General features: G+C 58.9%; 51 protein-coding genes and 5 pseudogenes (1 of these 56 running past the window's edge). 23 read left to right on the top strand and 33 right to left on the bottom strand.

Annotated elements, in window-relative coordinates; all coding sequences use genetic code 11:
• The 7 genes from EN859_RS29235 to EN859_RS37940 all read right to left on the bottom strand — a co-directional run.
• Nucleotides 1-810, bottom strand: the 5' portion of a protein-coding gene (locus EN859_RS29235; RefSeq protein ID WP_126038066.1) for a 1-aminocyclopropane-1-carboxylate deaminase. It extends 204 nt beyond the left edge of the window; the window shows 810 of its 1014 coding nt (coding positions 1-810); it begins with the start codon at nt 808-810; its stop codon lies off the left edge, out of view.
• 411 nt (nt 811-1221) lie between these two features.
• The gene (locus EN859_RS29230; RefSeq protein ID WP_245455198.1) at nt 1222-1410 is read right to left on the bottom strand and encodes an exopolysaccharide production repressor protein; all 189 of its coding nucleotides are present in this window, start codon (nt 1408-1410) and stop codon (nt 1222-1224) included.
• A gap of 83 nt (nt 1411-1493) precedes the next feature.
• Nucleotides 1494-1811, bottom strand: a complete 318-nt coding sequence (gene fdxB, locus EN859_RS29225) for a ferredoxin III, nif-specific (RefSeq protein ID WP_126038060.1) — start codon at nt 1809-1811, stop codon at nt 1494-1496.
• Nucleotides 1808-2011 (bottom strand): CCE_0567 family metalloprotein, encoded by a 204-nt coding sequence (locus tag EN859_RS29220; protein WP_095517143.1) that lies wholly within the window; start codon nt 2009-2011, stop codon nt 1808-1810. Before EN859_RS29220 ends, fdxB begins: the two co-directional genes overlap by 4 nt.
• 46 nt (nt 2012-2057) lie before the next feature.
• Entirely contained in the window at nt 2058-2501 is a 444-nt protein-coding gene (locus tag EN859_RS29215) for a DUF269 domain-containing protein (protein ID WP_245455125.1), read from the bottom strand.
• Nucleotides 2502-2831: 330 nt separating this feature from the next.
• Nucleotides 2832-3989 (bottom strand): TlpA disulfide reductase family protein, encoded by a 1158-nt coding sequence (locus tag EN859_RS29210; RefSeq protein ID WP_126038057.1) that lies wholly within the window; start codon nt 3987-3989, stop codon nt 2832-2834.
• 448 nt (nt 3990-4437) lie between these two features.
• Nucleotides 4438-4632 (bottom strand): hypothetical protein, encoded by a 195-nt coding sequence (locus EN859_RS37940; protein WP_029356503.1) that lies wholly within the window; start codon nt 4630-4632, stop codon nt 4438-4440.
• A gap of 948 nt (nt 4633-5580) precedes the next feature.
• On the opposite strand from EN859_RS37940, the gene EN859_RS29200 reads away from it, so the two are divergent.
• Together EN859_RS29200 and pyrE are read left to right on the top strand one after the other, a co-directional pair.
• Entirely contained in the window at nt 5581-6366 is a 786-nt protein-coding gene (locus EN859_RS29200) for an acetoacetate decarboxylase (protein WP_126038054.1), read from the top strand.
• A gap of 1026 nt (nt 6367-7392) precedes the next feature.
• Nucleotides 7393-7989, top strand: a complete 597-nt coding sequence (gene pyrE, locus EN859_RS29195) for an orotate phosphoribosyltransferase (RefSeq protein ID WP_126038051.1) — start codon at nt 7393-7395, stop codon at nt 7987-7989.
• 330 nt (nt 7990-8319) lie between these two features.
• On the opposite strand, the gene EN859_RS38355 is transcribed toward pyrE, so the two are convergent.
• The 11 genes from EN859_RS38355 to nifH form a co-directional block, all read right to left on the bottom strand.
• A complete protein-coding gene (locus EN859_RS38355) occupies nt 8320-8469 on the bottom strand; it encodes a hypothetical protein (protein WP_165778317.1) in 150 nt (49 codons plus the stop codon).
• Nucleotides 8470-9098: 629 nt separating this feature from the next.
• On the bottom strand, nt 9099-10397 hold the full coding sequence (locus tag EN859_RS29185; protein WP_126038045.1) for a SidA/IucD/PvdA family monooxygenase: 1299 nt from the start codon (nt 10395-10397) through the stop codon (nt 9099-9101).
• An 847-nt stretch (nt 10398-11244) separates the two neighbouring features.
• Nucleotides 11245-12117: a universal stress protein gene (locus EN859_RS29180; RefSeq protein ID WP_126038042.1), complete on the bottom strand. Its 873-nt coding sequence runs from the start codon at nt 12115-12117 to the stop codon at nt 11245-11247.
• Nucleotides 12118-12211: 94 nt separating this feature from the next.
• The gene (locus EN859_RS29175) at nt 12212-13024 is read right to left on the bottom strand and encodes a response regulator transcription factor (RefSeq protein WP_245464790.1); all 813 of its coding nucleotides are present in this window, start codon (nt 13022-13024) and stop codon (nt 12212-12214) included.
• A complete protein-coding gene (locus EN859_RS29170; RefSeq protein WP_095517137.1) occupies nt 13021-13500 on the bottom strand; it encodes a NifX-associated nitrogen fixation protein in 480 nt (159 codons plus the stop codon). The genes EN859_RS29175 and EN859_RS29170 overlap by 4 nt, the downstream gene beginning before the upstream one ends.
• A gap of 14 nt (nt 13501-13514) precedes the next feature.
• Nucleotides 13515-14012: a nitrogen fixation protein NifX gene (gene nifX, locus EN859_RS29165; RefSeq protein WP_095517136.1), complete on the bottom strand. Its 498-nt coding sequence runs from the start codon at nt 14010-14012 to the stop codon at nt 13515-13517.
• Nucleotides 13978-15360, bottom strand: coding sequence for a nitrogenase iron-molybdenum cofactor biosynthesis protein NifN (gene nifN / locus EN859_RS29160; RefSeq protein WP_126038039.1), 1383 nt, complete (start codon nt 15358-15360; stop codon nt 13978-13980). Before nifN ends, nifX begins: the two co-directional genes overlap by 35 nt.
• Nucleotides 15361-15368: 8 nt before the next feature.
• Nucleotides 15369-16844 (bottom strand): nitrogenase iron-molybdenum cofactor biosynthesis protein NifE, encoded by a 1476-nt coding sequence (nifE, locus tag EN859_RS29155; protein WP_126038036.1) that lies wholly within the window; start codon nt 16842-16844, stop codon nt 15369-15371.
• A 61-nt stretch (nt 16845-16905) separates the two neighbouring features.
• Nucleotides 16906-18447, bottom strand: a complete 1542-nt coding sequence (nifK, locus tag EN859_RS29150) for a nitrogenase molybdenum-iron protein subunit beta (RefSeq protein ID WP_126038034.1) — start codon at nt 18445-18447, stop codon at nt 16906-16908.
• A 129-nt stretch (nt 18448-18576) separates the two neighbouring features.
• On the bottom strand, nt 18577-20079 hold the full coding sequence (gene nifD / locus EN859_RS29145; protein WP_024505262.1) for a nitrogenase molybdenum-iron protein alpha chain: 1503 nt from the start codon (nt 20077-20079) through the stop codon (nt 18577-18579).
• Nucleotides 20080-20165: 86 nt separating this feature from the next.
• The gene (nifH, locus tag EN859_RS29140; protein WP_024505261.1) at nt 20166-21059 is read right to left on the bottom strand and encodes a nitrogenase iron protein; all 894 of its coding nucleotides are present in this window, start codon (nt 21057-21059) and stop codon (nt 20166-20168) included.
• Between the two features lie 581 nt (nt 21060-21640).
• Here nifH and EN859_RS29135 point away from each other — a divergent pair.
• Both EN859_RS29135 and EN859_RS29130 read left to right on the top strand, forming a co-directional pair.
• A complete protein-coding gene (locus EN859_RS29135) occupies nt 21641-22204 on the top strand; it encodes a type II toxin-antitoxin system prevent-host-death family antitoxin (protein WP_240992587.1) in 564 nt (187 codons plus the stop codon).
• Nucleotides 22186-22614, top strand: a complete 429-nt coding sequence (locus tag EN859_RS29130) for a hypothetical protein (RefSeq protein ID WP_029356531.1) — start codon at nt 22186-22188, stop codon at nt 22612-22614. The genes EN859_RS29135 and EN859_RS29130 overlap by 19 nt, the downstream gene beginning before the upstream one ends.
• A gap of 577 nt (nt 22615-23191) precedes the next feature.
• On the opposite strand, the gene queE is transcribed toward EN859_RS29130, so the two are convergent.
• From queE to queC, 3 genes are read right to left on the bottom strand one after another with little or no spacing between them, the layout of a single operon-like run.
• Nucleotides 23192-23917, bottom strand: coding sequence for a 7-carboxy-7-deazaguanine synthase QueE (gene queE, locus EN859_RS29125; protein WP_029356533.1), 726 nt, complete (start codon nt 23915-23917; stop codon nt 23192-23194).
• 5 nt (nt 23918-23922) lie between these two features.
• A complete protein-coding gene (gene queD / locus EN859_RS29120) occupies nt 23923-24279 on the bottom strand; it encodes a 6-carboxytetrahydropterin synthase QueD (RefSeq protein WP_029356535.1) in 357 nt (118 codons plus the stop codon).
• Nucleotides 24279-24977, bottom strand: coding sequence for a 7-cyano-7-deazaguanine synthase QueC (gene queC / locus EN859_RS29115; RefSeq protein ID WP_029356538.1), 699 nt, complete (start codon nt 24975-24977; stop codon nt 24279-24281). Before queC ends, queD begins: the two co-directional genes overlap by 1 nt.
• Before the next feature lie 570 nt (nt 24978-25547).
• Between queC and EN859_RS29110 the strand changes: the two are divergent.
• Nucleotides 25548-25851 (top strand): annotated as a pseudogene (locus EN859_RS29110) (transposase); the annotation flags it as partial.
• A gap of 78 nt (nt 25852-25929) precedes the next feature.
• On the opposite strand, the gene EN859_RS29105 reads toward EN859_RS29110, so the two are convergent.
• The 3 genes from EN859_RS29105 to EN859_RS29095 all read right to left on the bottom strand — a co-directional run bounded on the left by EN859_RS29105 (nt 25930) and on the right by EN859_RS29095 (nt 29066).
• Nucleotides 25930-26964, bottom strand: a complete 1035-nt coding sequence (locus EN859_RS29105; RefSeq protein ID WP_029356540.1) for an LLM class flavin-dependent oxidoreductase — start codon at nt 26962-26964, stop codon at nt 25930-25932.
• Between the two features lie 27 nt (nt 26965-26991).
• A complete protein-coding gene (gene hisC, locus EN859_RS29100; RefSeq protein ID WP_126038032.1) occupies nt 26992-28188 on the bottom strand; it encodes a histidinol-phosphate transaminase in 1197 nt (398 codons plus the stop codon).
• A 572-nt stretch (nt 28189-28760) separates the two neighbouring features.
• Nucleotides 28761-29066, bottom strand: a complete 306-nt coding sequence (locus EN859_RS29095) for an asparagine synthase-related protein (RefSeq protein WP_165778306.1) — start codon at nt 29064-29066, stop codon at nt 28761-28763.
• A gap of 1475 nt (nt 29067-30541) precedes the next feature.
• Here EN859_RS29095 and EN859_RS29080 point away from each other — a divergent pair.
• Nucleotides 30542-31075 carry a peroxiredoxin gene (locus EN859_RS29080; RefSeq protein WP_029356553.1) on the top strand — a complete coding sequence of 178 codons (534 nt, stop codon included), beginning with the start codon at nt 30542-30544 and terminating at the stop codon, nt 31073-31075.
• Nucleotides 31076-31144: 69 nt separating this feature from the next.
• Nucleotides 31145-32578, top strand: a complete 1434-nt coding sequence (rpoN, locus tag EN859_RS29075; RefSeq protein ID WP_029356556.1) for an RNA polymerase factor sigma-54 — start codon at nt 31145-31147, stop codon at nt 32576-32578.
• On the opposite strand, the gene EN859_RS29070 is transcribed toward rpoN, so the two are convergent.
• The 6 genes and pseudogenes from EN859_RS29070 to EN859_RS29050 all read right to left on the bottom strand — a co-directional run bounded on the left by EN859_RS29070 (nt 32575) and on the right by EN859_RS29050 (nt 38184).
• A complete protein-coding gene (locus EN859_RS29070) occupies nt 32575-33201 on the bottom strand; it encodes a nitrogen fixation protein NifQ (RefSeq protein ID WP_029356557.1) in 627 nt (208 codons plus the stop codon). The two genes, rpoN and EN859_RS29070, sit on opposite strands and share 4 nt — an antisense overlap.
• Nucleotides 33188-34240, bottom strand: a complete 1053-nt coding sequence (locus EN859_RS29065) for an LLM class flavin-dependent oxidoreductase (RefSeq protein ID WP_029356559.1) — start codon at nt 34238-34240, stop codon at nt 33188-33190. The genes EN859_RS29070 and EN859_RS29065 overlap by 14 nt, the downstream gene beginning before the upstream one ends.
• Before the next feature lie 137 nt (nt 34241-34377).
• Entirely contained in the window at nt 34378-35979 is a 1602-nt protein-coding gene (locus EN859_RS29060; protein ID WP_029356561.1) for an SDR family oxidoreductase, read from the bottom strand.
• A gap of 148 nt (nt 35980-36127) precedes the next feature.
• Nucleotides 36128-36715: a nuclear transport factor 2 family protein gene (locus tag EN859_RS29055; protein ID WP_050580531.1), complete on the bottom strand. Its 588-nt coding sequence runs from the start codon at nt 36713-36715 to the stop codon at nt 36128-36130.
• Nucleotides 36716-36853: 138 nt separating this feature from the next.
• Nucleotides 36854-36976, bottom strand: a pseudogene (locus tag EN859_RS39680) (ferredoxin); the annotation flags it as partial.
• A gap of 29 nt (nt 36977-37005) precedes the next feature.
• Complete coding sequence (locus EN859_RS29050) at nt 37006-38184, bottom strand: cytochrome P450 (protein WP_029356565.1); 1179 nt, start codon at nt 38182-38184, stop codon at nt 37006-37008.
• A 1484-nt stretch (nt 38185-39668) separates the two neighbouring features.
• Between EN859_RS29050 and EN859_RS29045 the strand changes: the two genes are divergently transcribed.
• Nucleotides 39669-40901 (top strand): MFS transporter, encoded by a 1233-nt coding sequence (locus tag EN859_RS29045; RefSeq protein ID WP_029356567.1) that lies wholly within the window; start codon nt 39669-39671, stop codon nt 40899-40901.
• A gap of 264 nt (nt 40902-41165) precedes the next feature.
• On the opposite strand, the pseudogene EN859_RS29040 reads toward EN859_RS29045, so the two are convergent.
• Nucleotides 41166-42197 (bottom strand): annotated as a pseudogene (locus tag EN859_RS29040) (hemin-degrading factor); the annotation flags it as partial.
• A 586-nt stretch (nt 42198-42783) separates the two neighbouring features.
• Between EN859_RS29040 and EN859_RS29035 the strand changes: the two are divergent.
• From EN859_RS29035 to EN859_RS28965, 15 genes and pseudogenes are all read left to right on the top strand, one after another.
• Entirely contained in the window at nt 42784-43104 is a 321-nt protein-coding gene (locus tag EN859_RS29035; protein WP_029356570.1) for an iron-sulfur cluster assembly accessory protein, read from the top strand.
• 17 nt (nt 43105-43121) lie between these two features.
• Complete coding sequence (locus EN859_RS29030) at nt 43122-43439, top strand: hypothetical protein (protein WP_126038026.1); 318 nt, start codon at nt 43122-43124, stop codon at nt 43437-43439.
• 13 nt (nt 43440-43452) lie between these two features.
• Entirely contained in the window at nt 43453-44664 is a 1212-nt protein-coding gene (nifS, locus tag EN859_RS29025; protein WP_029356572.1) for a cysteine desulfurase NifS, read from the top strand.
• 180 nt (nt 44665-44844) lie between these two features.
• Nucleotides 44845-45222: a nitrogenase stabilizing/protective protein NifW gene (gene nifW / locus EN859_RS29020; protein ID WP_029356574.1), complete on the top strand. Its 378-nt coding sequence runs from the start codon at nt 44845-44847 to the stop codon at nt 45220-45222.
• 187 nt (nt 45223-45409) lie between these two features.
• Entirely contained in the window at nt 45410-46261 is an 852-nt protein-coding gene (locus EN859_RS29015; RefSeq protein ID WP_029356576.1) for an electron transfer flavoprotein subunit beta/FixA family protein, read from the top strand.
• A gap of 16 nt (nt 46262-46277) precedes the next feature.
• On the top strand, nt 46278-47387 hold the full coding sequence (locus EN859_RS29010) for an electron transfer flavoprotein subunit alpha/FixB family protein (RefSeq protein WP_029356578.1): 1110 nt from the start codon (nt 46278-46280) through the stop codon (nt 47385-47387).
• 10 nt (nt 47388-47397) lie between these two features.
• Complete coding sequence (locus EN859_RS29005; RefSeq protein ID WP_024505236.1) at nt 47398-48702, top strand: FAD-binding protein; 1305 nt, start codon at nt 47398-47400, stop codon at nt 48700-48702.
• A gap of 12 nt (nt 48703-48714) precedes the next feature.
• Entirely contained in the window at nt 48715-49014 is a 300-nt protein-coding gene (locus tag EN859_RS29000) for a ferredoxin family protein (protein WP_024505235.1), read from the top strand.
• Between the two features lie 266 nt (nt 49015-49280).
• Entirely contained in the window at nt 49281-49997 is a 717-nt protein-coding gene (locus tag EN859_RS28995; protein ID WP_126038023.1) for an alpha/beta fold hydrolase, read from the top strand.
• Between the two features lie 448 nt (nt 49998-50445).
• Nucleotides 50446-50803, top strand: a pseudogene (locus EN859_RS28990) (helix-turn-helix domain-containing protein); the annotation flags it as partial.
• Between the two features lie 273 nt (nt 50804-51076).
• Nucleotides 51077-52558, top strand: a complete 1482-nt coding sequence (nifB, locus tag EN859_RS28985; RefSeq protein WP_126038020.1) for a nitrogenase cofactor biosynthesis protein NifB — start codon at nt 51077-51079, stop codon at nt 52556-52558.
• Nucleotides 52559-52587: 29 nt separating this feature from the next.
• A complete protein-coding gene (locus tag EN859_RS28980; protein ID WP_029356587.1) occupies nt 52588-52782 on the top strand; it encodes a 4Fe-4S binding protein in 195 nt (64 codons plus the stop codon).
• 83 nt (nt 52783-52865) lie between these two features.
• Entirely contained in the window at nt 52866-53186 is a 321-nt protein-coding gene (locus tag EN859_RS28975; protein WP_029356589.1) for a nitrogen fixation protein NifZ, read from the top strand.
• Entirely contained in the window at nt 53183-53395 is a 213-nt protein-coding gene (nifT, locus tag EN859_RS28970) for a putative nitrogen fixation protein NifT (protein ID WP_024505230.1), read from the top strand. Before EN859_RS28975 ends, nifT begins: the two co-directional genes overlap by 4 nt.
• A 34-nt stretch (nt 53396-53429) precedes the next feature.
• On the top strand, nt 53430-54323 hold the full coding sequence (locus tag EN859_RS28965; protein ID WP_029356592.1) for an SIR2 family protein: 894 nt from the start codon (nt 53430-53432) through the stop codon (nt 54321-54323).
• A gap of 309 nt (nt 54324-54632) precedes the next feature.
• On the opposite strand, the gene EN859_RS28960 is transcribed toward EN859_RS28965, so the two are convergent.
• Nucleotides 54633-55199 carry a sugar O-acetyltransferase gene (locus EN859_RS28960; protein WP_095484269.1) on the bottom strand — a complete coding sequence of 189 codons (567 nt, stop codon included), beginning with the start codon at nt 55197-55199 and terminating at the stop codon, nt 54633-54635.
• Nucleotides 55200-55785: 586 nt separating this feature from the next.
• Nucleotides 55786-56829, bottom strand: a pseudogene (gene nifA / locus EN859_RS28955) (nif-specific transcriptional activator NifA); the annotation flags it as partial.
• Between the last annotated feature and the right edge of the window lie 842 nt (nt 56830-57671).

The following is a 57671-nucleotide window of genomic DNA, read 5'->3' as shown; positions in this document are numbered from 1 at the left end:
TGGAACGCCATAACGCGGGTACGCGTAGTTCTCGAGCAATACCACGTCTTCCTCGACAATTTCCGCTCCGAGGTGGACGAGCTTCGCTGTATTTCGGGCGATGCCAAGCACCTGCGCCTTGGTCTTGGCGGGCATGGCGGAGGCATCGATACCGATCACGTTGCGCTGTCGACCGTCCTTGTCGAACCCGACGAGCATGCCGCCGTGGGTTGAACCAGTCACCGTACAGACGACGATGTAGTCGAAGGCAAACCCAAGCTGCTTTTCCTGGGCGCGTACCTCCTCAGCGAACCCCACATAGCCCAGGCCGCCGTATTTGTGGACAGAGGCGCCGGCCGGTATCGCATAGGGCCGTCCTCCCCTTGCCTTGACCTCATAAAGTGCCTTTTCCCAGCTGCGGCGGATGCCGATGTCAAAGCCCTCGTCAACCAGGCGCACCTCTGCCCCCATGATGCGGCTCAAGAGAATATTGCCGACCCGGTCGTAGACGGCATCATCATGTGGGACCCAGCTCTCCTGGACCAGGAAGCATTTCATGCCGATCTTGGCGGCGACCGCAGCGACCATGCGCGTATGGTTGGACTGCACGCCACCGATTGTGACGAGCGTATCGGCATCTGACGCGATCGCGTCGGGCACAATGTACTCGAGCTTGCGCAGCTTGTTTCCGCCGAGCGCGAGACCAGAGTTGCAGTCCTCGCGTTTGGCGTAGATTTCCACCTTGTCGCCCAGATGCTTGCCGAGGCGGTCGAGCCTCTCGATCGGCGTGGGCCCAAAGGTGAGCGGATAACGTTCGAATTTTTCCAGCATGCTCTCTCCAGCAAAAAAGTACCTGAACCGGCTACGCACCGGTCAGCCCAAGGGTGTGTGTGATCAAAGCCACCCGTCTTTCGAAGCGGGTGCAGAAGACGTTCATCGTTATTGCAGCACCGAGTTTGTCATTGCGACAAGCAGACCGCATCCGGCGTGCTGCGATGACTCTTATGTGCCTAATCGACCCAACACCCGCATCTCCTTGGCCTAAGGACAAACCGAATGTGGTCGCGTCCCACTGCCAAATACAGATCCCCTATATCGATCAGCTCAGTGATCAGAGGGTTACCAAAAGTGGTGTGGGCCTGAGCACTGATCATGTCATTCGCGCGTCAAAGCAGCAGCACATGCTGGGTAATTGACTTAGCTCGGACACAGCTGAAATTTCATTCCGCAGCTGATCAGAGTTCAGACGACTGATACCCGAGCTTTCCTGGAACCATTGACATGCTGGCCCCTGTGGCGAGTTCCACGAGCGCGGCTAGACTGCCGGATCAGAAAGAGTAGGCGGCCGAAATAGCAGGCCTGAAGCAGCAGCGAACAGGCCAGCGTCGTGACGACTGCCACACGGGGCGAATGCGAAGCGAAGTAAACCATCGACGCATTGCTGCACAGGATCAGCCCCACAAGCCGACAAAAGATATGAAGTGTAACGCCGTTCTCCTGGTTTTTTCGCCAGATCATGTTGCGAGCTCGTCGGCCGCAACATGCGTCTGGCAGTTCTTGGGGCAGACGCGGCCGCAGGCTCCGCAGCCGATGCAGCGGCCGGCATCATCGACAACCATGATCATGCGATTGAGCTCGCCGTCGAAATCGTCGTCTTCGTCATCGCAGGGGCCGAGGATTTCACCCGCGTCATTGACACCGTGAAGATGCATGACATCGCGCGAGCAGACCTTGAAACAACGGCCGCAGCCGATGCAGGTCTTGCTATCGATGAAGGTCAGGTACGACGGCATCCAAATGGAGCCGTCACGGGTGGTGAATGTGCGCGTCATCCTAAATTCTTCATTGAAGCGAGTTCTCTCTTGGCAACATCCAACTCGGCATAAACGGCGTGGGTTTTCTCGGCGACTTCCTGTATGTCGGCCCACTTGCCCGGCAGACCCTCGACAAGGTCCTGCAATGCCATCTTGGCAATAGCTGCACGCAACTGGAGCTTTCGGACTTTATTCCTCATCTTATCTAGGTCTGACATAGATCCTTCCTGGAACAATGGTTTTCTTGATGCGCGCCATCTCGGGCTAGGCTTCAATGGCTGCAGTCGCATCGTCGACCAGTTTCGTACCGGCCTCAGCCAGTTTGCGGAAAGTCTCGAAGCCGAACCGGTGGACGTCTCGATAGAACGACCAACCGCCGGAAGCCCCCAGGGGTTTCATTCCGATTATTGGCGACGTCGACACGCCGGAGCGCTCCTCAATCGCAAGCGCCACGGCGGTGTAAAACATGTCGAGCCTCCACAGCGCGTCCGAATCAGGATCGCCGATGAGAGGGGTCGCACATTGCTGTTCCTTGGTGATGATGAATTCGGCCAGCAGCTCGGCGTCCGAATTGCCTTCCCATAAGCCGAAGGAATCCTGAGTACGGATCAGCCGCAGAAGGCATTTGACGAACGGGCGAGCAAGGGCTTCTTCGTCCTTGTTGACATCAGGGCCAACCGGTGCATGAGGCATTTCGTTGTTTCTCATTTCAGTCTTCGTCTTCGAGAGACGATTTCCTTTTTCTGCGATGCCCACTCCGGGCCCACTTGCGTGGCCGACGAATGGCTTGGGCGGGCCAACCCCACGCAAGAGTGCCCCGTGGCCGACCTCGACATGTCCACGAGTGCGAGACCTACGGCGCGAATTCGCGGCGCACATCGTCTGCGCCGCGATCCGACCGGTGGTCAACGCAATTGAAATCCAACCTGCCGCAAGCCGCCCGCCCTTGCTGCATCGACATACTTGCTGCGAAGCGAGCCTCGATGGGCGGATTGGCCAGTGTTCAATTCCAATTGTCATCCCCTTCGCGATCTTTGCTCAGGAAGTGACTGCGTTTTGAGTTTCGAAAGCCTTATTTTGCGGAGCCACACAGATATCTGCGTGACAGGCGGGCTCACCCGTGTAGTTGGCCAGGGCTTGGAGCAACGGGGTGAGGTAGTGCTGTTTGGTGTGGTCCGGCATTGGCTCCGGGTGGTCCAGCGATTTGATTGCCACCTCGATCAGCTCGATCGCGCGATCCTTGTTGCCGCTCTCGTAATAATACTGAGCGACCGGGATGTACCAACGGAATTTAAGGGGCCCGTCGCCTTGCGGAGGATTAAGTTCCAGGATCTGTTCTGAGAGCTCGTTGCCCATCGCAAAGCGATCATCATGCGGAAGATGGGAGTTGTCGATCGTGGGATCGAAGAGTTGGTTCAGCGCCATGACCATCCAAGACATCGCTTCGAACTTTTTGTCGATCGCGTCCTCGACCAATTGGCGCATAAGCGGCAAGCCGGTTTTGATGTCGCGCAGCTTGTGAAGCACAAGATCCGCATGAATCTGCCGAAAATGATAAGATTCTGGCATCACGGCGAGGCCTTCTTCGATGGCCAATAGTGCCGCTGTCCAATCCTCGTCCTGCATCGCCGGCCTAAGTTTGGCGTATATCGGCCGGGTCAGCGACCTTTCGCGCGCTATACTTTGGTTACGCGCGATTCGCTTTGCATCGGCGGCTTTCGCTTCATAGCTGCTGCGCCAGCTGCCGTTAAGGACTTTCGGCAAAACGTCATCGAGTTCCGCCGGGTGGCCGATAAAAGCGATGTGGCCGTCGCGGTCGACCACGAACGAGGTGGGAATCCCGATCGAAGAGCTGGGATCCATCCAGAGCTTGTTCATTTCGCCAGTGTAATCGAACGCGATACGATAATTCAGATTCAAGAACTTCTCGGTCAGCCAGGCATCCACCTTAGTACGTGCCTCGTCCGCGGTTGCAGCCCGTTCGCCAGCTGCGACTCCGATAATCTCAAATCCGCTGTCTGCATGTTTCTCCTGCAGTTCAACCAAATGCGGCATGGCCGTCACACATGGTCCGCACCAAGTCGCCCAAAATTCAACGAGGTAGACCTTGCCGGGCTTAAAGTTTTTGACGGGCTCGCCACGCAGCCAGTTCTCCACTTTGATCGGAGGAGCCGGGGACCCCATACGCAGTTCCATGATGTTCTTATCCAAAGCTACCCACACCTTTCGTGGCTTTTATGCGTAGTTGGTTCTCTGTCAGAATCGCAACACACGGATCAGGAGGCCATCGCTCGTCTTGCGCGTTTGCATGCGATTCAGCCCTCTCACAGTGTTGCCGCCCATCAAGCAGCAATGGGCGTGCCAACCCCTCTCAGCTCCGGTAAGCGGCGGGGAATGCTTTGAAAATTCTCCACGAGCCCAAACACGGCCGATTGTCGTGAACCTGACATGTCTTCTGCCGCTGTCGGGTTTCGCCCTCTTGAGCCAGCCGCTTTAGGACAGGTGAGAGCTTGGATGGCTCGCCTGTCATTAGACTGGCCGGCGTCCTCGAGCAGTGGCACTTTGGCGCCGGGTCGAAAGTGCGGGGCGGCTTGGTCCTCGTGCCGCCACCGCCGCGTGTGGATCCTTGCCTCGTGGACATAAATCACCACGCGGCTGGCAAGTCGGCGGCATTGGGCTCAATCAGCGCGGCGTTGAGCCCCGACAGAACATAATGCTGCACCAATGTATCGGATGCCCTTCGCTGCCTCCACTTCTGCAGCCAGGCGTCGAGCGACGCTACCTGCCCACGTTCGAGCGCGACTGCAGTAATCTGCGCCGCCGGATAGCCAGCCGCCATTAGAAGGTACGATTGGGTCGGATAGGCATTCTGCCAGCAAATGAGGTCCGCTGTATTTCCTCGCGATGGATCACAGGCGTTGTCGGGTGATCGGGCACTATGCAAGGCGCGTCACGCTGACTAGCGCCTCGAACCACACCGGTAAAGACGGCGAGGCTAACACGACGGATATCGCAAGATCCCTTGAAATGTCTCGTTCCCCCGGCGGAGCGCGTCCAGCTCACCTTGCGGGCGTACCAGCGCCGAATGGGTACGCACGACGTCAACCTGCCTTTGGGCCCAGAGCCTCCTTGCCCTAGCCGCATGTGCCCCGGCTGGTCGAGAATTTCTGGTCGTCGAGCAGTAGAACTCTTTCACATGATGGCGAATGCGCGGCGTCCAGTGGGAGAACACCTCGGCATAAAGAGCGTTACTTCCCGGGCCGACGGTGGTGAAGCATAGCGCCCCGGTCGGAGCTATTTGCCTGAGGGGCGGAGGTCCTCTTGCGCAAAAGACACGTCCTCCCAATCCGCAAGCGGTCCTGTTCGGCGCTATCCGATGTCCGACAACGTCGGAGGCGTAACGTAGCTGAGCAAGATCTATCGCTTTGCCTCGAACGATTCTCATTTGGCATGGCGCGTGCGCGTTGATCCGCAAACCCCGCCATGAGGCGAAATCGGAGCTGGCCGCCACTCCACTTCCTCCTACCACGAGAGCAGACGGGAAGCAGCGCCTTCAAATGAGGAACAAAATCACTTTACCTCGAATCTTGCCTCTCGACTACAACCGGACCCATGGAACCGCGTCCGCGACCATACAATGAGTGCGCCCCGAGGCAATTGCCCAGCGCAAAATGGCTACGCGCGATCACGCCATGCATCCAGGCTAACGAAGGCACCTCGGAGAGCCTCGCCGCCATCATCGAGACCTATCTAAGCCCACTTGAGCCAGCACAAAGGAATTTCAAACATGCACCAAGATACCGTCCGTGGGAGAGCTTTCGCCATGCCCCTGACCAGCCCAGCCTACCCACCCGGCCCATATCGCTTCAGCAACCGGGAGTATCTGATCATCACATATCGCACCGATCCGCAAAAACTGCGCGACCTTGTGCCGGAGCCGCTTCAGGTGTGCGAGCCTCTGGTCAAATTCGAGTTCATTCGCATGCCGGACTCGACGGGCTTCGGCGACTACACGGAAAGCGGACAGGTCATCCCTGTCTCCTTCTGGGGCCGCATGGGGAGCTACACCCACTGCATGTTTCTCGACGACCATCCGCCGACAGCGGGCGGACGCGAGTTGTGGGGCTTTCCCAAGAAGCTCGCCAGCCCAACGCTCCGAACAGAGACGGACACGCTTGTTGGCACGCTGGACTACGGCCCGGTCCGCGTCGCGACGGGTACGATGGGCTACAAGCACCGGGCCGCGGACCTTGCGAGCGTTAAGGCCTCGCTCGCCGACCCGAACTTCCTCCTCAAAATCATCCCGCATGTCGACGGCACGCCGCGCATCTGCGAACTCGTGGAATACCACCTGGAGGACATCGATCTGAGAGGCGCCTGGACCGGCCCGGCAGCCCTGAACCTCTGGTCGCATGCGCTTGCCCCCGTCGCCGAACTGCCGGTGCTGGAAGTAGTCTCGGCCGTACACCTCGTCGCCGATCTCACGCTCGCGCTCGGGAAGGTCGTCCACGACTATCTCGCGGAAGCCGAGCCTCGCCATCGGAAAGGAAGAAACCATGAACTTTCACAATGATATTTTGTTGAACCAGCGCGACGGGGAGCCGGTGGCCGGCTTATCGACAAGGTGGCGGTGATCGCCGAAGCCGCGAGCGGGGTCGGCAAGGAAAGCGCGGTTCGCCCGCGAGGGAGCAAGAGTGGTCCGCGGATCTTGATCACAGCGAAGTCCAACGACGGCGTCCGGGATCGATCGATTGACGAAAAATGGTTGCCAGGGTGAGAGGCAGGTGGAACGCGGCTGATGCAGGCAATCGAAACCTTCGGGCGCCTCGATGTCCTGTCAGCAACGCCGGCGTCCAGAACGTAGCGCCGCTTGTCGAGTTCTGCCACAAGGCGCTTCCCGCCCGTGATAGGCTCCATCTCAGGGGTGTCGGCGAACTCAATGTCACCAAAATCAGTGTAAGGCTCGGCCTGCTGTTCGGCGTCTGCCTCAGAGGCAGACGCTCGCCCCTGTCGCCGATATCGCCGTAAAGACTCGGCCGGCAGGGAGGTGGACTACGACCTACCTTGAACTTTGCTTTCTACCGTCGTCAGATGAAGCGAGCCGAAATGTTGCGCCGCGGTGCTGATGACAAAAATTCTCGGCGGCTCGAACTTTACCTCTCGCGCCTCGACGAGGAGGTTGCACGAAAAGCGCGGCCTTGCCCACTCGTCATCACAAGAGCGACACGGGCCGACATGGCGGCCGAAACGCTCACCTCATGCGCAACCTGGTTAAGAAGCTGGCGCAAACGGGGCCGAGCGAGGCGGAACTCGAGGGGACGAGGATGAAACGCCCAAATCCTCAAAGAGACGGCCCGCATCGAGAAAAGCCGTGCCTGCCGAGATCGGGCAAGGGCGGGTGGCCAACGCTACCCAGCCGTAGGGAAACCCGTGATCACGCTTTAGGCACCCAATAACGATAATGGAAAAATCTGCGCGAAACGGTCGCACCGGTATTGACATTAATTGACACACCCCGCGAACACTTGCATAAGCCACATAGCGGTAGTGACTAGGTGCATGCCGCACCCAATTTTTTCCCTAGGGCGAGGTCTGATCTATGGCGGCACTGGCAAAATTCAGACCAGTTGATTCCAGCCAACACGACAAGGACGAACTCCGCGAAATCGTCCGTGAGCGCTCTTTTCGATCCGGACGCTACACGCTCTCGTCGGGCATAGAGAGCGACATCTATTTCAATATGAAGCCTACCATGATGATGGCGCGAGGCGCGCAACTTGCCGCTCTTGAGTTCCTAAAAATCGCTGAGCAAGTGAAAGCAGAGTACGTCGGCGGCCTTGAAATGGGAGCGGTCCCCGTAATCGGATCGATGGCAGCTGTCAGCTCGGCGATGAACAAACCCATAAACACGATCTTCGTTCGCAAGACTCCAAAGCCTCATGGCACAAGGGACGTGATTGAAGGTCTTGGGCCCAAAGAAGATCTCGAGGGAAAAGTCGTCCTGATCGTTGACGACGTTGCCACAAGCGGCAAGTCGATATTGAAGGCGATTGAAGAGGTTCGCCGCGTCGGGGGCATTGTAGGTGACGCTGCTTGCCTCGTGGACCGCGACGAGGGAGCTACGGCGCTGCTAGCCCAACATGGGGTCACGCTGCATTCCGTTCTGCATGCGAGCGAATTTGTGGAACGCCACTGACAATCTCATACAACGGCTTTCCGGCGACCTAGCCTTAGAGGACATTCCGCGGCTTTGCAGCGAGTGCAGGCGCCTCGCGAGTAAGGGCGACTGCCCTTGCCCATCCTCACTGCTTTTGGTGCAACATATGCTGGCTGCCGTTCACCAGCGGCTTGACGCCATTGACCACCTTTCTGAGCAAGGCGCCATCAGACTGAAGGCCTTTACCGATTATCTGGCGACGGTCGTTCGAATAGCTTCAGAGCGCGGAGACGCGGCACCCTGGATCGATCTAGCCAGCCGGTTTAGCGCCCTTTTCGGTCCCGACGAGGTTGCCCATTAATCTAGTGCTTATCGCTTTCCATGAACGAGCAGCCTCGGCGGCATCGCGTCATGGATCGCCAGCGGCATGCCGGCCCATGATGCGAGCGTAAAAGCGCCGAGCAGCCGGTGCTGAATCTCGGACGTGACGACGCCGATTGGCGCGATGCGCGTTGGCACGGGCCCTCGTGCCTAACCATGGTGCGTTCCCATTCCGCGGCATCATGCTCGCGATCCCGTCTGTGCCGTGCTCAAGCAAGCGAGCCCGAGCGAACCGCCCTGGGGTGCGGATTTAGACAATCGTTGGTGGAGTTGGCTGGCGAATTGGCGAGTTCGGCCTTTGGTTGGAAGACCGGCTTGCGGCGGGCCAACGAAACGGAATTGGCGACACTGGAGTATGCCTTCACTGGGGTCGCGTCCTTACGCTGTAACGCGACGGTCAGCGAAGCCGCGCGAGCGCCCCCTCGATAGCGCTGAGCGGGCGAGCGGCTTCGGGGCGGGCGCAGGGGCTGGGTAGACCGGGCCGGACTCACCTAACTCACCGGGTCCAGCCACGACATGCATCGCCAAAGGCAAGGACCCTCCCCGCTGAGCGCGGGCTCAGCCATGGCCGCTGAGGCTACCGCACTCTTTCGAGTGAACGTAAGGACTTAACGAGCGTAGGGGAAACGTCCGCAGAATATACGATGTGCCTCAGGGCCCGAGTGCTTATTCGGTCAAGATGATCTGGGCTAAGGCTCCCGCGTTCGCCGCAACGAAGGCGTACATCATTCCCTGGATGCCACCGCCAATGAACAATAGTAGACCAGTTATATCCCGCTGCCCATTTCTTCGGCTACGAGGTCGGGCCGGCGCTCGATCAACGTACGGCTGATGAGGCCGAGATGCTCGGGATTGGTGCATGGCGCGCGCCCCAGAAGGCTGTCCAGGATGCGGCGCGCTCGCCAGGCCAGCAGGCCAAAGTTCGGATCAGCCAGCCCGCGCTGTCCAAGGCAGGCGTTCTGAACGAAAAGGCGTCTGTCTCGCGGTCCGTCCCAGTACACCGAAAAATCCTCGCCGGTGGCGAGCTCATTGCCGATCTGCTCGAGGCGATCTGCGATCGGTTCCAGGAAGTCCGGCAGCGCGTTCTCGTACCCCGTGGCCAGGATGACGATGTCGGCGGTTACTTCTCCGATGTTATCCATGCCGCGCTGCAGCGTGAGCCTGTGCCCCGCCCCTGCGTTGATGCAGCGCGACACGTTGCAACTTGGCCGCAGTTTGATGTCGCATTGGTGTGGCTCGAGAAAGGCGTGGTGATAGAGCGCCTGATAGACCGCGCGCAACGTGCTTTCTGAAATCCCATCGGAGGCAAGCGCGAAACGACGCAGGAACAGCTGGCGATGCACCTCGCTCATGGCCGCAAAACGATCCGAAAAGCAAGGCGTGAACAGCTCGTTTGTGAACGGGTGGTCGTCGAAAGGCATCTCGCGCGTCAAGACCCAAGTGATCGCCGCGGGCCGCCGTTCTTTCGGCCGGCCGACAAGGTGCAGCAGCAGCTCGGCTCCCGACTGTCCGCCGCCAACCACGCAGACATGCTTTTTGTGTACCTCAGGATGGATATGCGCTAGGTCTGATGAGTGGAACAGGTTGGGTCCAGTCCAGCCATGAAACTGAGGCGGAATTTGCGCCTGCTTGCCTATGTCGATGACGAGGTTTCTCGCATCAAGGACCGCGTTGTCCGTCCGCACGCGAAACTCGCCGTCAAAGCGGATTTCGCGAACGGCCTCGCCGCCACGGACAAGCGGATTCTTCTGGAACGCCCAGTTGAGATATTGAGCGAACTCGGCTCTGAGCACCCCGTGAAATTGCGCATTGAGGAAATTGTAAAGACGCCCGTTCTCGTGGAGGTAGTTTACGAATGTGTAGGCTGATCGCGGATTGACCAGAGTAACCAGATCCTGGAAGTGGCCGACCTGGAGCTCCGCGCAATCGAAAGCGCTGCCTGGATGTCCTCGGAAATCAACCTGCCGATCCAGGAACAGTGCCCCTTGCGCAATCTCTTCCTGTATCTGACACGCAAGGCTCAAATTAGACGGCCCAGCACCGATACCAATGCAAAAGAGGTCCACTTATCCTTGCTCCTCTAGGAGTGTTTTCCAACTCAGCGGCATGTGCGCGGCGACCGCCAGGCATTGAGCATTGCGAACCTCACAGGCATCGTTGAGCCGCGGTCCCGACTGAGAGGAAGGCAAAAGCCTGCGCGGCCTTCCAGATCTTGGGCTCAATGGGCGACATCGACAGCGGGCACCGCATCATCCGAACCCAAGAGCGAGAAGGACCGCGTGTGATGCTGTCGCGCAGCTCTCCGGATTTTACGGCGGCTCCTAGCGGCTGCCTCCACCCCAGGATTGGCTGTTTCCCGGTTACGACGGAAGCGGCTCTTTCTTCGAGGGGCGTAACCATGGATAACGGCTCGTAATGCGTTCGTAGACTCCCATGCATGCAGCGTGCCGGATAAAGAAAACTGTCAAACCAACGAGTTCTCGTAATTCCAGCTCGTCTGGAACCCGACATTGTCGCACGCCCGACGATCGGGCAGAGGAAGCTCCGCGGCAGCGGCCCTTGCACACCGCAGGCCTGACAGGGGGCAGCCGCCGATTTGACCCGCGTCCGGGTACTGATCAGGGGCCTTCCAACAGGGTTCGCGCCCCGAGGCGGGGGTCCCCTGGTACACCCGCCCTGTGGCTTGGCTGCGGTCTGCTGCAGCCGTTCGTCTTTACTGCCCGTTACAGACGATCTCGCACGAGTTGGATGCACGAGAGCGTCCTGAAGCAGTCGAGGCGTCCGGTTTGGCTCTGACAAGCATCGCACGATGTTCGCGGATCCAGCCATGTCTCCGCAATCCGACCGGTAACCGACGACGACTTCGGACTGGTTGGCGGTCCTACGACCTGATCGGTGTTCCTACGGAACTGATCAGCGAGCCAAAAACAGCGGCAATGTGGTCTTCTCAAAGCTCCAGCTCGGCGGACCGCCGAAAATCCGCTCACGCAGCCGACGGCTGCCATAAGCACCCATGACTATCATGTCGGCGCAGGTGTCGGCCGCGTGCTGCGTCAGCACTGTGGCCGCCGATTTACCGGCGCTCTTAAGCAGGTCAACCGAGACCCGAGCACCGTGCCGAGTAAGATAGGCAGCGATGTCTGCTCCAGACTGCGCACCTTTCCCGTTGTTTTGCGCCTTCGGATCGACCATAGCGACACAAACTTCCTCAGCAGCGGATAGGAGACTAAGAGCTTCCCGAACCGCACGCGAGGCCTCTACGCGCGAATCCCAGCCGACCAGCACGCGTCGAGGCGACAGGGTCGCCTTAGCGCCCTTCGGCACGATGAGCACCGGCTTTCCGCTATCGAACAAGCAGCCGTTGACAACAGGAGGTCCGAGAGTCTCATCGTTGAGGAGGTCTCCTCCAACGATCGTCAGGTCAGCGCAGAGCGCCCGCTGTCGTGCCACTTCACCGAGGCTAGCCGGATCGCAATAGTCGGTGTCAACGTCACAGGAAAGCGACATAGCTTTCAGCCGTTTGAGGATATCCGCGGACCGTCTTTCCATTCTGGTCACGTCCTGTGAAAATTTCTCGATTTGCTGAAATCGATAATTCGGTACTGCAATTGCCTGTGCACGTCCCGTACCCCACTCGGGGGGCGGAGACGACATCAAGAGCAATGGAGGCGGTATAATCAGTACAGATAGGTGCGCGCCGACCTCGGCACACAGTCCGGCAGCTGTTGAGAGGTCCTCATCAGAATGATCAGCACCCGTTACACTGAATATGCTTTTAAATTCCATTTGCCTGCTTCTCCTGGTCTTCGTTAGGAGCGTCTCAAAGCGGCAACACCGCTCTCAGCAGAGGAAGAGAGAGCGGCACCACATTCGACCGATTTCAGTCGTCCGGCTTCTCGAGCGAGTAGCCGGCCGACCTGACGGTGCGAATGACACTGCCGGGCAAGGCCGTTTTCAGCGCCCTCCTGATTCGGCTGATATGGACATCGACGGTGCGTTCACCGACATGAATGTTGGCCCGCCAGGCCGCCCCGATAAGCTCGTTCCGGCTGAAGACCTTGCCGGGGGCCTCAATCATAAGCCGCAGCACGTTGAACGCGATCGGTCCGAGATGGATGTCGTGGCCATTACCGCGAACCCGATGGGCATCGAGCTTCATCTCCAGGCCTCCACAACAAATCCAACTGTCGTTTTCAACCCCGTTGGAACCACGCTTGGTCAGCCCGAGCCTCGCCCGCAGGCAGTCGAGCAGCTTGGCCGGAGCCACTGGCCGCACAAAGCTCTCAACGCCTGCCTTCAAGAGATCGAGGTGCTGGTGCTCGGCGCCAGGTGCGATCAGGGCGATAATGGGCAGGTCGGTGGTGCGCGGTTCCCGCTTGAGGTGGGCGCAAATTGCGGGCCCGTTTATGCTGGCTGGGTCGCAATCCAGCACCACGGCCTGAAGCTCCCGTTGGTCGGCCAAGGCCAGCGCAGCCTTCGCGCCGTCTGCCGTCTCACTGCTGAAACCGTCCACCTCCAGTATGTGACTGTAGAGCAGATAGAACTCGGCATCTTGCGAGCAGATCAGGACCAGCGGCTTCTTCATCAGCGATACCCCAGCAACCTGGTCGGCCTCGAGCCCCTGGATCGAGGGGGCTGGCCAACAATTCTCGGTTCCGTCATGATGGCCTTTCTCGAAAATCGCGCCCATCATGCCAGCGCCACGTGGGGAAAGGCTTCGATGACTGCAATCCCATCGTCGACCAGCTTCGTACCGGCCGTGGCGAGCTTCAGGAGCGTCTCGAAGCCAAACCGGTGGACATCGCGCAGCGTTTTGGACAAAACGACCAACCGTCCGGTCGTGAAAAGCACCCGACCAAAACCCTCATGGCTCACCTGGATCATCGGCGATGCCATAAGGCCGCAGCGCTCCTCGATCGCAAGCCCGATGGCGGCGTAGTACTTGTCGAGCCTCCACAGCACGTCCGGATCGGGATCTCCGATGATCGGGATCGCCCGGCGCTGTTCCTTGGTAATGATGAAGTCGCCCAGCAGCTCGGCGTCCGCTTTGCGTTCCCACGAGCCATAGGAATCCTGAGCACGGATCAGCCGCACGAGGCATTTGACGAACGGGGTGCAAAGAGCCGCCTCGTCTTCGGTGACAGCTGGGGGGATTGCGGGGTCAGACATTTGGCGTCCTCCTATCAGTCCTCGTCCTCGAAGGACGGTTTCGTTTCGGCAACGCCCGCTTGCGCCAGCACCTTGCGCAGCCAGGGCGGAGGACACGTCCTGAGCATCATCTGCGTGCGCAACAGCACCTCTCGGATGGATTGGGGCTCCGCCACTTTGATCGGGTGGATTTTTGCCGCGACAACCTTGGCTGCCGAAGGTCCGCCAATCGCCAGACAAAACAGCAGATGACAGCCTTTCAGCGCATCCACCTTGGGCGTGATGCGGTCATCGCCCTCGGCCCGATGCTCCCCGCTTTCATCCGAAACGTCATCGAAGGCCACGGCTTCGACGAGATTCCATTCCTCGCGCGTCACGTCGTAGACAGCAAAGCGCCTGGCCGATCCGAAATGGGCATTGAGGTTCTGCATGTCCTGAGTGGCGATCGCAACGCGCAATGCGCCCGCACGTCGTTCAGGCATCGGGGCGAAAACCTCATTACTGACCAGCGAGAGGCGGCGAACAGCGTTCATGTGATATTTCTCGATTACGGAGTGGATCAAGCGCCTCAGGAGTGGGCGCGTGTTGGTTGGCCTGGAAGATGTTGGCGACCTCGAAGATCAGGTCGCGGGTGCCCTGATAGAGAATTGCGAGCTTGTGCTGGCTGCCTAGTCGATCGAAGACCGGGAACCCGATGCGCATGAGCGGAATTCGGAGCCGCTCCGATGCTTGGCGCCCGTGCGAATGCGTGACAAGCAGGTCAGCACCGACGGCAAGACTTTCCAGATCGCCGAGATCGCCGATCTGAACCGAAACCGCCGGGACTTTCTCGAGAATTTTAGACCTGTCGGTCGTTGTGACGGCCGCGGCTATCTCGGAGCCGAGGCCAGCAAAGAAGGTTGCAAGTTGGAACAGCTGGTCTGGTTCGGCAGCGATGGCAATTTTCTTGCCGCCGAAATGGAAATGTCCGTCGAGCATCGCGTCCTGCAATTGGGCCCGGCGCCGGCGCACGCGGGCCGGTACCGCCGCGCCCGAAATCGAAGACAGCAGCGACACGAAGCGGTCCGTGTCCTGCAGCCCAGTCAGTGACTGGAACAACACGTAAGGCACGCCGGTCAACCCGAGCAGCGCTTTCGCCGGGCGGCGCATGTGCTCACCGATGGCGATGCATTGCATGGCCGTGCCCAACTCGCGAATGTCCTCGACGCTGGTGCCGCCGTATGTGGTCGCTACCCAGCGGTCAGGAACCGTACCGTCGAGCGAGCCTGAGATGTCGGGCAGAATAACCGGCTTGAGCCCAAAGCTTTCAACCATGTCCCGCATATGCTCGACGTCGGCGACAGTGAGGTTGCATCCGGGCAGGATTGCGATCTTCTTCGGGTGCCGCGCCCGTTCGCCCGAGCGTGTAATCCCTTCGATCATTGCGGTGACTGCCCTGGCCCAGCCCTCTTCGATCGCGCCGTCAAAATCCGGCGTGTTGGCCAGCACGACCTCCGTACCCGCAAGCTCTTGCGTGTGCTTCAGCTTGACGTTGGCAATATCACCCGCGCAATCTTCGCCACGCGTCTCCACCAGCGCGGTCGTGCACACCCCGATCAGCGTTGGCTTCGTGCGGTTCTTGAGGTTGAGGATCGCCTCTTCCAGATGGTCGGCTGCGCCGAGGATGGTCGCCACCTCATCCATCGCCGTAGTCTGCAAGGGAATCGCTTCTTTGAAGTGCCGCACGAAGAGAACGAGCGCAAAGCTTGTGCATCCTTGGCTGCCGTGGAACAGCGGCATCGCACCGTCGACGCCAAGAAAGGCAAAGGCGGCACCCAGCGGCTGCGACGACTTCAGCGGGTTGACTGCCGCCGATTTGCTCTGGGGAAGGATGCGGGCCATCGGTCGCCTCAACACTCGTGTGCCGTCGCGCAGGCGAATTCATCAAACAGGTACGCGGTCTCGTTCCTCGTGCACGGCAATTCGCCTATCAGCTCAGGCTGGCAATCCCACGGGGCCGGCTGGCGCACCTGAGACCAGATCGGATTGTGAATGGCGAGGTCGATCTGGCGTACGAGTTCCACCATGCCGTCATAGCCGGCATAAGGATGCTGGCGCTCCTGGTTGATATCGAGCCAGGGCGTCTTGGCCTTGAGCGCAATGAATTGCGTGCGACCGCCCGACAGCATGATATCGGCCCTGTGTTCAGAGAGCATGGCGTACAGCTCGCGCGCAGCCATGGATTCGAACATATGCTTGTCGTGCTTGAGAACTTGTTTGATGCGCTCCTTGTCCTGCACGGTAGATTTCTTGACCGAGGTGCCGACGATCTCGATTCCGATCTCCATCAGCGCATGGACAACCGACCAGGACTTCACACCGCCTGTGTTGAGCAGCACGCGCTTGCCTTGGAGCCTTTGCCGGTAGGATTCGAGTTTCTTCCACGCGATCGCCTCCTGCTGCGCGATCAGCGTCTCCGTGCGCTCGAGGATCTCCGGATCGGCGCCCTTCCTCACCAGCAGCCTGACAAGGTTGCGAAGAGCTTCCGATGTGTCGGAGATGCCGTAGAAGGAGCCCTCGAAGAACGGGATGTCCCAGCGCTCCTCCATCTTGCGGGCAAGACTGATCAGCGCGGTCGAGCACACGATCATTGCCGCCCGGGCGCGGTGCGCGGAAGCAATGTCGCGGTAACGCGCATCGCCGGGAATGCAGGCGCGCACCCGGATGCCGAGCCGATCGAGGAGCGGCTTTACAAGCCAGAATTCGCCCGAGAGGTTGAATTCGCCAAGGATGTTGATGTCGTAGGGCCCGGGGTCGTCGGGTTCGACCGTGCCGATGACATGATCGAGCAACGCCTCGGCGGCGAGCTTGTTGCCGAGGTTCTTGGAGCCTGCCAGGCCAGGCGCATTGATCGGCACCACGGCCAAACCGAACTTTTCCGTGGCGCGTTTGCACACGGCCTCGATGTCGTCACCGATCAGCGCCGTTACGCAAGTTGAGTAGACGAAGATCGCCGGCGGCGCGTATGTGTGCTTGATCTCGCGGATCGCCTTGAAGAGTTTCCGCTCGCCCTGCCCCATCACCAGGTCGAGTTCGGTGAGGTCGGTCGTGAAGCTTGTCCGCCACAAGGTCGGCCCTGACGAAACCGCACCACGGTTGTCCCAAGAATTGCCCTCGCAGGCGAGCGGCGCATGGACCAGATGCGCAACGTCGGTGATCGGCTGCAGGACGATCTTGGCTCCGTCAAAGGCGCAGCCGCCGGCTGCCGCCCCTGGTGTCAGCGACTTCGAGCAGCCCTCCTTGCGCGCCTTGGCATCTTTGCCACGGTTCTTATCGCAGGCGGGCTCATCGAAGGCGTCCTTGATTTTGGCGCTGAGGGAGGACATCGCTCAGCCTCCCCAGTCCATTGGGCAAGGAATGGCCTCGGCGAAAAGCCGGCCACGGCTCTTAGCGCGTGAGGTCATAGGAATAATCCGTCACACCCGTCTCGCTCGTCTCGCGATCGAGTTTGTCGAAGATCTTGTCGAGGATCGTCGTCAGCACGCGCAACGCGCCCTGGTAGCCAAAGAGCGCAAAGCGGTGATGATGGTGCCGATCGAAGATCGGAAACATCAGCCGGATCAGCGGCGTTCCGGTGTCGCGCTCCAGGTACTTGCCGTAGGAATTGCCGATCAAAAGGTCCACCGGCTCGGTAAAGAGCAGCGAGCGCAGCGCCCACAGGTCCTTGCCCGCCCAAACCTGGGCAGCCTTGCCGAAAGGCGAGGATGCTAGCAGCTTCTTCAAATCGGCTTCCCATGCCGAGGTGCCATTGGTGGCGAGGCAATGGGTTGGCTCGCCGCCGGTCTCCATGACAAAGCGGGCCATCGCGTGAACGAAGTCGGGATCGCCGTAGATGGCGTATTTCTTACCATGCAACCAGGATTGGCTGTCCGCCATGGCGTCTACCAGTCGGCCGCGCTCGAGGCGAATTGCCTCGGGGATCTCCTTGCCGGAAATCGCCGCGACCTCCATCAGGAATTCGTCGGTCGCCTGAACGCCGAGCGGATAGTGGAACGAGGCCGTCGCCTGCCCGACCTCCTCGCAATAGCCCAACGTCTTTCGGGTGTTGTGATGCTGCAGCGAAAGCGTTGCCTCGGCGTTGAGGGCCTTCTTCACCTCGTTGATCTTCGTGCCCCCGTCATACATGCGGTATTCACCGTCCGAAGGCGTGTCGAACTGGTCAGAGGCATCCTGGATCAATGTGTAGGACACGCCCATTACATCGAGGAGGCGCTTGAGCTCCCGGTTGTTGCCGACGCAGAAGCCGTCGAAGCCCGGAATGATGTTGATGGTTCCCTCGACTTGCGTACGCTCCTGGCCTTTCCAGAAGTGCTCCAAAATGCCTTTGACCATGTTGTCATAGCCGTCGACATGACTGCCAACGAAGGCCGGCGTGTGGGCAAAGGGTACGTCGAAGTCGCGCGGGACTGAATCTTCGTCCTTGGCGTTCTGGATGAAGCTGTGCAGGTCGTCGCCAATGACCTCTGCCATACAGGTCGTCGACACGGCAATCATCTTCGGGTCGTAGAGCTGGTAGGTGTTGGCGAGCCCGTCGACCATGTTCTTCAGGCCGCCAAACACCGCCGCATCCTCGGTCATTGAGGAGGAGACCGCCGCGGCAGGCTCCTTGAAATGGCGCGACAGGTGCGAGCGGTAATAGGCGACGCAACCTTGGCTGCCGTGGACGAAGGACATGGTTCGCTCGAAGCCGGCGGCAGCGAATACCGCACCCAGCGGCTGGCAGGCCTTGGCCGGGTTCACGACAAGCGCTTTGCGGGCGAGGTTCTTTTCGCGGTATTCCCACGTCTGGGTGAAATCGCGCTGATCGGAAACGATCTCATCGGGGTGCGGACATTCGAAGTTTAGCTTCTTCTCAGCGAGCATCTTTCTGTATTCCGGCTCGCGGAACAGGGGAGCGTGATCGAGAATTTTTTCAGCCGACTGCGGCATGATGATTACCTCTTTTGCATCTGGCTGCGCGGTACGGCAGCTCAGGACGTCGAGACGTTCCAGGCTCCGGCGGATCAGAGGCCGCGGGAGTTCACCGTCCCAGTGGGAGACTGGGGCTAAAGCAGATGTTTATTCGGCAGCCATCGCCCGCTCATCGCCCCGGCTTCTTTTCCAAGGCGCGTGGAATAGGTCCCAGACCGGGTTGTTGATGGCGAGATCCACATCACGTGCGAAAATGGCAAAGCCATCGTAGCCGTGATACGGGCCTGAATAATCCCAGGAATGCATCTGGCGGAACGGTATGCCCATCTTCTGCACCGGGTATTTTTCTTTGATTCCCGAGCCGACCAGATTTGGGCGAATCCCTTCGATGAATTTCTCCAACTCATAGCCGGTCACGTCATCATAGATCAGCGTGCCGTTCTTCACGTAGTGGCCGGTGCGCTGATAGTCGTCGCTGTGGGCGAATTCATAGCCGGTGCCCACGATGACCATGCCGAGGTCCTCGTAGGCCGTGACGACGTGGCGGGGGCGCAGGCCGCCGACATAGAGCATCACGGTATTTCCTTCCAGGCGCGACAGGTACTTGGCGATGACCGCATCAACAAGCGGCCTGTACTTGGCAATGACCTTTTCGGTCTTCTCCTCGATTTCCGGCCCAAAATGCTTGGCTATGTTGCGCAGAGAGGCTTCGATCTGGGAGGGACCGAAGAAATTGTACTCCATCCAAGCGACGCCATACTTTTCCTCCATATGCCGACAGATGTAGTTCATCGACCGGTAGCAGTGGATAAGATTGAGCTTAGCCTTCGGGGCGCGCTCGATCTCTGCGAGTGTGGCGTCACCCGACCAGTTGCCGACCACGCGCAGCCCTATCTCCTCAAGCAGTATGCGCGAGGCCCAGGCATCGCCGCCGATATTGTAGTCGCCGATGACGTTGACGTCGTAGGGGCCGGCCTCGAACTTGACATCCTTTTTGTCGAAGACCCAATCCCGGATCGCATCATTGGCGATGTGGTGGCCAAGCGACTGCGAGACGCCGCGGAAACCCTCGCAGCGTACCGGCACGATCGTCTTGTCATACTCCTTGGTCTTTTTGCGAGAAACCGCCTCGGTGTCATCGCCAATCAGGCCGATAGGGCATTCGGATTGCACGGTGATGCCGTTGTTGAGCGGAAACAAGACTTCAATCTCGTCAATGATCTGTTCCAGCTTCTTGTCGCCGCCGAAGACGATGTCCTTCTCCTGGAAATCGGAGGTGAACTGCATTGTCCCGAACGTGTCGACGCCCGTCGTACCGACGTAGTAGTTGCGGCGCTGCGACCAAGAATATTGGCCGCAGCCGACCGGGCCGTGCGATATATGGACCATATCCTTGACTGGCCCCCACACCACGCCTTTCGAACCCGCATATGCACAGCCGCGAATCGTCATCACCCCGGGAATGGACTTGATGTTCGATTTGACGTCGCATTCGGAAAGGACCTCGCTTTCCCCGCCAGCCTCGTTGCCGCTCTTTGCGACGTTGAGGTGCTTCTTGCGGCGCTTCGCCGCCTTGTCGGGATAATGCGACAGCACCTCTTCGATAAGCTTCGCATGAAGAGCACCGTCATTCTCGTATTCCCGGCTCATGAGTCCCCTTTCAAGGTTGGGTGACGCCTCAACGAATAGGCGCCGTTCTCTGCAAGGCGCGCCGATTCATGGCAGCGCTAATGTCACTACTGGGCCGCCGCCTTCGCCGCTTCCTTGGAGTGAAGCTCGGCAAGCATCTGCTCGTCGGTCTTCATGATGCCGAAGTCGAGCAGCATCTCCTCCAGCTCCTCCATGGTGATCGGCGTCGGGATCGTACCCTGGCCCGAATTGGCGTGGATCTTCTCGGCCAGAGCGCGGTATTCCCCTGCCTGCTTGGAGTCCGGCGCGTACTGGATCACCGACATCTTCCTGAGTTCGGCATGCTGGACGATGTTGTCGCGGGGCACGAAGTGGATGAGCTTGGAATTCAATCGGCCAGCCAGTGCTTCGGCCAGATCGAGTTCACGGTCGGTTTGACGTTCATTGCAGATCAGCCCGCCCAGCCGCACACCGCCCGAATGGGCATATTTGAGGATGCCCTTGGCGATGTTATTGGCGGCATAGAGCGCCATCATCTCGCCGGACATGACGATGTAGATCTCCTGGGCCTTGCCTTCGCGGATCGGCATGGCGAAGCCGCCGCATACCACGTCGCCGAGGACGTCATAGGAGACATAATCGACATCGTCATAAGCGCCATTCTCCTCGAGGAAATTGATCGAGGTGATGACGCCGCGGCCGGCGCAACCGACACCCGGCTCGGGGCCGCCGGACTCCACGCACTTGATGCCTCTGTAGCCGACCTTGAGCACGTCCTGGAGTTCGAGGTCTTCCACCGAACCTTCCTGTGCGGCGAGATCCAGGACGGTATCCTGAGCTTTCGAATTCAGGATCAAGCGTGTGGAATCGGCTTTGGGGTCGCATCCTACGATGAGGATTCTCTGCCCGAGGTCGACAAGGGCGGCGAGCGTATTTTGGGAGGTGGTGGACTTGCCGATGCCGCCTTTGCCGTAAAAGGCGATCTGACGCAGACCTGACATAATAGCTTTCCTTCCTTCGTTCTAATCATCGCGACTGCCCGCGACACAAGTGCCGATAGGCAGCTCGTGCCACCTCACACCAAGCATCGCAAAAAGCGTACCAGCGTGATCGGCCGATCCGAGAAGAAACTTTGTTATTAAATTCCAGCCACTTAGACGGCGGCAAAACGCGCGAGCGGGCCTTTCAGGCGTCTGTCACGGACACGACAAAGCCGACACAGATTGTCGTGCGCCATCGAAACCGCCCTGTGTCGAGCTCGAAGCGGGATAATGGGGAGCTAGCCCAAAGCTGATGGCGAGACCATCGGAAGACGTCGGCTATTGTCTTTTCCAGCCTGCGGTCGCTGGATGAGCAGGAGCCTGGGGCTTGACCGCCGCGCGGAATAGTTCAGGCAGGCTTGCGGAGCGGGAACGCCGGCGGCCGATAGACATCCGCGCTTAACCTTTCATAGCCCGTCTACGAGTTGGTTCCGCCGACGCGCTATATCGAAGGCAAGTAATTCAGTACCTTAGCACGAGATCATTGATATTTTCAAAAAGATACGTATTATACGGATATGACGGATTATCGGGACAATTCTATGTCGGTCATTAGCTCGGTTGAATTTCAGCGCAACTTTGGGGTGTATCAGGACAAGGCGCTAGCGGAACCCGTGATCATCAGCAAGAATGGCCGCGAACGGCTTGTGCTGCTTTCGGTCGATGAATACCAGCGCCTAAAGGCGCATCGTGACGGCACTAGCGCGGGGCCTGAGAACGCAGCCCCCCCTGCTTTGCAGAGCACGGCGCACTTTTCACTTAAGAACCAAATACCAACCGAGCCACTAAGGGAATTGCTGTCGCACTTTCATTCGATCAAATCTGCCTTCGTGTACGGTTCAGTCGCCAAAGGCACGGACACAGAACGCAGCGATATCGATTTGATGGTGGTCGGCGATAACCTGAACCTCTCTGAACTTTATTCAGCCGCACAAAACGCGGAACTGAGACTAGGCCGAAAGGTCAGTCCGACATTTCTGTCGCCGGAGGAATGGCAACGAAAGGCGTCTCAGAAAGGGTCGTTTGTCCGCAAGGTAAGTACCCTTCCAAAGATTTTCCTCATCGGCTCGGAGAAAGATTTACAAGCGTGGGCAAGCAAGAACTAGACAACCTCGTAAAGATTGGGCTGATGAAAAGTGAGCCCCCATCGCTGTCCGAATATGACGGCATGCTGGGTGGCGCGCGCAAGAATTTAACTGACGCACAGAAAGGTCTCGACCCCGACAGCCAATTCACTCTCTTATATGGAGCTGCGCATCGGCTTGCCCTGGCAGCCCTACGCCGCGAAGGCTATCGCTCGGACAATCGCACTTCGGTGTTTCAAGCGCTCGTTCATACCGTCGGAACCGACAAGGCTGACATTCAGATTTTTCTAAAGGCGCACAACGAGCGAAACCTCTCCGAGTACGAGGGGCACACAGACATTGATGCCAAATTGCTAGCTAACCTTATTGAGTGCACCACGAGGCTAGAGGTTTCGGTTGGCAAACTAGAACCGCCAGAAGATGACGAGTGAGCGGCAATCGAACACGCGCGGGCAAAGGGTCCGACGGTGCGGGTAGCGTATGCCCCGACCGGAACGAAGCCGAGCCGAGTTGCGCCGTAATCTCGGACGGCTTCACCTGTTGCGTGAACAAATCCATGAGATCGTTGGGCCAGTGAGGAAATCGATCTTCTTTATGGAAGGCATTTAAGCAACGGATGCATTCCCATGCACATCGCCGTTCTGTTTAGCAGCTGCCGTTGACCGGCGGGCCAGCCCCTTTGGCGTTCTGGTGTCTGACAGTCGAGCGTCAGGCCGGACCATGAGATACATCGATAAGGGCTGGACAAGGATGGGAGGGATGACGTGCTTGCGACGGAGGAAACAGTCAAGCAGCTGGGGCGAGAAGGCCAGTTCTTGCGGATTTCAACTTTGCGTGACGACCGCTCATCGGAGTCAAGGTAACACACGCCGGCAGCGGGTGTCCGGGCGGTTTCCAGCCGCACAATGCGAGACCGCTGGCGCGAACAAAGCTCGGCTGTACTCGGCACGCTAAGAGAGCCTGCCAAGCCGTCGGAGCCCGGCCTTCCGGTGCGACGCAAGCCGCAGACTAGACCGCCCTCTTGTTACCCCAAAGCAGAACGTGCAGCTGCGGCAACACGCGGGCTTCGAACCACCTGTCGCTGGTCACCCTTTCGACAAGCCATTCCATTCGCATCATTATTCCGTCCAAGTCGACAGAGGTGTCTTCACTGCCAGGGCGCGGCGGCGTGTGATTGCCGGGTTGCAGATAGATCGGAAGGTGCGGATATCGCGCCGCGACTTCTTTGGCGTAGGCATAGTCACTCTCGTCGAAAACGACGAGCTTGAGCACGATTTGCGGCTTCTCTTGCGCCGCTTCGAGGCACGCCTCAAACGCAGCCCAACTGGTCGTCATTTCGCTGGACGGCGGCTTTGGGCTAAGGATCAGCACGTCAAGATCCGCAAACCACTCCCTCACCACGGAACCCTGCGTTTCCAGTGCAAAACGATAGCCCTCGCGATGGCCTCGTTCTATGAGGGGACCGAACGGCTGAATGGCCGGGTTGCCGCCTGACAAGGAGACCATAACCGGCCTGCCGCCGGAAAGCGCATGGACGGTTTGCCACACGGCATCGATCGGCATCGGTAGCCATTCATTGCGATACTGATTGTCCACCGCGTGAAGGCTGTCGCACCATGAACAGCGATAATCACATCCGCCGGTTCTGATGAACACCGTCGGCAAGCCGATGAGCACGCCCTCGCCCTGGATCGTCGGCCCAAATATCTCGCTCACACGGATTGCGGGATGCATGTCGGTCACGGACGGTATTCCGCCCAAGTTTTCGGTGTTTCGCTAACGCGCACGGCCGTGGTCTGCGGCAGACGTGCCTTGCACCATTCATAGAAATGTCTGGCCAGGCATTCCGCCGTGACTTTCTCATGTCCCAGCACGTCGTTGAGGTGCCGATGGTCGAAGCTCTCGTCAATATAGCGTTTGAGCGGCGCCAGATCGTGATAGTCGCGCACGAAGCCGCGGGCGTCCAGTTCCTTGGCCGATAGCTCCACTACGACGATATAGTTATGCCCGTGCAGGCGCGCACATTGATGGTTGGGGGGCAAGGAGGTGAGCTGATGCGAGGCCGAGAAGTGGAATTCCTTGCTGATGTGGAACATTACGCGCGCCTCCTGCGGAGTGCCTCGAGCCAGAAATCGGCGTCCTCGTAGTCGGTGGGATCAGCGTGCCCGGCGAGATGGAACGCTTCGCGCCGCTCGACGCAGGTCCCGCATCGCCCGCAGTGACGCACGCCGCCCTTGTAACAGGACCAGGTCTCGGCAAACGGGGTGCCGTATCTTGCGCCATCCGCCACAATGTCAGCTTTTCCGAGGTTCACGTACGGTGCATAGAGGCGTATCTGCGCATAGCCGTCGAGCGCGCGGTCTTGCATTGTCTGGAAAGCTTCGATGAAGGCCGGACGGCAATCTGGATAGATGAAATGATCCCCACCATGCACGGCCGCCGCCACCGCTTCTGCCTTATGCGTGGCGGCCAGCCCGAAGGCGATTGCAAACATGATGGCATTGCGGTTCGGCACCACCGTAATCTTCATAGTATCTTCGGCGTAATGGCCGTCCGGCACGTCGACACTGTCGGTGAGCGCTGAGCCGGAAAGGCCACGGCCAATTTCGCGGAGGTCGATGATCTGGTGCGGGACCTTCAGTCGCTCCGCGCAAAGAGCGGCGAAGCCCAATTCCTTCCTGTGCCGTTGGCCATAGTCGAAAGATAGAAGGCCGGTGAGTTCATGCTCCGCTGCCACCATGTGAGCAAGGGAAACGGAGTCCAATCCGCCAGAGCAGACGGCGAGAGTCTTCATCATTGGTATCCTTGTTTTGACCGGGTAAGGCTGCGACCGGAGATTTCTCTGCGCCCCCACTACTCCAGCAACGCAATTTTGTGAACCGGGAGAATTTGCGCTCAGCCCGATTGGAACGAGAATGGTTCGCGTCCAACACGCGTGATCAATAAGAGTTGAGCGCTTCAGCAGTTTGTTCGCGTCGCGCGCACTTTCGCAACCTGCTGTCGGATTCGTCGACTTCGAGACAAGGTGATGTTCGGCCGACATCGGCTGCCTCTCAATTAAGCCGTAGAAACACAGGTTGGCTTTCTGGCCTTCGCTTGCGCGGTTGGCACGACAATTGATGTTCTATTTGTGGGGCGGCACACCCCGCCGACCGAAAGTGGCAGTGAGCTCCTTGAGGCGCAGGTTGATGCGCTGGTTCCATTCGGCGATTTTTCGATCTGGAACCAGAAAGCGATGGCGGCATGGATGCCAGCAAATTTGACATTGGCGACATCCGCCTGGAGAACCCTGCGCGGCGAGCGCTGCCAGGCCGGCGTGCCACATGCCACTGGAAGACCAAGGCCTTCACCGACATTGTCGCGGGGCGACGTAGTCGTCATGGGCGACCTGCCCGCCCACAAGGCCGCCGGCGTGCGCGACGCGATTGAGGCCGCGGGCGCGAGCCTGCTCTACCTGCCGCCCTACAGTCCCGACTTCAATCCGATTGAGAACGCCTTCGCCAAACTTAAGGCGCTGCTGCGAGCAAAGCCGAGAGAACCATCAAGGCTCTATGAGACGCGTCGGCGCGGTCGTCGACCTCTTCACCCCAGCCGAATGTGCCAACTACTTCAAAGCCGCAGGATATGAACTGGATCAAACAGGACGTGCTCTAGTGGTTTACGCCTGACACAAGAGGTTCGGCCCCCACAACCGTTTCGGAATGAGGAGCAGCGCTGCCGCTGCTCCTCCAATCACGCAACGGATTTCACGATGCGCCAACTCGAGCCATGATTTCGGATCGAATGGTCGATGCGGTGTATAGGGACGCATCCAGCGGCAAATCCCCAAATGCCAGTTGACACAGAAGATAATTAGCACCTGCCTCTTCCAACTGATCAAGGAGAGCTTTTCGGACAGAAGCTGCCGTTCCCACGACGCACAATTCACTTTCAATTGCTGCATCGAAGTTCAGAGGCAAGTTTGGTGGAGTGGGAATGGCATTTAGTTCGTATAGAAATTTGAAGCTCTTGAGCCATCGTTCATAGGCAGGTGCTGCGAGCAAATACGCATCTGTTTCAGAACGCTCTATCACCACCATTCGGAGCAATCCAAGAAATGGCGCTTGGTGGCCAATGTCAGCATCGTGAATTCGGGCGGCGCGGAACGCGTCGGTAACGCTGCGAACAGAAGTGGAAGGTCCGACGCAGGCGATGTTTGCCCCATTCGCGGCGGCCCAGCTAGCCGGCTCGGGTCGATTGGTGGCGATCCATGTCGGCGGATGGGGATATTGGTGAGGTCTCAACGTCAGCGGAACGTCTTTCAACTCAAAGTGGCGGCCCTGATAAGAAAGCGTCCCGCCTTTCATCGCATTGATGAGAATCTCGCTGGCCTCCGCATACTGTTCTGGTGCTGCTTCTACAGCAACCCCGAAGTATCCCAATTCAGTCGGAGCAGAGCCGCGCCCTATGCCGAGTTCAAGCCTGCCGCCGCTCAACTGATCAAGCATGCAGATCTCCTCGAAGGCACGCAGCGGATGATAGAGCGCAAGTAGCATTACCATGGGACCAACACGAAGACTGCGGGTTCGCTGGGCGACGCTCGCTAAGAACAAATTCGGTGATGGACCTCTGCCATGCGGCGTACAGTGGTGCTCTGCGAGATGATACGCATAAAAGCCATAGCCATCGCACGCTTCTGCTAGGCTCAGCCGATCTGCATATTGTTGGGCGATGTCATCGCCGTTTTCGTCCAGATGATCGAAGATGCCGAAGGTCAGGCCCGAAGCGAAAATTTTCTTCAATTAATTATTCTCCAAATTACCTATGATTTATCCACTATTGGAAACATCATAACTCACAACACATCGACACTTATTACTTGATACATTTCCAAAGCAATGTGAATTGACTTCATGCTTGTGCATACCGCGATTCCTCTTAACGTTCATACAAACGTTTTTGGCGGCAGCAAGGAATTTGTCCATCTGCTCTGTGGTGCCAATGCTGACGCGAATGCAGTTCTTCAAATCTATGTCAGGAAAGCTGGCGATGAGGATCTTCTGCTCTTTCAACGCGGCTTGCCAGCATGAGCCCTCCTGTCCCGCCGGCACACGGGCCAGCAAAAAGTTTGCGTGGGAGGGTGTTACTGAAAAGCCAAGTTGCAACAGCGCCAGGGTCACTCGCTGTCGTTCATGCTTGATGTGCCTGTGGTTCTCTTCGTAGGCGTGGCGATGCGCAAGAATGCTTTTCCCGACCGCCTGCCCGATCACGTTCATGTTGAAGACATTCTGGATGTTGCGCAGCCTGCCAATGATTTCTGGGTGACCGAAACCGAAGCCGACTCGCACGCCAGCGGCAGCATAGCTCTTTGAAAAAGTCCTCAAGATCAAAAGATTCGGATGCCTATTGACGAGGCGCAGGGCATGGTCGGGTGCGAAGTCAACGTAGGCCTCATCCAAGACGATCAAGCGATCTGCTTGCTCCACAAGGCGTTCGATTTCGGCCACCGGCACGAATGTTCCGGTCGGATTGTTCGGATTAGCCAACAGAATGAACTTCGCGTCTTTTGCGGGGCCGGACAGCAGTTTTTCTATCGGCAGGGGATGAGCTTCGCTCGATGCGATTTCGAGAAACTCAGCACCCTGCAACATGGCAAGTTTACGGTTGAACGAAAATCCGGGCGACAGCATCGCCACTCTATCTCCTGGGGCGAGGAAAGCTCTGTAGATGAGTCCGAGCAGTTCCGACGAACCGTTGCCGGCAATCACCTGATCTTTGGAAAATCCGTAAGTGTCGGAGGCAGCTGCCCTTAAGCTGAGATTGTCGTCTTCCGGATAAAGATACTGGTGTTCGATCGCAGCAATTGCACTTTGCATTACGCTCTTCGGCAACGGAAACGGGTTCTCGTTCGTATTTAGCTTAACGCAATTTGCATCCGTCGCTGGTCCGTTGGACGAGAGAGCATCTAATTTGCTGGCCACCGGCGAAAAAAGCGAAAGCACGGTCTTCAGTTTTGCATCGCACATGTTCTTCTCCGTTTTTCAGTCCCGCAGGGCATGTGACATGAGGCAATCGTTGATCGTGACTTGATCGACGTTCGGCTGTGTCAGCGCTGCCTTCCCACCTTGGTGGGGATCGCCGACCACGGTTTGGATTTGACACCGGGAAGCTGTCGAGAACCTGATGACGACCCAACGTGTGGCCGACGGCCGATTCGGCGCAACAGACGGTGTTTCAACATCGCATCGTCGTCAAAGCCGCATGCAGGGCCAGCACGACAGCCCGCCTCCAGCGCCCGCAGAAATAGGTGGAAACCGAGGTCTTGCCGAACCTCAGTTGCTCTGCCACCTCGCCCACCGGACTGCCCTGTTTATGGGTCAGGCGCAGGGTATCTGACGCTCGTTCGTCTTGCTTGCTTCCGTCTTGGCATGGGCTCTCTCGGTTCGCTGATGAGAGAGCCAAATACCGGCTCATCTGAGCATGAGACGCGGGCCTGACGATATGGAGCGTCTCTGGTGGCGCGCGTAGCCAAGAGGGTTCGCCTCGCTGGCGGGGCATGCAAGACGGCGCACCTCCTTGGCCATCCTGTCCCATCGTCTCAGATCGTGAGGCGCACCTTATAGTCGGCGAGGAGATCTTGCAGGGTCAGGATACGCCCTAGCCCCTTAAGGTTGTTGGTCGCACCGAGCAAAGCGCGGGACCTGTCGACGGACAACAGCGGTGCCACTGCCGCACTAGGGTCGTCCAGCACCGCAGTGAACCGCGTACGTAGCATTTTGTCGTAGGCGGCATCCTGGATAGCCGGATACGGGCTCTTCACCCGCTGCACCACCGATTGCGGGATGATGTCGCGAGAAACATTCACGGATTTCGTGAAAAAAGTGTACCCGCCGAAGAGCCCCACCCGCGGGCGCGGTGCAGCGCCACCTCGGTGTCACTGCTCGTGTTCATGCGATGGCCTAGGCCGGCCAGCTGTTGACGCAGCTCGCGGTAGTTGTAAGTCTCACCCGTGTAGACGAGCACCAAGTCAGGTCGGCCATCCTCCTGGAGCATCATCGGGCTGACGGCCGCCATGGATATCGATGATTGCCAGGCGGTGGTGTCCCAGCGCCGCAGGCCCGCCGATCCAAGTCCCCTCGTCGTCCGGACCGCGGTTCGCCATGGTGGCCGTCATATCGGCAAGCTTCTTCGCGCGTCGGGACCTCCGAGGTCGCGATTGAAGTCGATCCATTCACAGATGCCGCACAGGTTTGGCTCCCTCCTGAGATAACTGTCGCCGCATTTGGGGCGAAGCAGATATTAGGCCAGTGGGAAACCATTCGAGGCAAAGTGACGGATCTAGCCCAGCTACGATCCGCATCCGACATTGTCGGACATCGGACAGCACCGCGATTCGCTGCATAGGAAGGCTGGAGTCGCGATTTCCCTAGGGGAATCAGCGCATGAAAGGAGAGCTGGGTCGTGTCGGCCGAAATGAGAAATTGCTCCCCTTATTGCCTCACCGAGGAATGTTACCCAGCGCGATAGACCGGCATGCCCTATCTCCCCCCGTTGCAGCTGAGGGAGATAGGGGCCAGCTCTTCATCCAACCGCCATGGAGGATGATCAGCCCAGCCATTTCCATGCGCCAGGCCTTCACAAGCCGTGCACCATTCAGGTTCTTTTCCTTGAAGCGCGACGATCCTTGTCAGACGTCGCAACACTTGCTGCCGAGAGCACGAGCTCTTCCTCGAGCATGCCTTGATCTGCGGCTCGAACGGCTCGCACATGCTGGGTCTCAACGACTTCGCAGAGGTTGATATTCTGCAGTGACTTTCGTCTCGCTGCTGCACGGCATTGACGCTGGGAGCCATGCTCGCGTGGCGCAATTGTGCTGAAGAACGGTGCCCACGGCAACGTTTCTTAAACCCGCCCCAGGTCCTGGCGTTTGGCTAATTTCCGACATTCGTGTCCGGCTTCGGACAAAGGCCGGGTTTGCCGAACGGAGTCCCACCCAATTTCCAGTGCTGCTTGAGCAATAATATCGACCGGCATTACTGCACAACACGAAAGTTGCTGCAAAAACCGAAGTGAACCCAAGGCATGGGGTCAATTGGCATGGCGCTTGCGACCCGGTCGCTAGAACGCAGTCAAAACCACGGTTGGAGACCATGCCTACCTCTCAAAGCTCGATAAAGCACGCGAGCAAACATTCCCCGTCCCCGCGGAAAACTGGAAGCTCGTCGCCGTTAAACGTCCCTGCTCGGGGGCGGTCTTGCACAAGACTGGTCCGAGGCAACCACGCCAGGGCGAAAGGCTGCCGGAACTGTCCACCGAAGTCGATGCCGCTTCAGTTTAACCGAAAAATGCACCGTACCACTTTGGCCTGGGAGCAAATCAATGACCGATAGAAAGAACGTTCCTCTCGTGACCTTTCGCACGCGTGTTCGCGATGAGTCGATCGGGGGGCCAAATCCTTATCGGTGGGAGAACAAGACCTCCGACGATTATTTCGGGGGCAAGCGCGTTATCCTGTTCTCGCTGCCTGGCGCCTTCACCCCGACCTGCTCGACCTTCCAACTGCCCGATTTCGAAAAACTCTATGATCAATTTCTGGAACTGCGAATTGACGCGATCTACTGCGTCTCAGTCAACGATGCTTTCGTCATGAATGCGTGGGGAAAGTCCTTGGGGCTGCAGAAGATCGAGCTGATCCCAGACGGGTCGGGCGAGTTCACGCGCAAGATGGGCATGCTGGTCGCGAAGGACAATCTGGGCTTTGGCATGCGCTCCTGGCGATACGCCGCTCTGATCGACGATGGCGTGGTGGAGCAGTGGTTCGAGGAGGAAGGCTTCTGTGACAACTGCGAGACGGACCCCTATGGCGTTTCATCCCCGCAAAACGTTCTCGACAAACTGAAGGCGGCGGCATGACCCAGAAGTGGCAAGTCTCACACAACCCCAGCACACACTAGAGCCTCCTCGGCAGATTACCGGTTCAACATGCATCTCTCAGCAAGCCTGCTTCAACGCCAGAAGCAACGTATGGTCTTATCGCCTCAAGCCATTGAAGCTATTCGCTTGCTGCGATTGACGCATACTGAACTCCATCAGCTCGTGCAGCAGGCACTCGAGAAGAACCCCGTTTTGAAGCCTGACCCGTTTGACGACGATTCGCCGCTGTCAGGGGTGGATCAGCGGAGCAGTCAAAGCAGAAGCGAAATCGGCGAATCGCCCATTGGCGGGCCGTCTGGCGGGCGCGGGCAATGGAAGTCGCAACGCAGTAGCGGCAACGATCGACCTGCCGTCGAGGAGTTTACCGCCCACACCGAAACATTGCACGACCATGTCGCCCGCCAGGTCGCCCTCACCCCGTTCACCCCCCAGGAGCGGCTGATTGCCGGACAGCTCGCCGCCCATCTGGAGGACACTGGCTATCTTCAGGTAAACCTTTTCGATCTGGCCAGGAGGTTAAACGTTCGGCAAGCTGATGTGGAACGGGTCATCGGAATCTTGCAGCAATTTGATCCGCCGGGCATTTTTGCGCGAACTCTCAGCGAATGCCTGGAGATTCAGCTGCGCCAGCAAGACCGGTTCGACCCGGCTATGGCAGCTTTGGTCGCCAATCTCGAGATGCTTGCACGGGGGGATTTTCAGGGATTGAAGCAGCGTTGCGGAGTCGACGAGGAGGATCTCCTCGACATGAGGAACGAAATCCGCGCGCTCGATCCCAAGCCTGGAGACCGGTTCCAGTCCGGGACGCCGGAAACCATCGTACCGGACGTCTGGGTAATGCCCAAGTCCGAAGGTGGATGGCGGGTGGAGCTTGATCCGGCCACGCTGCCCAAAGTGTTGATCAACCACACCTATGTCGCCGAAATCTCGCAGCAGACCAAGCAAAATCCGGAAGGCAAAGCGTTTCTCGACCATTGCCAGGAAAAAGGGAACTGGCTGATCAGCAGTCTCAAGCAGCGCGCTAAGACGATCCTTAAGGTTGCGACCGAAATCGTGCGCCAGCAGGATGCCTTTTTTACACACGGCGCCGCCCATCTGCGGCCTCTCTGTCTCAAAAATGTCGCTGACGAGATCGGCATGCACGAGTCGACGGTAAGCCGGGTGACTTCGAACAGGTACATGTTGACTCCGCGCGGGGTGTTCGAGCTGAAGTATTTTTTCGCTGCGCCAATCGCATCCTGCGAGGGCGGCGACGCGCACTCCGCCAAAGCTGTCCGCCATCGGATCAAGGCAATCATAGCCGAAGAATCGCTCGACAAGGTACATTCCGACGAAGACATCGTTGCTCAACTCAAGGAGACCGGCATCGATGTCGCTCGCCGTACCGTCACCAAATATCGCGAGGCGATGAACATCCCTTCCTCCATACGACGGCGCCGCGATAAGCGTTTGTCCGCAGCTGCGATCAAGCGAAGTGACTAACCGGCATTCCTGGTCGGCGAGAGGCGACTCTCAACTTCCTCCGGGCCGAAGCAGCTTTCGAAGTCCTGGCATTCCCGACAACTGGGTGCAGTGCATGACGAAAAGCCTTCGGCCTCACACAGCTTGCGGTAAAAGTACTTTTTCCATTTCATGTTTTCTGTGTTGCCTGCCGCCAGCGCGGGAAAATGTCTGGCAAGCAGGCGGCTGAGCTCAGCGCGATTTGAGAGGCCAAGATCCCGCCAAAGATGGTCCGTGCGCATCGCACGCCGGGCGATGATCTTGGCCAAGCGGCCGCTCGCCGGGTCGGCCGGCGCAGCATGCGCTAGCAGCAGCCGGCGTAGCAGCTCCTCTTCCAGTTCCGGCTCGGGCTCGCTCAACTCCTCCAAAGCGAATACGCTGCTGGAGGTAGACGGGAAAGTTGCGGCCAAGACATCACGCAATTCGACAGACGAAAGGCCTGTCCCCTCCGTCGCCAACACCTCGCCCGCCTGGACCTCCTCAAGCGAACGTGAATGTACGCAGGGCAGCACATGCTGATCGAAGCTCCTCCCTAGCTCGGACCCACGCCATTGCGCGCTGGATAGGCAGCCATCATCGTAACGGCCGGCTTCAGCTTCCGGCATGACAAAGCGCCTTGTTGACCGCAGGGATGATCTTGTCGCCCCAGAGCTCGATCTGGCGCAGCATCGTCTTTTGGTCGAAGTCGCCCAATTGAGTCTGAACTGCGATCTGGTCCGGTTTCAAGATATCGATCTCTTCCAGCAGGCGATCAATCACGCGATTTACGCTGCCAATCGGCAAATTTTTGCGCATGGTCTCGAAGGACAGATCCTGCTGGGTCGGTGTCTCCTGCAGCAGGTAGCCATCGTGGCTCTGTTGGCGGCGCTGATGCAGGGCTTCAGAAAGCCGGCGCTGGAAGCGGGCGTTGTCGAGATAGCTGTTGATCTCCAACTCGTCGTGGCTGGCATAGCAGCAGCGCAGCAGCGATATCTTGACGTCGGTGACGTTCTTTTCCTCGGATGCCGCCGCCCTCTCGACTGATTCACGCAGTGTGGTCAAAGTCTCTAAGCCGTCGTGGAAGGCTGTGACAAAAAAATTGTGCCCGTCGCGGTAGGCCCGAGCCATCCGTGCGGCTCCGCCAGCGATCCAGATAGGCGGCGTCGGCTGCTGGACTGTGCGGACCGAAATCGCTGTTGGGGGGATCTTCTCATACTGGCCGTCGTGTTCGAAGACGTTTTGGTTGAGGCCCTTGAGAATGATGTCCAGGTATTCCGAAAAGACGGCCGGCGCCTCATTGATGTCCACGCCGAACCGTTCGAACTCGAACTGCTGGTATCCCAAGCCTACGCCGAGCTCGAGACGGCCGTTCGCAACGATGTCGGCGAAGCCGATCTCGGACAGCAGGCGCTGCGGTTGGTAAAGCGGCAGCACGCAGACGGCAGTGCCCAGGCGAATCGTGCTTGTCAAGCCGGCGCAGTGCGCCACCATCATCAGCGGGGATGGTATGAGGCTGTAATTGTTGAAGTGGTGCTCAGCAAACCACGCGGTGTTGAACCCAGCCTGCTCCGAAGCGACGGCCTGTTCGATGGAGTTGCGGATGACGCTTTCTGAGGATTGGTGATAGCCACGCTGGGCGGCCAGAATGAACGTGGCAAATTCCATGATTTCTCCTCGTTATAGACACGTCAGCCGACCGGGAATGTGCTCGGCATGCACATGCTTGGATCTCAAGCACCTCGGGTGCGTCGTGGAGCCGAGGCTTCATAATGCTCGGCCGGTCGCCTGCGAAGGCCTGGCAATTAACCTGCGGCCTCCGCAAAACATTCGTCATAGAGTTCGCTGGCGTTTCCCGCATCACCGAACGAGGTCCAGCCGCCGTCCACGTAGAGGATCGAGCCGTTGATGTATGAGGCGTCAGACGAAGCAAGGAAGAACGATGCATCTGCGACGTCTTCTGGCCGTCCCATCCTGCCCATGGGGATGCGTCGTCCGATTGCTGCCAGGTCGATGCGGCCGGCTTTGGCCAACTGAGCAAGTGCGGGCGTGCGGATGTGGCCAGGAGCGACGGTGGCTGTCCGAATTCCGACCGGCCCGAGTTCGGCCGCCATGCAACGGGTCAGCATATCCATCCCCGCCTTGGAGGCGCCGTAGGCATGGCGCGGCGCGAACGGCAGAAAGCTGTCGATCGACCCGAGATTGAGGATCACGCCGCCCGGGCGCATAGCCTTGATCGCTTCGCGCGCGCAGGTGAAGGCGCCGGTAAGGTTGACATCCAGGACGTGTTCGAGCTGTTTCGACAGTTGCTCGATCGCAGGCACAATCCTGTCGGCGGTATCAGCACTATTGACCAGAACATCGATATACCCGAAGCGTCCCCTCAGTTCTTCGAACATCGACACCACATCGCTCTCGACGGCCACGTCCAGCGATTTCGCCAGATGCTTGCCGGGGAGCGATGTAGCCAGCTCTGCCGCTGCAGTGCCATCTTTATCAGCAATCACGACGGTGTCGCCGTTCGCGGCAAAGCGGCGAGCGACGGCCGCGCCAATGCTTTTTGCGCCACCGGTGACGAGCACGATTCGCGCATCTGTGCATTCGGCCGGACAGGAGAGCTCGGCTTGGAGCGCACCATCCACCGGCGGGTGAGCATCCCCCGGCTGGTTGAATGACATCCAGCCTCCGTCGACTGCCAGCACCGAGCCGGTGATGTAGCGCGCCTGCGTGCTGCTCAGAAAACGCACGACCCTGGCGATCTCGTCGGGGCGAGCCAAGCGCCCCATCGGCACGCGGCGGCGTATCGCCGCGAGGTCCATTTTGCCAGCGCGTGCCAGTTCTGTGACCATTGGGGTGCGGACGGAGCCCGGCGCCACCGCCGTGACGCGGATTCCTCGCATAGCCCACTCGCATGCAAGGGACTTTGTCAACGAGATCACGCCAGCTTTCGAGGCTGCGTAGGCGTTGCGCCTGGGATTGCCGACCACGCCCGCCATCGAAGCCACATTGACGATCGCACCGCCCGGCTTCATGCGCCGCGCCGCTTCCCGGGCCATAACGAATGGCCCAATAAGGTTCACTGTCACGCCGCGTCGGAAGGTATCGACAGCGGTGTCGATGATCCTATCCATCGTGGGTCCAACCGCCGCATTGTTGATGAGGACATCGATTTGCGCGAACCGTGCTTCGACCTGGCCGAAAAGTGAGAGCATGTCCTTCTCTCGCGACACATCGCACTCCAGACCGACGTGCGGCGACCCGAGATCCCGAGCCAGTTCAACCACACCACTGCCCGGAAGGTCCACCGCAACTACAGTGTCTCCGTCCGCGGCAAGGATATCGACCAGGGCACGGCCGATCCCGCCCGCAGCGCCTGTGATGATTACGGTGCGTGCTGCCAGTTTCACGAGAGCTTCTCCACGATGACCGCTTGTGATCTCAGCCCATCAACCTTGGGCGGAATGAAGGGCCGAGCCAAATCGTTGCAGTGACCGCCAGTTGCGGCCCCACACAGATGTCGTTCCCGTAGGGCGCTCATCCTCCATTTCTACCCACTTATGCAGCTCCCAGTTGGGGACCCTCGACGCCATCTTGGTCGGTGGGGATGTGACCCTTGAGCAACTGGTAGATGGGATCGTCTGGATGTGGTGCTCCAATCGGCTGTCGCCGGCCGAACCTATCTGCCTCAAGAATCGCTGGCGGGATTTGCTCCTCAACCCAATCGTAGACGACTGTCCGTTCCGCAATTCGCCACTCGTCCTGCCTCTTCTGAAACAGATCGCAGTAACGGCCGCAAAGCAGCGTCTGACGTATTTCTTGGTCTGTATCCGGTCCGCGTTGCAGCGCGGTGAAATAGCTCTCGACCGCGGCCTCTGCTGAACTGATGAAGTCGATCAGGCTGTTCGTGATTTGATGGATATTACGGTGCCCCGGCAGACCGAGAGCAAATTGGATGAAGTCCTCTGCCGGTCCGCAATAGGGACCGTGCCTGTCATACGCTTCGGGCCAGTATGCGCTACGCAGCGCCGCCTCATCGGCGCGGTCTATCCCGCGGCAGTACCGATACAGGCAGTTGCGGATCGCCTCTCGGTCACGCAGTTCGGTAATTTTCGCGTGGTCGACAGGGTCTGTCGCGAATTGTATGATTGTTTTATCCTTCCCGATGCCAGTCTGCACTTTGCGTGTGTCTCTCTCTACAACTGAGTTAGCGGGGGGCTCGTCAACTTCCAGAGCTTGTTCGGGGCAGGCTCGTACCCCTTTTGAGGCAAGCAGTTGCTCCCCATCGGCAACATCAATATCACCGGGCAAGATGTAGCCGGCGTCATCAAGCTTGAAGACTCTCGGCGCCCGCGCCCAGCAGCGCGCATGACCCTGGCATCTGGCTTTATGTACGACGACACGCATAGCGAACTCCAATGTCGTTGGCTGAAACTTCAGGACCAGTCCAGGATCAGATTCTCGATCCCGAACACATGGCCGCCGAAGGTGATAGGTTCAGTCCCTGTCTTGATCCGAAAGGCTGGGATGCGCGCCAGCCACTCCTCCAGGCCAATGACAATCTCCCGCCGGGCAAGGTGTGAGCCAAGACAACGATGGGGACCATAGCCAAAGGCAGCGTGCCGGTTGTCCTCGCGCGCCAGATCGATCTCATTCGGGCATTCGAATTCCGCCGGGTCACGATTGGCAATCATCGTGGCACAGGAAACATAGTCTCCCTTGCGGATCGGCGCGCCTTTGAAGTCGACATCCTTCGTTGCCACTCGGATCATCTGAATGGTCGAATAGGCGCGCAGCAATTCTTCCGCAGCGACGGCAGTCCGGTCCGGTTCGCTTCGTAGCAATTCCTGATCTTTGGGGTTGCGCGCGAGATGGGCCAAGTCGAAGCATATGGCTGCTGAGACCGTGTCGAGCCCCGCGACAAACACAAGCACGCCGATGCCACGGACTTCTTCGTCACTGAGCAGACGGCCCTCGACCTTTGCCTTCACGATGAAGGTCATGAAATCATCGACCGGCTCCTTGCGGCGCTCGGTGGCAAGTTCGTCGATGAAGGCCACGATCGTCCGGGCTGCGGGTGGTCGTTGCTCCTTATCGCCGTGGAGCAGATCTCTAGCCCAGCCGACAAATGTTTCTAGTCCGTCGTCCGAAAGCCCAATAAAGCGAAGGAAGATATTGACCGCGAACGGAACTGCAAAATCCTTCATGATGTCGCAGCTCGTGCCTGATGCGGCGATCCTGTCGATCAGCTTGATCGCTCGTTCCCGGACAGCCGGCTCCAATGCCATTACCCGCTTTGGCGAAAGCAGCGGATTGAGCAGTGAGCGAAAAACACCGTGGAATGGCGGATCGAGCTCAAGCGGGATCATCGGCCAGCTCTCGCCGAGCACAGAGGCGAAGATGCTGCGATGGCTGGAAAACGTTTCGGTGTCCTGCAGCACCCGGCGCTGGTCGCTCGCGCGAGTGATGACCCAGGTACCCCGACCGTCGCGCGTGTTGCTGGTTGAATAAAAGATCGGAGGCCCGGCATGAATGCAAGCAACCGCTGCATGCGGATCCCCGTTAGCGGTCGGCAACATGCCGGGCGACGTAAACAGGTTGAAGTCCCTCACCATTTCGGGCGGGACATGATCTGGAACCGGCCGCGATTTAACCGCGCCAGAATCGAGAGACCGTTCATGAGATGCTGTCGGCATTTGCATGCAATCGTTGGTGCAAGCTCCGTGCCGAATTCGTCTTTCGATAATCCTTGCTGTTTGCTGGGCAGCAGGTGGCGCCTGCGCTGACTTGCTGGTCGGGATTGCAACATTCTTGTCCAGCGTCGGACACAGAATGTAGAAAGCTAGACACCGACTTGGAGCAACTCAACTGGTGGGATCGCTAGCCGATCATGTGCCCGGGGAGCATCCAGTTCGAAAGCTTGCGCTAAGCGGCTTGGTGACTTGGCCGAGGTCACCCAGGTGGAAATGACCAACACTTGGGGTGAGCCTAGTGGCGCTCCCCTCGATGATGTCTGGCGGGGTGGTTAGCCGCCTCCGTGGGACAAGATCAGTCTACACGAATGGACTATAGCCTCTCCTCGCCTGCCTCATTGGCCGTCCTTCAGAGCCGGCCACACGAGCTTTTGTCTTTCAGCAGGGCGTTTTTCTCGCCAGCTACAGAGCCACACCGACGCCATGAGCGTCCAGTCGACGGGTTGGATGGCCCTGTCCATCTTGCCCAGCACCTTGGCTTCGCATTTGCCGGTGCGGCGGAAGCCTTCAAGACGCAGTTCTTGACCTTCTCCAGATCAGCCTCGGACGGATATCGGCAAGGGTTCAGCTCGTCCTTTTGAACTTGCGCATCTTCGTGTTGGCCAACCCCAGGCCGCCCGACATATTTGCGGTCTATCCGGCACCTCAACTTCGAACAACCTTGCGGCAAGCTCTTGGGATAGCCCACGCTCGTGCCTCCACCACCCGCTCAGCAGAGCCAGATTTGTCGTTGATGGCACGGAACTTGCGCAGTCATTCGCAGATGCGTCACGGACCGAGAGTGTCGTCCCATGAATTCGATCACCAAAAAGGCCGCCCGACGTTGCTGGGACCGCCTGCAATCACCTTATCCCAAAATTGGGAGCAACGGCTTCAAAAGGGATAACTCATCACCTCAATTTTGTCGATCGCGCGGCCATCGAACCGCAGCCATCGATCAGACTTCCGCCTCGTTGCACTCATTGCGACCGCCTTGGTGCTTGCGACAACCGCTCAATTCTGGCTGCCAGGATAACCACATATGGCGACGGAACTTCCTGCTTCAAAGCAATATAGAGATCGTCGATCATCCCCCAATCAAGGCCTCGATCGAGGACACCGCGTTCGGCTTGCTTGGTTCGCAGTGAACAGGCCGCACTTCGACGAATGCGATCGATGCGACCGCGCCGAGAACTCTCCCGCATTGTCGACGGTTGGGTCCGTCGGCCCTCCGATGAGGCCTCGGATGCGTCGGGCGCCGAGGCCTCGACTGATGCCGACTGGCCGCCGCCGGAAGGTCTCGCGGCTTTGATCCCCGGCGATGTAGCCACCCCTGCTGCAACAGCTCCTAGCCGGAGAACTCATTCATGACCGAATCGGCGACAGATTTAGTGGACGCGGCTTTGTTCGACCGAGATCGGCTTGACCCAGAAAGTCCCTATCAACGTTCTGGCCCTGCATGGGGTGCCATCATTTCGCTTTCCTTCGGCACCTTCGGGCTTGTGACGGCAGAGTTTCTGCCCGCCAGCGTTCTGACACCGCTCGCGCATGATCTCCGTATCACCACGGGCACGGCTGGACAGGCGCTAACAGCGACCGCAATCGTCGCGGCGATCTCGGCACCGATAATCGCCATCGTGACAAAGCGTCTGGACCGCAGGGTCGTCATCTGGGCGATGACGCTGCTGCTGATCCTGTCGAACGTTCTGGCGGAGGTTGCGGGGTCGCTGCCGGTTTTGCTGGCGGCACGCGTCGTCCTTGGCATATCGCTTGGTGGTTTTTGGTCAATTTCGGCAGCGTTGGCGATGCGGCTGGTTCCAAGTCACCTCATGCCGCGCGCCATGTCGATCATCCTCACCGGCGTTTCTGTCGCCTCCGTCTGCGCGGCTCCAATCGGCGCTTATGTCGGTGACATTTGGGGATGGCGAGCCTCGTTCAAGGTCGCCGCAATCGTGAGTGCCGTTGCGCTGCTCGTGCAACTCGTAACCATTCCGCCACTGCCTCCGATCGAAGTGCGCAGATTCCGCAGTCCGCTGGATGTCGCGAAGAATCCGGCGATGAAGGTTGCGGTGCTAGTCGTGCTATTGGTCGCTTCCGGCCATTTTGCCAGCTTCGCCTACATCCGCGCCTTTCTTGAGAGCGTTCCTGCGCTCGACAAGAAGTCGATCCCGCTCGTGTTCCTTGCTTTTGGCACGGCCGGCGTCTTCGGCAATTTAGCCGGCGCATTCCTCACCAAACACAGTCTCAAGGCGGTCGCGGCCCTGCCGCCCCTGCTCATTGCCGTAGCCGCTGTCTCGCTCCTGACGATGGGAGCATCGGCCTTGATCTCGGCAATTGCAGTTACCGTATGGGGCTTTGCTTTTGGCGCAGTCCCGGTCGGATTGCAGACCTGGATGGTGCTGCGCGTCGCTCCGGAACAGGCCGAGAGCGCTGGTGTACTGATGGTCATAGCCTTCCAAGTGCCCATCGCAGCCGGCACAGCTTTCGGTGGCCTATTGGTGGATCACACGGGTATTGCCAGTGTCTTTGTCTACAGCGCGGTTGCTACGTTCCTCGCTGTCTTGACAGTATTTTTGCTCGGCCCGAACCGCAAAACCTGACCGCCTGGTGGGGAGTGACGACGGTCGGCGGCGTTCACGCTATTGTCACCTCTGAGCTCGGCCCAAAGGCCGCGGCTTCGTCGTAACCATGCGGTCGATGGGGCAGCGCCAAATTGCTTCCTGCTCATCGCGTTGCGATAATACAGCGCGCTTATTGCGTCATCGTGTCCCCGATCTCGGCTTCAATGCCCGGCTACTGGCTGCGGAGGCAGATGGGCGCCGGCGTCCCACCGACGACGATCGGTCTTTTCTCATGTAGCTGTCGGGGAAACGAGGCAGGTTTTCCGCCAGAACCCGCCAGTCGTCGCGCTCGCGTTCGCCTTCCTTGCGCGCACCGAACAACTGGATGATAATCTTGCCGTCGGACCCATATGCTTCGAGCGAGGTGACGTGACTGTCATTGGTCGGCTTGCGCACGGCCCAAACCTCACGGATTTGGTGGGTCCTGAGATGCAGCCGGAACGTTTCGTCCAGCACATAGATGCACGGCCCGATCTGCTTGACCGACTTGATTAAGCCGGAATGGGTCTGGATAGAACCTCGGTTGCCGACGAAGCACATGATCGGCAATTCGTCTTCGGCCGCACGCTGGAGCACGGCGCCAACTGCGGCATTGTCGAGCAGCCAAGCGTAATCCTGGCCGACCATGCGCAAAGCCTGGCAGCGGCTGAGCTTGAGCGTCTTTAGAAGGTTGACGTCAGTCAGCCGGCTCCAGTGCTCGCGTAGGTCGTCCACCGTGCCGGCCCAGTCCGCAGTCCTCGCGCCCAGGTCGGCTACTCTCGCCTTAAGCGACATGGTCGGCTCCTGGTTGGCGGATACGAGCTCGGCCACCAGCTTTCGATAGGCATGAAGGTTGGAGACCGGCCTGAGATGCACCTTATGCACTGCTGCGCCGGTGGCGTCGAAGAATTGCAAACTGCGCTGGATTCCGCCGCGATGGCGCCTTTCAACAGCGAAACCATACCTCCAAGCCTGCGGGAAGACGCGAAGGTCGAATTCGTCACCAAGGACCATGGCGTGATTGTTGCCGGTTATCACTCTGTTGAAGACGCCAATCTTTTCGTGCACGGCACCTTGATTGCGGGTCAGCGCCGTCACTTCGCCCACGAATTCGAGGCCCGTCAGAAGGTGATTGACGCGCGGGTCGATGCGTGCCGCGCCGAAACCGCAATGGGCCGCGACCAGTTCCGCTTCCGAAATGGCCAATTGGGCGGCGAAATCACGCGCGGGAATGTTCGGACAGACTTCCCACGCACGCCGGATTTCGTTGGGCGACCGCTTCTTGCGCTGATCCATGTTTTTACCCCCGCCCCGTTCTTCTTTTGACGATCGATCGAAAAACGGGCCTCAGGGGTGTGCACGGCGGACGCGATCGATCGTCAGGCACATGCCAGTCGAATCCTGTCTCCGGGCGGTCAGCGGCCAATCGCCGGTAGAGAGCGATTGTTGGGTGGTCGGCGCCAATCGGCCGATCGAGCATTCGGGTACCACCGGCGGTGCTGCTTTCCCACTCAAGGCGGGTCTGATGGATCATATTGCTTTCCTTCGTTCTTCGATTGCGAGGGCAACCCAAAGGTGAATCGGCCGGCAATTTTGCCGCCGCAACGAAGGCTTCACAAAAATCGTGCCAGTTGCTCCGCGGCAAGCTCTGAACATCTTTGGCTCTGTTCATTGCTTTACGCGTGAGTGCATCGCGAACTCAGGCGCCCTTCCTGTGACGCGGACGCGACAAACCCGACAGTAAGTGTCGGTTGTCGGACGTCTCCCCAGCAATCGAGCATAAGAGACGTCGGGATGTCCTACGGTTTTTGACACGTCTTCCCTTTGGCACGGTCCATGCGAGATGATCCGCGAAAACGTCGGACCGAGGAGAAATCGAGCCATGATTACGCTCACCGACAACGCTGTTGCCGCCATCAAGGCCGCTCTTTACCGCGCCAGCGAGCCGGCGGAAGGATTTCGCATCATGGTCCATGCCGGCGGCTGCGCCGGCTTCCAATACTCAATGGGCCTGGAGAGCGTCTCACGTGAGGGCGATGCGATCATCGAGCGAGATGGGCTCAAGGTGTTCATGGATAGAGGCTCCCAACCCCATGCCGCCGGCATGACCGTGGACTTCGTCACTGGGCTCGAAACATCCGGCTTTGTTTTCGATAACCCCAATGCGCGTGAGACGTGCGGCTGCGGCAAGTCCTGCAAATGATTGCGAGGGAACAGGCTATGTTCGACTATAGCGACGCCAAGGAATACTGCGTCGAACCGGTAACCGCCGGCGCTCTGGAACCGGCCGACACGCACTGTCGGCCCGGAACAATTGCGTTCGGTGATGCGCGAAATCGCGATCATCGATCGTTGCCGTGGGCAAGCAAACAAAATTGCCCGAAACAGCTGAATTCCCGGCGGATGCCGCCACCAAAGGGCAATGTCGACAGCGACCGGTCAGCCAAGCCATCGCTCGCCCGGCCGCCCACCTTACCAGATACGATATGCGCCAGAGGTTCAATGGCCCGCCTACCCTTGAATCATTTCAGCAGTTGAAGGATCACTCCCAATGAGCCCTGTCTATCTCGACAACAACGCAACGACGCGGGTTGATCCTGCAGTCGTTGGAGCGATGTTGCCTTTCTTTACGGAGCAATTTGGCAATCATTCGTCCATGCACGCCTATGGCGCATCGGTTGCTGAAGCCGTGAGAAAGGCGAGGCAACAGTTGCAAGCCCTCATCGGCGCGGGATTCGAGGACGAGATCATCTTCACCTCGGGCGGGACTGAAAGCGACAGTACAGCCATCCTTTCGGCGCTGGAGGTGATGCCCGACCGAACGGAAATAGTGACTTCCGCGGTTGAACATCCGGCCGTTCTGAAGTTGTGCGCGCACCTTGAAAAGACGCGCGGCGTCAAGGTGCACATTATCCCAGTCGATCACCACGGCCGGCTCGACCTGGACGCCTACAGAACCGCCCTCACCCCACAAGTGGCAATCGTCTCGATAATGTGGGCGAACAATGAGACCGGTACGATCTTTCCCGTGGTTAAGCTTGCCGATCTAGCCAGGGAAGTCGGCGCGCTTTTCCACACTGATGCAGTGCAGGCGGTCGGAAGGCTTCCGATTGAGCTGAAATCGACCGCGATCGACATGCTGTCGCTCTCCGCCCACAAGCTGCATGGTCCAAAGGGGATAGGCGCGCTTTATGTAAGACGTGGCGTGCGCTTCTCCTCCATGATCAAGGGTGGGCACCAAGAGCGCGACCGGCGTGCAGGCACTGAAAACACACCCGGCATAGTCGGACTGGGCATGGCGGCCGAACTCGCCTTGAAATTCATGGACGAGACAAAACGAATAAAATGGTTGCGCGACCGCCTTGAGAACGGGATCATCCAGCGCATCCCAAACACATCCATCAACGGCGATCCGCAAGAGCGATTGCCAAACACTGCAAACATTGGATTCGAAGGTATCGAAGGCGATGCAATCCCAATTGTCTTGAGCCGGCTGGGAATCGCCTGTTCCGCCGGGTCCGCCTGTGCCTCTGGCTCACTGGAACCGAGCCATGTTCTGATCGCTATGAACGCGGCATGTGGGGCAGTCCGCTTCTCCTTGTCGCGTGACAACGGCGAAGATGACGTAGACCGCGTGCTTGAGGTCCTGCCTGCGATCACCGAGAAGCTACGGGCCGTTCCCAGTGCTGGACTGTGCGGGCGAGGTGCAGAACAGCTTCATTCCGGCCCGGGTCCGAGCGGCACAATAGCCGACGAGCCGTGAGGTCTTCCTCAACGTGACGACCCTGCGCAATGGAGAGCGGTCAAACCCGGGGTCGCCTTCACCACTTCAGAAAAGCTTGAGATCGCCAAGTCTCTTGCCCAGCCGCCGTGCCAGAGGTCGGCACGCCGTCAGCAATGTCACCAACGCATCGACACCACAATTTCGTGCCGGGAGAATACAATGAACTGCTCCGCTGACAGCCGCCCGATCGATCCCACCGATATCCTGGCGCGACTGAAGGGGCTGTCGGCTGCGGAGGACTTCTTCGCCTGCCTTGGCGTCTCCTACGACCCGAAAGTGATGAATGTCTCGCGGCTCCATATCATGAAGCGCGTGGGCCAATACCTTGCCGAAGAAGATTTCTCCGGTCTGCCTGACCAGGTAATCGCCGCGCGGGTACGCGCCAAGCTGGAACGCGCCTACGAAGATTTCGCGACTTCCTCGCCGCTCACGCAACGTGTGTTCAAGGTGCTAAGGGACCACGATCCAAACATATGTGCCGCACCTGGCCGCGCCTTCGTCCCTCTCGACTCTGCACTGAAGCGGTTCGGAAAGTAATGAGCCCGACACGGCTGCGGCGCGACAATGTCGAGAAGTCGACAAATCCAGTCCTCATGACGCCTCCTCGGAAGCAAACGAAGCCACCTTCTGGAATAGAGGCAGGAAGAAGACTTGGCATGAACGATGCAGGCATGAGGTGAACCGCCAAGCACGCATCCGGACTGGGAGCTTAGAGAAATCGCCAATGCACATCGTAATCTGCATCAAGCAGGTGCCGGATTCGGCACAGATCCGCGTCCACCCGGTGACGAACACGATCATGCGTCAGGGTGTGCCGACCATCATCAATCCCTACGACCTGTTCGCCCTCGAAGAAGCGCTCAAACTGCGCGACGTTCATGGTGGCGAGGTTACTGTGCTCACAATGGGTCCGCCCATGGCGGAGGACTCGCTGCGAAAGGCGCTCGGTTACGGTGCTGACCGAGCAGTTCTCTTGACGGACCGCTATTTTGCCGGATCCGATACGCTGGCGACCTCCTTTGCTCTTTCGCAAGCAATCGCAAAAATTGGGGAGACTTTCGGCAGGCCGGACATCGTCTTCACCGGCAAGCAGACGATTGACGGCGATACCGCCCAGGTCGGACCCGGCATAGCCAAGCGCCTGGATCTATCGCAACTTACCTATGTCGCGAAGATTGCCTCCATCGATCTCAAAACGCGCGAGATCGAAGTCGCGCGTCGCGCCGAAGGCGGCACCCAGTTGCTGAAGAGCAGACTCCCTTGCCTCATTACCATGCTGGAAGACACCAACGAAATCCGCCGGGGCTCGCTCCAGCAGGCTCTTTGCGCGGCGCGCAGCCAAGTCGTGAAGTGGACTGCAGCCGACGCCGGCATTGATGATCTCACCCGGTGCGGTCTGCGTGGCTCGCCGACAGTCGTCAAGCGTGTTTTCGCCCCCACCGCACGGGCAGAAAGCGCGGCGCAGATCGACACCGCGGAAAAGTGCTTGCAGGACATCGCCGATGAACTCATCGCCAATATCTTAACCCGCCGGCCGGCGCTGGAACATGAGTTGGCCTTCAACAGCGGCACGTGACGGCCAGGAGCAGAAAATGTCGACCGCAAGCCAAGCTACCCCTCGCCTCGCCCCCGGCCGTTCCGGTGTAAAGAAAGAACTTCCCGACCGTTTCAAAGACTACCGGCACGTGTGGGTCTTCCTCGAGCTCGAACGCGGCAATGTGCATCCTGTATCATTCGAACTGCTGGGTGAAGGCCGCAAATTAGCCGACAAGCTTGAAGTCCAGCTCGCGGGCGTCGTGCTGGGACCGCCGGGCGAGATGGTCGAGGACGCTGTTGCCGAGGCCTTCGCTTACGGGGCGGATCTTGTCTACATCGTCGATGCGCCGCCGCTCGCCGACTACCGGAACGAGCCGTTCGCCAAGGCGCTCACGGATCTGGTCAATACCCATAAACCCGAAATCCTCCTTCTCGGCGCGACCACACTGGGCAGGGATCTTGCGGGCTCGGTAGCGACGACCCTGCAGACGGGGCTCACGGCCGACTGCACAGAACTTGATGTAGATTCCGACGGTTCACTCGCCGCGACCCGTCCGACTTTTGGTGGCTCGTTGTTGTGTACGATCTATACACTAAACTACCGGCCGCAAATGGCGACGGTGCGACCAAGGGTCATGCCTATGCCGCAGCGGGTGGATAAGCCGGTCGGGCGTGTCATGCGGCACAAGCTGTCGCTCGTTGAGGACGATATCGTCACCAAAGTCCTCGGCTTCCTGCCGGATAACCAGTCGGCAATGGCAAATCTTGCCTATGCGGATGTCGTGGTTGCGGGAGGCCTCGGTCTCGGCGCGGCGGAGAACCTTCAGCTTGTGAAGAAACTTGCCCGAGCGATCGGCGCCGAGCATGGCTGTTCGCGCCCCTTGGTCCAGAAGGGCTGGATGCCGGCTGATCGGCAGATTGGCCAAACTGGCAAGACCATTCGACCGAAGCTTTACATCGCGGCCGGAATTTCCGGCGCCATCCAGCACCGAGTTGGGGTCGAGGGGGCCGATCTCATCGTCGCGATCAACACCGATCCGAACGCGCCGATTTTCGAGTTCGCCCACCTCGGGATCGTCACGGATGCAATCCGCTTCCTGCCCGCACTGACGGAAGCCTTCACCCGGCGGCTGTCGCCGCACAGTCGAGACAAGCTTGCGAGTTGAGGGAGAGGACATGATTGAACAATTCGATGCCATTGTGGTCGGAGCCGGCATGTCCGGAAACGCAGCTGCTTACACTTTGGCAAGCCAGGGGCTGAAGGTACTGCAGTTGGAGCGCGGGGAATATCCGGGCTCTAAGAACGTCCAGGGTGCCATAATGTACGCGAACATGCTGGAGAAGATCATCCCGGACTTCCGGGATGATGCGCCCCTCGAGCGGCACCTGGTCGAACAGCGACTTTGGGTGATGGACGACACGTCTCACACCGGAATTCATTACCGGTCGGACGACTTCAATGAGGCGAAACCCAACCGCTACACGATCATCCGCGCCCAGTTCGACAAATGGTTTTCCCGCAAGGTGCGCGAGGCTGGCGCGACGGTCCTGTGTGAGACGACCGCGACGGAACTCGTCCGTGATGGCAATGGCAAGGTGATCGGCGTCCGCACAGACCGGGCTGGCGGAGTGGTCTTCGCGAATGTGGTCGTTCTCGCAGAAGGGGTGTCGGGATTGCTTGGCACTCGCGCAGGCCTGCGCGAGATGCCGAAGCCGGAGACCGTGGCGCTTGCCGTCAAGGAAATGCATTTCTTGCCCGAAGAGGTCATTGGCCAGCGGTTCGGTGTCAAGGGCGATGAAGGCTGCGTAATCGAGGCCGTGGGCACGATCTCTCGCAGCATGGCCGGGCTCGGCTTCCTTTACACCAACAAGGAGTCGATTTCACTCGGCATCGGCTGCCTGGTCTCGGATTTCGCCGCGACGATGGAGAGCCCGTCCGCCCTCCTAGATGCGATGAAAAACCATCCTTCGATCCGGCCGCTGATCGCTGGCTCGGAGGTGAAAGAATATGCCGCCCATCTTATCCCCGAAGGTGGTTACAGGGCCATTCCGCAGCTCTTCGGCGACGGTTGGGTCATCGTCGGCGACGCAGCGCAACTGAACAATGCCATTCACCGTGAGGGTTCGAACCTTGCCATGACCTCGGGTCGTGTCGCGGCTGAGGCGATCATCAAAGTCAAAAGCCGCAACGGTCCTATGACCAAAGCGAACCTTGCGCTCTACAAGACGATGCTGGATGACTCCTTTGTGATCAAGGATCTTAAGAAATACAAGGACATGCCAGCCTTACTCCACACCAATTCCAGCAACTTTTTTGACAGCTATCCGCGGTTGATGTCGCATGCCGCTCAGAACTTCATGCGTGTCGACGGCACGCCGAAGATCGAGAAGGAAAAGAACACCACGGCCGCCTTCATCAACGCGCGCTCGCGCTGGGGGTTGGTCAGCGACGCGGTCCGCCTGGCATTGGCATGGCGCTGAAGAGGGTACAAGATGACGATCGCAGTGACGAAGGTTCGTGTCGAGGACAAGCTTTACCAGAACCGCTATCTGGTCGATTCCGGCCGCCCCCATATTATAGTGCGACCGCACGACAAGCCAAGCGCGAACTTGCTTGCGTTGACCTACGTCTGTCCAGCGAAATGCTATGAGTTGAATGACAAGGGTCAAGTCGAGATCACCGCCGACGGCTGCATGGAATGCGGCACCTGCCGGATATTGTGCGAGAAAGGCGGCGACATCGAGTGGAACTATCCGCGCGGCGGCTTTGGTGTCCTGTTCAAGTTCGGATGATCAGCCGGGACCGTGCCAAGAGCATGCCGGCAGCGAGCAACTGCGGCACACCATGAGCCTCTCCATCCACTTGCAAAGAGCTAGTGAATATTGGCCTTTCGCAATTCAAATTTCCTCGACTCGTTAGCGGTGTCCTCAGGCCACGGCGGTGCCCTGTGCGCCGGACTTACCACCGGTCACGTGGTCGAGCCCCTTTGGGACAACGTCCGGCCATCGTGCCGGATGGCAGCCACAACGGCCGGTGAGCAAGTGGAACGGCACAACCCATGACAAAGACGTATGTGCTAGTGCATGGTGCCTGGCATGGCGGATGGTGTTGGCGGGACGTGGCCGCCAATCTTCGCAAGATGGGATACCACGTGACCACGCCGACCCAGACAGGTGTCGGCGAACGCGCACATTTGCTGTGCAAGGACATCACGCCCGACACATTCGTGACCGACATCGTCAACCACATTGTGACGGAAGAGCTGAGCGATGTGATCCTTGTCGGTCACAGTCTAGGCGGCATCAGCATCACCGGCGCCGCCGACCGGATACCCGACCATATCAGCCATCTCGTTTATCTCGACGGCGCCATCGTCGAGAGCGGTCAAAGTGTATTCAGCACCATGCCCCCCGACATCGTCGCCGCCCGTCGAAAATTGGTTGCGGAGGAAGGACGGGGTATCTTCATGCCGACTCCGCCGCCAACAGCATTCGGCATTCCCGAGGGACACTCGCTCACGGACTGGGTGCGGCGCCGGATAACACCGCATCCGGCAGGCACCTACGAAAGCGGACTTAAGCTCGAGCACCCGCTCGGCAACGGCAGGCCCCGAACCTATGTCGTCTGCACTAATCCACTCCACCCGCCGATGGCGGGAGCGCGAGAATGGGTCGCGAAGCAGGATGGCTGGGCGTGGCAGGAACTCGCCACTGGCCACGACGCAATGATCCTCGCACCGACGGAAGTTGCTCTCCTTCTTAGCGCTGTCGGCTGAGGAACCAAGTAAAGGGTGAGCGGCGGCCGATTCTCAGGCCGCGGCCTTGAGTTCTGGTGCACGGATGTAGGCCCAACGGGTCGTTCCGGTGGCGCCACCGAAACCACCACCGGAACAAAGGCGGGAGTGGCCTGTCCTGCCGACGTCGCAAGCTTGCGAGCGTTCCGCCGCGGCCGCAGCCCGTAGCGCCGGGCAACCTCCGAGATCACCACGTTCGGCCCCAGGGTCTCGGCGATGACTCCGTCCCTTGTCGTCCATCGACCAATGCCTGCCGACTAACAGCGCCGTTGATCACCTTGAAACGCGAGGCTGCCGCTCAGGGTCAATCGTAAAGTTCAAGTTCAGACACAAGCCGATCTCCGATCCACCTCAGAATCGGCAGGCCCACAGATCGCGGGCACTCCTGGAAGGACACAGCGCTTACTTTTGAAATATGGAGAACCATGGCTTTACGCCGTCGGCAGTTGAGCTGATCTCGCAATGCTATTTCCGCGGCAACGTCCGCGAGCTGGAGAACTAGCGTGTAAAGAACAGCCACACTTGCGCGTTCTCCTCTGGAAGGAACCAATCTTTCGGAACGTGGCAATGGCATCGACGAGCTCTCACGGCCCAGCACGAAGCCGGTTAGGCGCATCGGCGCCCCTGAACACGAGATAGCCGGTTGCGATTCTAACGATACGGCCGGACCGGCGCTGGGACCGCGACGGACGGAGCGTGACCGGCTGATCGACACAATGGAGAAGGCCGGCTGGGTTCAGGCTAATGCGGCTCGAATTCTCCGCCTCACGCCGCGACAAGTCGGCTAGGCGATACGCCGGCATAGTATCGAGGTGAAGGAAATTCTAAGAGCCTGATGAGCCAATCGTCAGGCCAGTGGTCTTGCGCGCCCTCTGCGCGACAAGGAGTGCTTTGTGCTTCTGAACGGATTTGGACTTGCACTGTCGCAAGCAGGACAAAATTGTGTCGCGCCGGCCTCACACAATCCGACATCGACCCAAATAGTGAACTGAAGCCGCTTTTTTAAGTTGGTATGGCTCTTGCATCTTGAACCGCGACGTTACCAGCAACGGAGCCGTTTGATGTCCTCACCGACAGTTTCGATTGAGGGGCCGACCAGCACGACATCCGAGGGTTTTCTGGCAGCCGCGAAATCCGGTGGCTGCGCACCGTCCTCCTACGGCTCGTCGCCGACCAGCCCGGGCGATGTGGATCCGGCTATTTGGGACAAGATCAAGGATCACCCCTGCTTTTCGGAGGAAGCGCATCACTATTTCGCGCGTATGCATGTGGCGGTCGCGCCGGCTTGCAATGTCCAGTGCAACTACTGCAATCGCAAATACGATTGCGCCAACGAGAGCCGGCCTGGCGTTGTGTCTGAGAAGCTGACGCCCGACCAAGCGCTACGCAAGGTCATCGCGGTTGCCAACGAAGTTCCGCAGCTTTCGGTTCTTGGCATCGCTGGGCCGGGGGATGCCTGTTACGATTGGGAGAAAACGAAGGCAACGTTCGACCGCGTCATCAGGGAAATTCCCGACATAAAGCTGTGTGTCTCCACCAACGGGCTCGTGCTGCCGGACCATGTCGCCGAGCTTGCCGAAATGAATGTTGATCACGTGACGATCACCATCAACATGGTCGACCCGGAAGTCGGCGCAAAGATCTATCCTTGGATCTTTTATGAAAATCGCCGCTACTTCGGCATCGAAGCGGCTCGAATCTTGCACGCGCGGCAGATGCTGGGCCTGGAGATGCTGAGCGCGCGCGGCATCCTCACCAAAATCAACTCGGTGATGATTCCTGGAGTGAACGACCAGCACCTGTTTGAGGTGAACAAAATGGTGAAGGAGCGGGGCGCGTTCCTGCACAACGTGATGCCTCTGATTTCGGACCCGGCGCACGGCACCCACTACGGACTCATCGGGCAGCGCGGCCCAACGGCAATGGAGATGATGGCTCTTCAGGATCGACTTGAAGGTGGCGCCAAGTTGATGCGCCACTGCCGGCAGTGCCGGGCAGATGCTGTCGGCCTGCTCGGTGAAGATCGTGGCCAGGAATTCACGCTGGACGGGATTCCCGACGGTGTCACCTACGAGGCTGGCAAGCGTCAGGCCTATCGGCAGGTGGTCGCACACGAGCGCCGTGATCATGAGGCGGCGAGGAGCGAAGCCATCGGTATGGTCAAGGCAACAGACTCCGAAAAGTCGCTTCTGGTTGCGGTGGCCACTAAGGGAGGTGGACGCGTCAACGAACACTTCGGCCACGCGAAGGAATTCCAAGTTTATGAAGTCTCGCCTAGAGGGATCAGCTTGGTCGGGCATCGGAAGGTCGAGCGGTATTGCCTCGGAGGCGGGGGCGAAGACGCCATCCTCGAGGGCGTCATCGCTGCGCTGGAAGGCATACACATAGTGCTATGCGCCAAGATCGGAAATCGCCCGAAGGAACAACTCTCGCGAGCTGGACTGCGCGCAACCGACGCCTATGCCCATGACTATATCGAGACCGCAGTCAGCGCACTTTACGCGGCCGAGTTTGGGATCAGACCACTAGCGGCGACGGCCTGAGCCGTCTCGTCCGATAACCAGGAGTTAGAATGGCTTTCAAGATCATCGCATCCCAATGTACCCAATGCGGGGCCTGCGAGTTCGAATGTCCCTCGGAAGCGATCAATTTCAAGGGCGACGCCTATGTGATCGATCCAAACAAGTGCACCGAATGCAAGGAGGCCTTCGATACGCAGCAATGCGTGTCGGTCTGTCCGGTACCGAAAACCTGCGTTCCCGCTTGATTCCTACCGAAGGTCGGGTTCGCCGCACGAGGACGCCTGCAAACCGCGACCACACCAAAAGCCTCGAGAAAGGAATGGACAGCATGTGGTCCAGACGCGAACAGGAGGTCGAAATCGGCAGACCGCCACGGTTCATGCAGGGTGAGCGGGTCCGTGCGACACGCCACATAAAAAACGACGGAACCTATCCCGGCAAGGAGATCGGCGAAAACCTCGTGCGGAAGGGCGACGAAGGCTACGTGCGCGACATTGGAACCTTTCTCCAGCAATTCTTCATCTATGCGGTCGAATGGATCGATCGTGGCACGGTCGTCGGCATGCGAGCGCGCGAACTCATTAGCCTCGACAAAGTCGAGGTTCCCTGCGGAGCTGAAGGCATTTCCAACGGAGGAACAGCCGGATGAAAGTAATGATTCGCAGGACCGCTACTGGCTTGTCGGCTTATGTCCCCAAGAAGGATCTCGAAGAGCCGATCACCGAGATTGAGAACGCAGACTTATGGGGCGGGACCGTGACGCTCAGGAACGGTTGGCGGCTCATGCTGCCCGACCTTCCGCGCGATACGCGTTTGCCGATCACCGTCGAGGCGATGAAGATTTCCGACGGGGCCTGATGCCGGTGGGTTCAGTGGCGGAGAGGAAACGCGTATGAACACGATGCTGAGCTGGGACCATCTCGTCGTCGTCCGGGGCAGTTTTGCCAAAAAGCTGATTGACCTGCTGAAGGGCGCTCTCAAGGCCGATCGAGTGATCCCCTATCTCGGTCCTGGTCTTCTGCAGCTTAACGCGCCGGAATCACCTGTACCTTGCACCCCTGAAGATGTCGCCGCGGCGCTCAACAAGCGGGCGCCTGCCCCTTCCAGGATTCGCACCAATATGTGGTCGGTCGCGCAGTTTATCGAGCAGCGCCGACATCGTCGGACTCTTCAAGCGTGGATGGCGGAGATATTCGCAGCCCCCGCCGAGCCGACCGTTCTTCACGCCTGGCTCGCAACCCTTCAACTGTCTGTCATCATCGATAGCTGGTACGATGGCGCCATGCGAGCAGCCCTTGCAGAGGCCGGCCAAACAGACGTTGTCGAGATACAAGGAACGACGCGCGCGACCGGAATCGGTAACATCTGGACGAGAACTTACGATTTGTCAGGAACAGAACTCGACGCCGAACAAGTGGCTAGGACGGTGCTCTATGCGCCGCACGGCAGCGTCAGGCCGGCCGCAAACTTCCTCGTGGCTGATTCCGATTACGTCGAAGTCCTAACCGAAATTGATATCCAGACGCCGATCCCGGACGTGGTGAAGCAACGGCGCGTCAACCGGGGTTTTTTCTTCGTGGGCTGCCGCTTCAACGATCAGATGCTGCGCACATATGCCAGACAGATGATGAAGCGCTCCACTGGCCCACACTTTGCGGTGATCGATTCGGCTACGCTGACCAGAAACGAACGTCGTTTCCTTGCCGAAGGCGCGATCACGGTCATCGACATGCCGATCCGCAACGCCGCGGCTCGCCTCGTCGGGGTCGATGCTAGCCAGGATTAATGGCCGGCGATTGCTGGTGAGTCGCTTGCCTCCAAGGGCGAAAACTCAGTTGGGAATACATTCGTGAGCAGTAATGCTACTGGCAGCACAACGAAGGCTCTGAATTCGTTGGGCCATGTCAAAGGGCCCGCTGCTGCGGGACGTGAGCACGTTGCGGCGGCATTACGCACATGATTTTGTGACACCCGTGGCAAAAGAACTGAAGCGCCCGAGCCGAACCGCGACAAGATATGCAGCGCTCAATGGCTTCGGCAGAAATTTGGCACAGTTTCGACAGTTCGCATGCACCTCCAGGGTCAAGGAGGTTGATTATGCCTGTTTATGTGGGTTGGCGACGCGAGCAGGAATTCCCACTACCTTTGCCCCGGCGGGAACATCTCGTGTGACCACGCTGCCAGCGCCTACGACCGCATTATCGCCAATCGTGACGCCAGGCAGAATGATTGCTCCACCGCCGATCCAGACACGGCTGCCAATGCGAACAGGACGCCCGACCTGCAGGCCGGCCTGCCGCTGCTCGGCATCATGTGGATGATCGGCGGTATAAATCTGCACGGCAGGCCCAATTGCCGTTCCTTGCCCGATTTTGACCTCTACCACGTCAAGAATAACGCAGTTGAAGTTGATGTAGGCATTGGCGCCAATGCGGATATTGAATCCGTAGTCGCAAAAAAAGGGCGGACGGATGACCGTTCCGCGCCCAACCTCTCCCAGCCGCTCGGACAAAAGCTCATGCCAATGCCCCGTGGTCTGCCCCAGCGTATCATTGTACCGCTTGAGCCAAGCCCCGGTGGCCAACAGGTCAGCTTGGATCTCCGGATCCGCCGCATTGTAAAACTCGCCTGCGAGCATCTTTTCTTTTTGGCTACGCATCATAGTCTCCCGTCAGGTCGTGTCCCGTGCAGTGATGCAGGAACGCACATCAAACTGGCCTCGGCAACTTTGTAACTCGGTCTTGCCGGGCGCGCGGTCACGAGCCGGGGCGACAGTTTCGTCTCGACCAACTTCTGCGAAGTTGGAAATATCGCAGATCAACCGGTCGCAGGGGCCAATACCTGACGAAGTCGGCAACTGTCCAGCGGTCGAACTCACTTTCATGCCCATCTCAGATTGGCGCGATATCGAGCGGTAAGCGATCAGCTTATGTATCGACCAGGTCCCGCCAGCGGACATCTGTGCGTCGCCTCTACGCATGCTGGCGTGTCACCAATGATACATCGATTATTTCTGGATTTCAGGCACGTCGAATTGATTTGCCCTTGCGGTGTAGAGCGAAGTTACTAGCCATAGGATTACTCCTTTTTAGTTTGTCAGTCGCAGAGCCCCAGTACGACTGGTGGTAGAAAGCACACGGCCGGAATCTTGGCAGCGCTGTTCACACCCACTTCGTAAGCCTGGCCGATGGGCTCGGCGCCAGAGCACCAATGCTTGACCTGCTCCAGCTCTTGCTCGGCGGGTTGTTTCAGAGACGCTTGATCTCGATACCGCGTTTTCTCAGCACGTAGCCGATCTGGCGCGGGGTCAAACCGAGCAGGCGCGCCGCCTTTGCCTGCACCCAGCCACACTTTTCCATGGCAGCAATGACCGTATCGGCATCGGGCACCCTACCACGAGTCGTGGCAGGGCCTATCGGCGCTTGCCCGTCGCCGACGGGCGGGGCGGCACAGGCGGCGGAAGGCTCGATCGTAGTCGACTTCTCTGACGTCGGCGGTCCGTTCTTCCACAGCGCCGCGGCCAAGCACTGATCCGCGTAACAGGCAAAGTCAGTTCTGAGGATTGATGGACCCGTCGCCAGAACTGCCGTCCGTTGAACGCAGTTTTCGAGCTCTCGGATGTTACCTGGAAATTCGCAGTTCATTAGCACCTCAATCGCTTCGGGAGCGAAGGTCAGCGTGTGATCATTCTCAGTATTGAAATTCTTGAGAAACTGAGCGGCCAAGAGCGGAATATCACCTCGCCTTTCGCGCAATGCCGGCACGCGTAAAGTGACGACGTTGATGCGATAATAGAGGTCTTGCCGGAACTCCTTGCGTTGAACTGCCGTTTCCAAGTCCCTGTTCGTTGCGGCAATCACGCGAACATCAACTTTAATGGTGTGGTTGCTGCCGACGCGCTCAAACTCCTGCTCCTGCAGGACACGCAGCAGCTTAGCCTGGAACGAACCTGATATTTCGCCAATCTCGTCCAGAAACAATGTGCCTTTGTCGGCAGCCTCAAAGCGCCCCTTGCGCAAACTGCTCGCGTCGGTGAAGGCACCCTTCTCATGACCGAACAAGTCAGATTCCAGAAGCGTCTCGGTGAGCGCCGCGCAATTGACCTTGATGAAGGGCTGCTTGGCGCGAGGCGAGAGCTCGTGAATGGCTTTGGCAACCAGCTCCTTGCCGGTTCCGGATTCACCTCGCAACAGGACCGTAGTCTTCGCCTTGGCCACCTTGACAAGGTGCTCACGCAGCTTGCGCAGCGCCTGACTATCGCCAAGCATCTCCTTGCTGATCTTTTTACGTTCCATTTGGCAGCCCATCCCACTCCGCCACCCGCCGGTAGAACTGCACTGGACGGTGAGCTGTGTTGTATTTCGTCATCATCATTCTCGATCTCACCTTTGTTGCTTCGAAATTTCCGGCGCGCGGACGCCCTCGGCAAATGGCAATGGCGCCTGAGCATCGTTGCCTTTCACCAGGACGAGCGTCTTCTCCTCCGCGCGGGCGCTCGCAATATGCCGTTTGCGCAGGCCTTTACTCGACCGGTCGCCGTTCTGTCCGGCTTCTGCCGCACCGCAGCCTGCAAACCCATCGTTGACGCAAGAGAGGGAGGGGTCAATCGAGCTCTCCTTGCATTTGTGCAAGGAAAATTGTCAGTTTGATAGAATTCTATCAAAACGGCAGAAACGCCCCGCCCCCAATTTGGCTGTACCTGCGGCGTTCAGCGTACGTGACGACATGTGCGGACTTGTCCCAATTGCCATCCGAGTTGTGCGGAACAGTAGCCGCTGCGCTGTTCGCTTCAACCGCGTGATGCCGCTGACAGTAGAGGCGGCGGCTCGTCGAGCGAGGCTTCATTGTTCGGCTACTAAACCGGCTGTCCTTTGGTGGGAGTTGGTTTCGCCCAAGTTCTGGGCCTGGGGGGCGTCGGCCCGTTTCGCGGCACAGGCTCCTTCCACATCGTCGAGGCCGAGAAAGAGGGGCCACACAGCTCCCCCTGTATCACAATGCCCCGCCCCTCAAGCAGCTAGATACGACAGGTGACCTCAAATGAGGCGTCTTGCATGGCTTCTACACCTGCCTGAATGCCAGAACTGCGTTCGTGCCGCCCATGGCGAAGGCGTTGCTCATGGCGACGCGCACCTTG

This window comes from Mesorhizobium sp. M00.F.Ca.ET.216.01.1.1 (genome assembly GCF_004010325.2).
Classification (GTDB): domain Bacteria; phylum Pseudomonadota; class Alphaproteobacteria; order Rhizobiales; family Rhizobiaceae; genus Mesorhizobium.
This window is presented reverse-complemented; position numbering and strand designations above follow the sequence as displayed.

Excerpts from the sequence above, each read along its gene's own strand:
- EN859_RS29230 (WP_245455198.1), bottom strand. The coding sequence starts at position 1,410 with ATGGTTTACTTCGCTTCGCATTCGCCCCGTGTGGCAGTCGTCACGACG.
- fdxB (WP_126038060.1), bottom strand. The coding sequence starts at position 1,811 with ATGACGCGCACATTCACCACCCGTGACGGCTCCATTTGGATGCCGTCG.
- EN859_RS29220 (WP_095517143.1), bottom strand. The coding sequence starts at position 2,011 with ATGTCAGACCTAGATAAGATGAGGAATAAAGTCCGAAAGCTCCAGTTG.
- EN859_RS29215 (WP_245455125.1), bottom strand. The coding sequence starts at position 2,501 with ATGAGAAACAACGAAATGCCTCATGCACCGGTTGGCCCTGATGTCAAC.
- EN859_RS29210 (WP_126038057.1), bottom strand. The coding sequence starts at position 3,989 with ATGGAACTGCGTATGGGGTCCCCGGCTCCTCCGATCAAAGTGGAGAAC.
- EN859_RS37940 (WP_029356503.1), bottom strand. The coding sequence starts at position 4,632 with ATGGCGGCTGGCTATCCGGCGGCGCAGATTACTGCAGTCGCGCTCGAA.
- EN859_RS29200 (WP_126038054.1), top strand. The coding sequence starts at position 5,581 with ATGCACCAAGATACCGTCCGTGGGAGAGCTTTCGCCATGCCCCTGACC.
- pyrE (WP_126038051.1), top strand. The coding sequence starts at position 7,393 with ATGGCGGCACTGGCAAAATTCAGACCAGTTGATTCCAGCCAACACGAC.
- EN859_RS29180 (WP_126038042.1), bottom strand. The coding sequence starts at position 12,117 with ATGGAATTTAAAAGCATATTCAGTGTAACGGGTGCTGATCATTCTGAT.
- EN859_RS29175 (WP_245464790.1), bottom strand. The coding sequence starts at position 13,024 with ATGATGGGCGCGATTTTCGAGAAAGGCCATCATGACGGAACCGAGAAT.
- EN859_RS29170 (WP_095517137.1), bottom strand. The coding sequence starts at position 13,500 with ATGTCTGACCCCGCAATCCCCCCAGCTGTCACCGAAGACGAGGCGGCT.
- nifX (WP_095517136.1), bottom strand. The coding sequence starts at position 14,012 with ATGAACGCTGTTCGCCGCCTCTCGCTGGTCAGTAATGAGGTTTTCGCC.
- nifN (WP_126038039.1), bottom strand. The coding sequence starts at position 15,360 with ATGGCCCGCATCCTTCCCCAGAGCAAATCGGCGGCAGTCAACCCGCTG.
- nifE (WP_126038036.1), bottom strand. The coding sequence starts at position 16,844 with ATGTCCTCCCTCAGCGCCAAAATCAAGGACGCCTTCGATGAGCCCGCC.
- nifK (WP_126038034.1), bottom strand. The coding sequence starts at position 18,447 with ATGCCGCAGTCGGCTGAAAAAATTCTCGATCACGCTCCCCTGTTCCGC.
- nifD (WP_024505262.1), bottom strand. The coding sequence starts at position 20,079 with ATGAGCCGGGAATACGAGAATGACGGTGCTCTTCATGCGAAGCTTATC.
- nifH (WP_024505261.1), bottom strand. The coding sequence starts at position 21,059 with ATGTCAGGTCTGCGTCAGATCGCCTTTTACGGCAAAGGCGGCATCGGC.
- EN859_RS29135 (WP_240992587.1), top strand. The coding sequence starts at position 21,641 with ATGTCGGTCATTAGCTCGGTTGAATTTCAGCGCAACTTTGGGGTGTAT.
- queE (WP_029356533.1), bottom strand. The coding sequence starts at position 23,917 with ATGCATCCCGCAATCCGTGTGAGCGAGATATTTGGGCCGACGATCCAG.
- queD (WP_029356535.1), bottom strand. The coding sequence starts at position 24,279 with ATGTTCCACATCAGCAAGGAATTCCACTTCTCGGCCTCGCATCAGCTC.
- queC (WP_029356538.1), bottom strand. The coding sequence starts at position 24,977 with ATGAAGACTCTCGCCGTCTGCTCTGGCGGATTGGACTCCGTTTCCCTT.
- hisC (WP_126038032.1), bottom strand. The coding sequence starts at position 28,188 with ATGTGCGATGCAAAACTGAAGACCGTGCTTTCGCTTTTTTCGCCGGTG.
- EN859_RS29080 (WP_029356553.1), top strand. The coding sequence starts at position 30,542 with ATGACCGATAGAAAGAACGTTCCTCTCGTGACCTTTCGCACGCGTGTT.
- rpoN (WP_029356556.1), top strand. The coding sequence starts at position 31,145 with ATGCATCTCTCAGCAAGCCTGCTTCAACGCCAGAAGCAACGTATGGTC.
- EN859_RS29070 (WP_029356557.1), bottom strand. The coding sequence starts at position 33,201 with ATGCCGGAAGCTGAAGCCGGCCGTTACGATGATGGCTGCCTATCCAGC.
- EN859_RS29065 (WP_029356559.1), bottom strand. The coding sequence starts at position 34,240 with ATGGAATTTGCCACGTTCATTCTGGCCGCCCAGCGTGGCTATCACCAA.
- EN859_RS29050 (WP_029356565.1), bottom strand. The coding sequence starts at position 38,184 with ATGGTGAGGGACTTCAACCTGTTTACGTCGCCCGGCATGTTGCCGACC.
- EN859_RS29045 (WP_029356567.1), top strand. The coding sequence starts at position 39,669 with ATGACCGAATCGGCGACAGATTTAGTGGACGCGGCTTTGTTCGACCGA.
- EN859_RS29035 (WP_029356570.1), top strand. The coding sequence starts at position 42,784 with ATGATTACGCTCACCGACAACGCTGTTGCCGCCATCAAGGCCGCTCTT.
- EN859_RS29030 (WP_126038026.1), top strand. The coding sequence starts at position 43,122 with ATGTTCGACTATAGCGACGCCAAGGAATACTGCGTCGAACCGGTAACC.
- nifS (WP_029356572.1), top strand. The coding sequence starts at position 43,453 with ATGAGCCCTGTCTATCTCGACAACAACGCAACGACGCGGGTTGATCCT.
- nifW (WP_029356574.1), top strand. The coding sequence starts at position 44,845 with ATGAACTGCTCCGCTGACAGCCGCCCGATCGATCCCACCGATATCCTG.
- EN859_RS29015 (WP_029356576.1), top strand. The coding sequence starts at position 45,410 with ATGCACATCGTAATCTGCATCAAGCAGGTGCCGGATTCGGCACAGATC.
- EN859_RS29010 (WP_029356578.1), top strand. The coding sequence starts at position 46,278 with ATGTCGACCGCAAGCCAAGCTACCCCTCGCCTCGCCCCCGGCCGTTCC.
- EN859_RS29005 (WP_024505236.1), top strand. The coding sequence starts at position 47,398 with ATGATTGAACAATTCGATGCCATTGTGGTCGGAGCCGGCATGTCCGGA.
- EN859_RS29000 (WP_024505235.1), top strand. The coding sequence starts at position 48,715 with ATGACGATCGCAGTGACGAAGGTTCGTGTCGAGGACAAGCTTTACCAG.
- EN859_RS28995 (WP_126038023.1), top strand. The coding sequence starts at position 49,281 with ATGACAAAGACGTATGTGCTAGTGCATGGTGCCTGGCATGGCGGATGG.
- nifB (WP_126038020.1), top strand. The coding sequence starts at position 51,077 with ATGTCCTCACCGACAGTTTCGATTGAGGGGCCGACCAGCACGACATCC.
- EN859_RS28980 (WP_029356587.1), top strand. The coding sequence starts at position 52,588 with ATGGCTTTCAAGATCATCGCATCCCAATGTACCCAATGCGGGGCCTGC.
- EN859_RS28975 (WP_029356589.1), top strand. The coding sequence starts at position 52,866 with ATGTGGTCCAGACGCGAACAGGAGGTCGAAATCGGCAGACCGCCACGG.
- nifT (WP_024505230.1), top strand. The coding sequence starts at position 53,183 with ATGAAAGTAATGATTCGCAGGACCGCTACTGGCTTGTCGGCTTATGTC.
- EN859_RS28965 (WP_029356592.1), top strand. The coding sequence starts at position 53,430 with ATGAACACGATGCTGAGCTGGGACCATCTCGTCGTCGTCCGGGGCAGT.
- EN859_RS28960 (WP_095484269.1), bottom strand. The coding sequence starts at position 55,199 with ATGATGCGTAGCCAAAAAGAAAAGATGCTCGCAGGCGAGTTTTACAAT.